General features: G+C 67.6%; 37 protein-coding genes and 3 pseudogenes (1 of these 40 cut by a window edge). 18 read left to right on the top strand and 22 right to left on the bottom strand.

The features are described 5' to 3' along the window. A partial coding sequence (locus AB0I53_RS22200; protein ID WP_358605966.1) for an electron transfer flavoprotein subunit beta/FixA family protein occupies nt 1-446 on the bottom strand: 446 nt, incomplete at its 3' end. Between the two features lie 291 nt (nt 447-737). Between AB0I53_RS22200 and AB0I53_RS22195 the strand changes: the two genes are divergently transcribed. Further along, nucleotides 738-2,363 carry a PucR family transcriptional regulator ligand-binding domain-containing protein gene (locus AB0I53_RS22195; RefSeq protein WP_358605955.1) on the top strand — a complete coding sequence of 542 codons (1,626 nt, stop codon included), beginning with the start codon at nt 738-740 and terminating at the stop codon, nt 2,361-2,363. 125 nt (nt 2,364-2,488) lie between these two features. Here AB0I53_RS22195 and speB read toward each other — a convergent pair whose 3' ends face one another. From speB to AB0I53_RS22165, 6 genes and pseudogenes are all read right to left on the bottom strand, one after another. Then, complete coding sequence (gene speB / locus AB0I53_RS22190) at nt 2,489-3,451, bottom strand: agmatinase (RefSeq protein WP_358605952.1); 963 nt, start codon at nt 3,449-3,451, stop codon at nt 2,489-2,491. An 86-nt stretch (nt 3,452-3,537) separates the two neighbouring features. Further along, entirely contained in the window at nt 3,538-4,965 is a 1,428-nt protein-coding gene (locus tag AB0I53_RS22185) for a cytosine permease (protein ID WP_358605949.1), read from the bottom strand. 18 nt (nt 4,966-4,983) lie between these two features. Continuing rightward, nucleotides 4,984-6,489: an aminobutyraldehyde dehydrogenase gene (locus AB0I53_RS22180; RefSeq protein WP_358605946.1), complete on the bottom strand. Its 1,506-nt coding sequence runs from the start codon at nt 6,487-6,489 to the stop codon at nt 4,984-4,986. Nucleotides 6,490-6,512: 23 nt separating this feature from the next. Beyond that, nucleotides 6,513-6,905, bottom strand: a complete 393-nt coding sequence (locus AB0I53_RS22175; protein ID WP_358605944.1) for a gluconate 2-dehydrogenase subunit 3 family protein — start codon at nt 6,903-6,905, stop codon at nt 6,513-6,515. A 9-nt stretch (nt 6,906-6,914) separates the two neighbouring features. After that, nucleotides 6,915-8,543, bottom strand: a complete 1,629-nt coding sequence (locus AB0I53_RS22170) for a GMC family oxidoreductase (RefSeq protein WP_358605941.1) — start codon at nt 8,541-8,543, stop codon at nt 6,915-6,917. Nucleotides 8,544-9,315: 772 nt separating this feature from the next. Then, nucleotides 9,316-9,417, bottom strand: a pseudogene (locus AB0I53_RS22165) (ABC transporter permease); the annotation flags it as partial. Between the two features lie 219 nt (nt 9,418-9,636). On the opposite strand from AB0I53_RS22165, the gene AB0I53_RS22160 reads away from it, so the two are divergent. Beyond that, entirely contained in the window at nt 9,637-10,164 is a 528-nt protein-coding gene (locus AB0I53_RS22160) for a hypothetical protein (protein ID WP_358605938.1), read from the top strand. A gap of 38 nt (nt 10,165-10,202) precedes the next feature. Here AB0I53_RS22160 and AB0I53_RS22155 read toward each other — a convergent pair whose 3' ends face one another. The 3 genes from AB0I53_RS22155 to AB0I53_RS22145 all read right to left on the bottom strand — a co-directional run bounded on the left by AB0I53_RS22155 (nt 10,203) and on the right by AB0I53_RS22145 (nt 14,298). After that, nucleotides 10,203-11,630, bottom strand: a complete 1,428-nt coding sequence (locus AB0I53_RS22155) for a HAMP domain-containing sensor histidine kinase (RefSeq protein WP_358605935.1) — start codon at nt 11,628-11,630, stop codon at nt 10,203-10,205. A 17-nt stretch (nt 11,631-11,647) separates the two neighbouring features. After that, entirely contained in the window at nt 11,648-12,322 is a 675-nt protein-coding gene (locus AB0I53_RS22150) for a response regulator transcription factor (protein ID WP_358605932.1), read from the bottom strand. 122 nt (nt 12,323-12,444) lie between these two features. Beyond that, nucleotides 12,445-14,298 carry an acyltransferase family protein gene (locus AB0I53_RS22145; RefSeq protein ID WP_358605929.1) on the bottom strand — a complete coding sequence of 618 codons (1,854 nt, stop codon included), beginning with the start codon at nt 14,296-14,298 and terminating at the stop codon, nt 12,445-12,447. Nucleotides 14,299-14,925: 627 nt separating this feature from the next. Here AB0I53_RS22145 and AB0I53_RS22140 point away from each other — a divergent pair. Then, the gene (locus tag AB0I53_RS22140) at nt 14,926-15,966 is read left to right on the top strand and encodes an LCP family protein (RefSeq protein ID WP_358605926.1); all 1,041 of its coding nucleotides are present in this window, start codon (nt 14,926-14,928) and stop codon (nt 15,964-15,966) included. 341 nt (nt 15,967-16,307) lie between these two features. Beyond that, complete coding sequence (locus tag AB0I53_RS22135; protein WP_358605923.1) at nt 16,308-17,543, top strand: FAD-binding protein; 1,236 nt, start codon at nt 16,308-16,310, stop codon at nt 17,541-17,543. On the opposite strand, the gene AB0I53_RS22130 is transcribed toward AB0I53_RS22135, so the two are convergent. Both AB0I53_RS22130 and AB0I53_RS22125 read right to left on the bottom strand, forming a co-directional pair. Further along, a complete protein-coding gene (locus tag AB0I53_RS22130; protein ID WP_358605920.1) occupies nt 17,495-17,992 on the bottom strand; it encodes a hypothetical protein in 498 nt (165 codons plus the stop codon). The two genes, AB0I53_RS22135 and AB0I53_RS22130, sit on opposite strands and share 49 nt — an antisense overlap. A gap of 142 nt (nt 17,993-18,134) precedes the next feature. Further along, nucleotides 18,135-18,266, bottom strand: coding sequence for a hypothetical protein (locus tag AB0I53_RS22125; RefSeq protein ID WP_358605917.1), 132 nt, complete (start codon nt 18,264-18,266; stop codon nt 18,135-18,137). Between the two features lie 494 nt (nt 18,267-18,760). Here AB0I53_RS22125 and AB0I53_RS22120 point away from each other — a divergent pair, with 494 nt between their 5' ends. Together AB0I53_RS22120 and AB0I53_RS22115 are read left to right on the top strand one after the other, a co-directional pair. Then, nucleotides 18,761-20,161, top strand: a complete 1,401-nt coding sequence (locus tag AB0I53_RS22120) for an amino acid permease (RefSeq protein ID WP_358605914.1) — start codon at nt 18,761-18,763, stop codon at nt 20,159-20,161. Between the two features lie 325 nt (nt 20,162-20,486). After that, nucleotides 20,487-20,615, top strand: coding sequence for a hypothetical protein (locus AB0I53_RS22115; protein WP_358605911.1), 129 nt, complete (start codon nt 20,487-20,489; stop codon nt 20,613-20,615). A 39-nt stretch (nt 20,616-20,654) separates the two neighbouring features. Here AB0I53_RS22115 and AB0I53_RS22110 read toward each other — a convergent pair whose 3' ends face one another. Then, complete coding sequence (locus tag AB0I53_RS22110) at nt 20,655-20,933, bottom strand: hypothetical protein (protein ID WP_358605909.1); 279 nt, start codon at nt 20,931-20,933, stop codon at nt 20,655-20,657. A 484-nt stretch (nt 20,934-21,417) separates the two neighbouring features. On the opposite strand from AB0I53_RS22110, the gene AB0I53_RS22105 reads away from it, so the two are divergent. Together AB0I53_RS22105 and AB0I53_RS22100 are read left to right on the top strand one after the other, a co-directional pair. Next, complete coding sequence (locus tag AB0I53_RS22105; protein ID WP_358605963.1) at nt 21,418-22,167, top strand: beta-phosphoglucomutase family hydrolase; 750 nt, start codon at nt 21,418-21,420, stop codon at nt 22,165-22,167. Between the two features lie 4 nt (nt 22,168-22,171). Continuing rightward, the gene (locus AB0I53_RS22100) at nt 22,172-24,574 is read left to right on the top strand and encodes a glycosyl hydrolase family 65 protein (RefSeq protein ID WP_358605906.1); all 2,403 of its coding nucleotides are present in this window, start codon (nt 22,172-22,174) and stop codon (nt 24,572-24,574) included. A 17-nt stretch (nt 24,575-24,591) separates the two neighbouring features. On the opposite strand, the gene zwf is transcribed toward AB0I53_RS22100, so the two are convergent. From zwf to tkt, 5 genes and pseudogenes are all read right to left on the bottom strand, one after another. Further along, nucleotides 24,592-26,037, bottom strand: coding sequence for a glucose-6-phosphate dehydrogenase (gene zwf / locus AB0I53_RS22095; protein ID WP_358605903.1), 1,446 nt, complete (start codon nt 26,035-26,037; stop codon nt 24,592-24,594). Nucleotides 26,038-26,070: 33 nt separating this feature from the next. Beyond that, nucleotides 26,071-27,066 (bottom strand): phosphogluconate dehydrogenase (NAD(+)-dependent, decarboxylating), encoded by a 996-nt coding sequence (gnd, locus tag AB0I53_RS22090; RefSeq protein WP_358605900.1) that lies wholly within the window; start codon nt 27,064-27,066, stop codon nt 26,071-26,073. A 24-nt stretch (nt 27,067-27,090) separates the two neighbouring features. Further along, nucleotides 27,091-28,709 (bottom strand): annotated as a pseudogene (gene pgi, locus AB0I53_RS22085) (glucose-6-phosphate isomerase). A gap of 28 nt (nt 28,710-28,737) precedes the next feature. Beyond that, nucleotides 28,738-29,823, bottom strand: coding sequence for a transaldolase (gene tal, locus AB0I53_RS22080; protein WP_358605897.1), 1,086 nt, complete (start codon nt 29,821-29,823; stop codon nt 28,738-28,740). Between the two features lie 12 nt (nt 29,824-29,835). Beyond that, entirely contained in the window at nt 29,836-31,884 is a 2,049-nt protein-coding gene (gene tkt, locus AB0I53_RS22075) for a transketolase (protein WP_358605894.1), read from the bottom strand. Nucleotides 31,885-32,330: 446 nt separating this feature from the next. Between tkt and AB0I53_RS22070 the strand changes: the two genes are divergently transcribed. From AB0I53_RS22070 to AB0I53_RS22055, 4 genes are read left to right on the top strand one after another with little or no spacing between them, the layout of a single operon-like run. Further along, nucleotides 32,331-32,549, top strand: a complete 219-nt coding sequence (locus tag AB0I53_RS22070; RefSeq protein WP_358605891.1) for a ferredoxin — start codon at nt 32,331-32,333, stop codon at nt 32,547-32,549. Continuing rightward, entirely contained in the window at nt 32,546-33,949 is a 1,404-nt protein-coding gene (locus AB0I53_RS22065) for an FAD-dependent oxidoreductase (RefSeq protein ID WP_358605888.1), read from the top strand. Before AB0I53_RS22070 ends, AB0I53_RS22065 begins: the two co-directional genes overlap by 4 nt. A 37-nt stretch (nt 33,950-33,986) precedes the next feature. After that, on the top strand, nt 33,987-35,249 hold the full coding sequence (locus AB0I53_RS22060; protein WP_358605886.1) for a cytochrome P450: 1,263 nt from the start codon (nt 33,987-33,989) through the stop codon (nt 35,247-35,249). 28 nt (nt 35,250-35,277) lie between these two features. Next, entirely contained in the window at nt 35,278-35,628 is a 351-nt protein-coding gene (locus tag AB0I53_RS22055; protein ID WP_358605883.1) for a hypothetical protein, read from the top strand. 142 nt (nt 35,629-35,770) lie between these two features. Here the strand turns inward: AB0I53_RS22055 and AB0I53_RS22050 are convergent. Both AB0I53_RS22050 and AB0I53_RS22045 read right to left on the bottom strand, forming a co-directional pair. Continuing rightward, nucleotides 35,771-36,055 (bottom strand): annotated as a pseudogene (locus AB0I53_RS22050) (transposase); the annotation flags it as partial. Nucleotides 36,056-36,230: 175 nt separating this feature from the next. Then, on the bottom strand, nt 36,231-36,533 hold the full coding sequence (locus AB0I53_RS22045; RefSeq protein WP_358605880.1) for a hypothetical protein: 303 nt from the start codon (nt 36,531-36,533) through the stop codon (nt 36,231-36,233). On the opposite strand from AB0I53_RS22045, the gene AB0I53_RS22040 reads away from it, so the two are divergent. Continuing rightward, nucleotides 36,519-36,734 (top strand): hypothetical protein, encoded by a 216-nt coding sequence (locus tag AB0I53_RS22040; RefSeq protein WP_358605877.1) that lies wholly within the window; start codon nt 36,519-36,521, stop codon nt 36,732-36,734. The two genes, AB0I53_RS22045 and AB0I53_RS22040, sit on opposite strands and share 15 nt — an antisense overlap. Nucleotides 36,735-36,806: 72 nt before the next feature. Further along, nucleotides 36,807-38,288, top strand: a complete 1,482-nt coding sequence (locus tag AB0I53_RS22035) for a hypothetical protein (protein WP_358605874.1) — start codon at nt 36,807-36,809, stop codon at nt 38,286-38,288. A 9-nt stretch (nt 38,289-38,297) separates the two neighbouring features. On the opposite strand, the gene AB0I53_RS22030 is transcribed toward AB0I53_RS22035, so the two are convergent. Both AB0I53_RS22030 and AB0I53_RS22025 read right to left on the bottom strand, forming a co-directional pair. Then, a complete protein-coding gene (locus tag AB0I53_RS22030) occupies nt 38,298-38,555 on the bottom strand; it encodes a hypothetical protein (protein ID WP_358605872.1) in 258 nt (85 codons plus the stop codon). A gap of 22 nt (nt 38,556-38,577) precedes the next feature. Further along, nucleotides 38,578-39,810 (bottom strand): MFS transporter, encoded by a 1,233-nt coding sequence (locus tag AB0I53_RS22025; protein WP_358605869.1) that lies wholly within the window; start codon nt 39,808-39,810, stop codon nt 38,578-38,580. Between the two features lie 60 nt (nt 39,811-39,870). Between AB0I53_RS22025 and AB0I53_RS22020 the strand changes: the two genes are divergently transcribed. The 4 genes from AB0I53_RS22020 to AB0I53_RS22005 form a co-directional block, all read left to right on the top strand. Next, complete coding sequence (locus AB0I53_RS22020; RefSeq protein ID WP_358605867.1) at nt 39,871-40,473, top strand: CGNR zinc finger domain-containing protein; 603 nt, start codon at nt 39,871-39,873, stop codon at nt 40,471-40,473. Between the two features lie 167 nt (nt 40,474-40,640). Next, on the top strand, nt 40,641-40,892 hold the full coding sequence (locus AB0I53_RS22015; RefSeq protein ID WP_358605864.1) for a hypothetical protein: 252 nt from the start codon (nt 40,641-40,643) through the stop codon (nt 40,890-40,892). 774 nt (nt 40,893-41,666) lie between these two features. Continuing rightward, nucleotides 41,667-41,984, top strand: coding sequence for a hypothetical protein (locus AB0I53_RS22010; RefSeq protein WP_358605862.1), 318 nt, complete (start codon nt 41,667-41,669; stop codon nt 41,982-41,984). A gap of 922 nt (nt 41,985-42,906) precedes the next feature. After that, a protein-coding gene (locus AB0I53_RS22005; protein WP_358605859.1) for an NAD-dependent epimerase/dehydratase family protein crosses the window boundary here: on the top strand, nt 42,907-43,742 show its 5' portion. Its footprint extends 232 nt past the window's final position; the window shows 836 of its 1,068 coding nt (coding positions 1-836); the start codon lies at nt 42,907-42,909; its stop codon lies beyond the right edge, outside the window.

Below are 43,742 nucleotides of genomic sequence, written 5' to 3'. Positions count from 1 at the left end.
TCGACCTTGCGCGCGAAGGTCAGCTGCGGCCAGCCCAGCACCTCGGCCACCATCGCCGGCACCGCACCCGTGCGGCCGTCCGTGGCCTCGTTACCCGCGATCACCAAATCCACACCCTCAACGGTGCCGATCACCTTCGCCAACGCGCGGGCGGTCGACGGCGCGTCCGTGCCGTGCAACGCCTCATCCGAGAGGTGCACCGCCTTGTCCGCACCCATCGACAACGCCTTGCGAATCGCATCCGTCGCGCGCTCCGGGCCCATGCAGACGACGGTCACTTCGCCGCCCTGAGCCTCCTTGATCAACAACGCCTCTTCCACCGCGCGCTCGTTGATCTCATCCAACACCGCATCGGCAGACTCACGATCCAGGGTGTGATCCGCCGCTGACAGCTTCCGCTCCGAATACGTATCCGGCACCTGCTTCACCAGAACGACAACATTCATCCGGTTTACCCACATTCTTCGAGGACCACCGAAGCCGGGAAAAGCCACTCACCGGCCCCTGCACCACAGCGGCGCCACTTCCGTTTCTCTGGTTGCCGACCTGATCGGAGACTTCGAAGATCGTCTCGATCTCCACTGGAGCACAGCGGGGAAGCGCATTCGTTCCGAGGGCTGCCCGCGTCAGCTTCTTGGGGAACATCGCCATGGGGGCGTCGTCGATCGAATGGTTCGGGGGCGTCATCCGGACCTCCTCCCACGCTTGGATCGGCCGCAGCGGTGCGGACAAGTCGGTTGGAGACCAGGTGTACGCGGCATCACCTCAGCCGTGAAGTCACCATCCGCTCAAAATCGCCGCATGATCTTGAGCGATCGCACAAACCGCTTCAAACGAACGATAAGAAGTTGTTAACCTGGGGCATGGGTATCACCGTCGGCGAGCTCCTCGAAATCCCGCACCTGCGCCTCCGGCTGCATTCGGGCTCTGCGGGCCTGAACAACACGGTGTCCTGGACCCACACCTCCGATCTGCCCGAGCCGTGGGAGTGGATCACCGGCGGCGAAATGCTGATGACCAACGGAATGTCCTTTCCCAGCAGCGCCGAGGACCAGGAGAAGCTGGTCGAGCGCCTGGTCGAGGTCGGTGCAAGTGCCCTCGCCATCGGCGAACGCATGCACTGCCCGCCGCTGCACCGGCAGCTGGAACAAGCCAGCGACCGGTTGCGGCTTCCGGTGCTGTGGATCCGCTACCCGCTGCCGTTCGTGGCGATCTCCCGCGCGGTAGCCGAAGCAACCCTGCTGGAACAGTCGCAACGTCTCATCAAGACGCAACGGATCTACGATGCCATCAGGCGCACGACATCGCGAGGCTCCGACCAGACCGACTTCCTCGACGCGCTCAAGCACGAGCTCGGCTGCGAAGTCCACCTCCTCCACCGGGAATCCGGCGAACCGTGGTACCCCGATGTGGGCCCACCCGACCCCGACGCAGCAAGGGCCGTGCGCCATAGAGACACCACGCGCTACCTCACGGGAGGCGCATTCGGCATTCCGCTCCCGGACGGCCGCGAAGTCCTGCTGGTCGAGGTGCCTACTCAGGAGCACGCCGCGCTGATGGTCATCAGGGATCGGAGCGCAGCGCTCGACGGGGTCCTCCTGCAACATGCAGCGACGGTCGCGGCGCTGGAACTGTCCCAAACGCAGGTGGCACTGGAACAACAACGCCGGTTCGGTGCCGAGCTGCTCAACCAACTCCTCGACGGCCGCATCGATGCGCAGCTGGGACACCACCAGCTCCTCGACCTGCGCCTCGAACCCGCTCGAACCGTCATCATCACCGCGCAGAGCAGCGACGAGGGACGGCTGCAGGAACTGCCCACCGCGCTGTGGCGCCACGGCATCCCGCATATCTGCCTGCACCGCTCCGGACGAACCCACGTCCTCGCCAACAACGACGACGACCTCGACCTCGTTCTGACGAAAACCCTGGGGGAAGCGGCGCGCATCGGTATCAGCCGCCCGGTCAACGCCGTCACTCGCCTGCCGGAAGCCGCCCGCGAGTCGAACTGGTCCCTGGGAATCGCAGACCGCACCGGTACCGCCGTCGTTCGCTACGACACCGCGGCACCATGGATCGGTCTGTCCAACATCGCCGACGCCCACTCCCTGGTCGATCGCGTTCTGCGCCCCATGCTCAAGTACGAGGAAGACCACGCAACCAATCTGCTGGAAACCCTCAACGCCTACTTGGCCAACCAGCGCTCATGGCAGCGCACCAGCAGGGCACTGCACGTCCACCGGCAAACCGTCCTCTACCGCATTCGCAAGATCGAAGAACTCACCCACCGCGACCTGAGCGAAACAAGCGACATCGCCGAACTGTGGCTGGCACTGCGCGCACTCGAACTCATCTCCTGGTGAGGGCCCGCTGATGCCGGTGATCCTTCCCAGTTGGTGCTTTCTTGGGCGTGCTGCTCGGCCGTCGAGTGCTGGTGGTGGACGTATGCGGCGCCCAGCCCGGTCAGGCGGGAGCGGCAGCCGACGGGTCAGGCGCGCACGCCGGTCTTGCTCATGAGCGTGATGAGATCGAAGGCGACCGTCGCGGCCGCCACGCACGTGATCTCGGCGTGGTCGTAGGCCGGAGCCGTCTCGACCACGTCGGCTCCGATCAGGTTGAGACCGTCGAGCCGGCGAAGTAGGTGCAGCAGTTCACGGCTGGAGAGTCCGCCCATCTCCGGCGTGCCCGTGCCTGGTGCGAACGCCGGGTCGAGCACATCGATGTCGATCGAGAGGTAGACCGGGGCGTCTCCCACCCGCCGCCGCACCGCATCGACGGCTCCGTCGATTCCGAGCGTGTCCAGGTCCCCGGCCCGGATGACCCGGAATCCGAACGATGCGTCGTCGACGAGGTCGAGCTGGTCGTAGATGGGCCCGCGGATGCCCACGTGGATCGACTTCTCCTCGGCCAGCAGGCCCTCCTCGAACGCGCGGCGGAACACCGTCCCATGGGTGATCGGGGCCTTGAAGTAGGTGTCCCAGGTGTCCAGGTGCGCGTCGAAGTGGATGAGTGCGATCGGGCCGTACTTGTCCCGCGCCGCGCGCAGCATCGGCAGCGCGACGGTGTGGTCACCACCGATGGTCACCAGGCGCCGATCCCGGTTCCCGACGACCTCGCGGGCGAACCCCTCGATCTGGTGGACCGCTTCGTCGATGGAGTACGGCGTGCACGGGACGTCGCCGGCGTCGACGACTTGGACCTGCTCCAGCGGCGCGGCGTCGAGCTCGACGTGGAACCTCGGCCGCAGGTGCCGCGAGGCCTGCCGGACCCCCATCGGCCCGAACCGGGCGCCAGGCCGGTAGGACGTGCCCCCGTCGAAGGGGACGCCCAGAACGGCGATGTCGTAGTCGGGCACGGCGTCGATGGCCGGGATCCGCGCGAAGGTCCCGAGCCCGGCGAAGCGCGGGACCACGGTGGAATCGAGGGCACCGATCGGCTGGTGGTCGCTCATCGTTGGGTGGCTCCGTTCAATGGGAGGTGGGTGGATCGGCGAAAGACGCCGGACGAACCGTCTCTGGGGTTGCTCGGTTACTCGGGTTACGGCTGCGCGTCCGCGACGGTCCCGCCGGCGCCCGCCTTGCGCCGGGCCAGCGCCGTGACGGTGAAGTAGTACAGCGGCGAGACGATGAGCAGGCCGGCGATGAAGGAGATGTCGGTGTCGCCGAGAAGCCCGGCGATCGGGCCGGTGTACGCCGTACCGATGACCATGAAGGGCAGCTGGACCGCGACCCCGATCAGGTAGCAGATCACCGCCGGCCAGTTCACCAGCCCGTAGCGGCCGCCGTCGCGCCGGAAGAAGTCCTCGACCGCGTAGTCGCCGTGCCGGACCAGGTAGAAGTCCACGAGGTTGACCGCCGTCCAAGGGACCAGGGAGCCGAGCAGCAACGTCAGGAAGTTGTTGTACGTCGCCACGAAGTCGTCGCCCGCGGTGAGCGCCACCCCGAGCGCGACCACGACGAGCCCGGTGGCGATCCAGGCCCGCTCGCGGCTGCGGGCGGTGAAGCGCGGCGCGAACGTCTGCGCGATCGTGATCGTGCACAGGGTGCCGCAGTAGAGGTTCATCGCGTTCGTGGCCGCGACGCCGATGCTGAACACGGCGACGACCAGCACGCTGACCCCCGCGGTTGCCTCGGTCAGGGCGACGACAGGGTCCAGGTCCGGCAGGAGCAACCCAATGCCTGCGCCGAGGAACATCGGCAGGATCGAACCGAGGCTGCTGCCCCAGTAGCTCATCCAGAATGCCGGCTTCGCTCCGGTCCGCGCCGGCATGTAGCGGGAGTAGTCCGAGACGTACGGCGCGTAGGCGAGCTGCCAGACGGCCGAGGCCGACACAACGCTCATGAACCCGGCCAGGCTGGCGCCGCTGGTGTGGAAGAAGGTGGCTGGGATCGGGTGGACCACGAACGCCCAGACGAACGCCAGCAGCAGGACCGCGCCCGAGACGTAGGTCATGATCCGTGCGTAGGCATGGATCACCGCGTATCCCCAGATGGTGGCCGCGAGGCTGGCGACGGCGATCAGGACGATGCCGCCGCGCTGCCCTAGGTGTGGAATGACGGACGCGAGGGACGCACCTCCGAACACCAGGATCGAGATGAAGAACCCGAGGTACATGCACACCACGATCAGCACGATCAGCACGGAGCCCCAGGAGCCGAACTGGCCCTTGGTCTGCACCATCTGAGGCACGCCGAGACGCGGGCCCTGCGCCGAGTGCAGTGCCATGAAGACCGCACCGAGCAGGTTGCCGATGACGATCGCCGGGGCCGCGGACCAGGCCGGCTGGCCGAAGACCGTGGTGGCCAGAGCACCCGTGACGATGGACAGGATCATGATGTTGGTGCCGAACCAGATCGTGAACATGTCCCGGTTCGTGCCGTGTCGCTGGTCCAGCGGGATGGGCTGGATGGTGGCCGACTCGATGCCCGCAGCGGGCTCTTGCCGCCCGGTCAACTGCTCACTCATACCGCTCCTTCCCCCCTGTTAACGGGTCCGGTTGACCATCACGTGCTTGGTGCGCGAGTAGTCGTCGAGCGCGTACGCCGACAGGTCACGCCCGTAGCCGGAGGACTTGAAGCCGCCCCACGGCATCTCGGTGGCGAACGCGAGATGGTCGTTGACCCAGACCGTGCCGAAGTCCAGCCGACCGGGCAGGTCGGCGGCCCGCCGCGCATTCTCGGTCCAGACCGACGCCGACAGCCCGTACCTCGTGCCGTTGGCCGCCGCGACCGCGGCGTCCTCGCGGGTGAACGTCTCGACCGTCACGACCGGGCCGAAGATCTCCTCGCGGGTGCACTCCGCACCGTCGGGGATGTTCACCAGGACGGTCGGGGGGACGAAGAAACCGTCACCGTCCGGCGCCTTGCCGCCGGTCGCGGCTCGCACGCCTTCGGCGTAGGCCCGGTCCAGGAAGCCGACCACCCGGTCGCGATGCGCCTGCGTGACCAGCGGGCCCATCTCGATGTGGTCCCCCTCCGCCGGGTCGCCGACGGCCAGCGCCTCCGCCCGGGACACCAGCCGCGCGACCAGGTCGGCGTACACCGACTCCTCGACGAGGACCCGGCAGGCGGCACCGCAGTCCTGTCCGGAGTTGCCGAAGCCGGCGAACGCGACGCCGTCGGCTACCGCGTCCAGGTCGGCGTCGGCGAACACCAGGGCGGGTGCCTTGCCACCGAGCTCCAGGTGCACGCGCTTGAGCGACTCGGCGGCCGCGCTGGCCACCGCCTGGCCGCTGCGGACACTGCCGGTGACTGACACGAGCGCGACATCGGGGTGGGTCGCAAGCGCCTCGCCGACGACCGGCCCGTCTCCGGTGACCACGTTGAGCACGCCGGCGGGCAGAACGTCGGCCAGCAGCTCTGCCAGTCGCAGAGCTGTCAGCGGAGTCTGCTCGGACGGCTTCAGCACACAGGTGTTGCCGGCCGCCAGGATCGGTCCGATCTTCCAGGCCGCGGTGAGCAGCGGGTAGTTCCAGGGGGTGATGGCGGCGACGACCCCGACCGGCTCCCGCACGATCATCGAGGTATGGCCGGCGACGTACTCACCGGCGCTGGCGCTCTGCTGAGCACGGACCGCCCCGGCCATGAACCGCAGGGTGTCGATCGTGAAGGCGACGTCCTCGCGGGCCAGCGGCATCGGCTTGCCGGCGTTGGCGGACTCCAGCTGCGCGAGCTCCTCGGCGTGCGTCTCGACCACGGCCGCGGCCGCGAGCAGCACATCGGCACGGTCCTTCGGCGTCTTCTGGCGCCAGTCGGCGAACGCCGTCCTGGCAGCGGCCACGGCATGGTCGACGTCGGCCGCCGTGCCATACAGGACTCGGGCGATGGGCTGGCCCGTCGCGGGGTTGATCACCGGATGGGCCTGGGTTCCGGTGCCCGTCCAGCGAGCGCCGTTGACGAAGTGCGGCAACGCTTCGGGCTCGACACCGACCGGCGCCGGGTCGTCGCCGGTGAGGGGAGCCGTCTCGATCTGGGGTCGCGTCTCGGTCATCGTGGATCCTTTGTTCGTCGGGCTCAACCGGTCGGCAAACCGCGCTCGACGACGTTCACCAACATGTCGACGTACGTGTCGGTGTCGTCGTGGGCCGCGCGCGGCGGTGGGTCGTAGGCGAGGGCGGTCTTCACCTGGGGGCTCAGGAAGTAGGCGCCGGCAGTGAGCAGGGTGAGGGCTTGGAATTGGTCGGGACTGCGCGCGGCGAGCTCGTCGAGTGCCGCCTCGGGCCCCTGGCCTGCACACGAGGCCACCGCGTCGGCGAACGCTTCGGCAAGGTCCGGCCGGTAGCCCAGGACCTGGTCGATCAACGCCTCCGGGACCCCTGCTGCGGTGGCCGACGGCATCGGCTCGGACGCCGGGATGAGTATGTCTGCGAGTGCGGCGAAGGTGCGTCGCTGTTCGGAATCGAGCATCACAGGTCCTCAGCGGGAAGTGGTCTGGTCGTGCCGGTTGTCGGCGAGGTGGCGCATCGCCCGCAGCGCGACGGCCATGATGGTGGCGGTCGGGTTGACGCCCGTCGAGGTGACGAACACGCTGCCGTCGATGATGAAGAGGTTGGGCACGTCGTGGGCGCGGCCGTACTCGTCCACGACGGAGGTGGCGGGGTCGGTGCCCATGCGGGCGGTGCCGAGGAGGTGCCAGCCGCTGTCGCGGACGACCGGGATGGGGTGAACCGTGGTGGCCCCTGCGGCCAGGTGTGCCTCGATGGCCCGGTCGACGTGGAACTTGAGCATGCGCTCGGTGTTCTCGCCGATGGTGTAGCGGATCTTCGGCGCCGGGACGCCGTCGGAGTCGGTGGCCGCCGGGTCGAGAACGACCTCGTTGTGCTCCTCAGGCAGGTCCTCGGTGGTGATGCCCCACTCGGTGTAGCGCCCGAAGGTGCTCCGCAGCCGGCGGTGGAAGGCCGGTCCGAACGCCTCGCGCCAGTCCTGGCCGGGCTCCCACAACGTGTGGGTGAGCGGGCCGCCGGTCGGCATCAGGTTCCACTTCGCCCCTCGGACGAAGCCCCGGTCGGTGTCGGTCTCGTAGAACTGCGTCGACTGCAATGTCTGCCCGGTAGGGCCCAGCCAGGTCTCAAGCTCCTCCTCGTAGGTTCCGTACACCGAGGCATATGGGTGCACCATCAACCGCTTGCCCACCAGCCCCGAGGAGTTCGCCAGGCCGTCGGGGAACTGCGCGGACGTCGAGTTGAGCAGCAGTCGCGGGGTGCCGATCCCGTTGGCGGCGACCACGGTCACGCCTGCCGCCTGATGGTGCAGGGCGCCGTCGCGATCGAGGTACTCGGCGCCGGTCACCAGACCACGGTTGTCGACCGTGAGTTGCCGCACCCTGGCCCCGGTCACCAGGACCGCTCCGGCGGCGATCGCCTCGCGCCAGTGGGTGAAGTCGGTGCTCGCCTTCGCTCCGGTCGGGCACCCGGACTCGCACGCGCCGTACCTCAGGCAGGCGGGCCGGTTCTTGAACTTCCGCGAGGCGATGGCGTTGGGCGCGGGCCACCAGTGCCAGCCGAGCTTGTCCATCCCCTTCGCCGCGGCGAGGCCGTACTTGCCGATCGGCAGCGGCGGCAGCGGGAACGTGTGCGCATCCGGGTACGCCGGGTCGCCTTCAAGCCCGGACGCACCGATGTGGTGGGTGACCTCGTCGTAGAACGGGCGCAGGTCCTCGTAGGTGAACGGCCAGTCGTCCGCCACCCCGTCGAGGGTCCGGACTCGGAAGTCGGAGGGCAGCGCCCGCACCCAGTGACCGGAGAACATGATGGTGCTGCCTCCGACGCCGTTGAACATGAGCGGCTCGATCGGACTCTCGGTGACGTCGATCGGGTAGTCGCTTGCCGCTCCGCGCATGTTCGGGCTGGGGTTCCACTGCTTCAGGCGGGCCAGTTCCCATTGGGGCTTCCCCCCGGGAAAGTCATCCGGGAGTGCCCAGTCGCCCTGCTCGAGGCAGACCACGCGGAACCCGCGCGTGGCCAATTCGAGGGCCGCCACTCCGCCGGAGGCACCGGCGCCCACGATGAGGACGTCTGCGTCGCGATGGTCCTGCTGTGCGTTCACCAGTCGATCTCCCGATCAGCTCGGTTCGGTGTGGCACAGAATGCTTGAGCAGAGCTCGGCCAAGCTACTGTCCAACCGCCACATCTGAGTCGGCACCACTTGAGCAGATGCACAACTGGAAGAGACCGCCCGTTGGGCCCATGCCTGCCCGCAGATCCCGGATCCGGGACTCGTCGAAATCGCTGCGGTCCGACGCGGCGTTCCTGGTGCTTCGGCTGATCGAAGCCGGACACGCCGGAGGCCGCCGAGCACTGGGCCGCCGCGACGCTTCCCGCGTGGCGCACCGTAATCGACGAAACCCGCACCGACTTCGCGGTCGCCGTGCTCGGGGCGTGGCACCACATGTTCAGTGTGGACCCGGGCCCGCGGCGCGCCCAGCTGATGACCGTCGCCCGCAGGTGGTCGATCAAGCGCCGTAGCGCTTCCACTGTGTGCGCCCGGCAGCGGGAGCGAGCACCGGACACGGGTGCTTCGCCTCTCTGCTCCGGGGCAATTCTGGTCTTCCTGGTACACGCAAGCCCCCTTTGCGTAGTGGGGCGGGTAACCCCCGACGTCTCACCAGACCCACACACCCCTGTTACAGCAGTTCACGATGCTGCCCAGGTTCGGGCTTATCGACGGCCGGCGGCCCGTAAAGTGGGTGGGGTGTCGGAGCCGAGCAGGATGCATGTCAGCAGCGGCGGCAGGTGCGGTTCGACGAGCCGGGCGAGCAGGTAGACCACGCCGATGGCCACCGAGGTGGCTGCGGAGTTCGAACCTCTTCCGTTTGTTGGAACTGCAGCCGGATCTGGCGACGGCCAGATCCCAGTGCCCGGCGCAGCCCGATCTCCTGTCGCCGTTCAAGCACGGAGATCACCATGGTGTTGGCGATTCCGGCCCTGCACCAAGCTTCACCGACGAATGTCCGCATCCAATGTGGACCGAGTCACCAGCTTTCATCAGAGTGCACGCGGGTTTTCGCGGCAACGACGCTTCGGCCTGGCGTTGGCGAGACAGCCGTTCATCGCGTTCGACCTCCAACCACCGCCTTCTCCGGTTTCGGACGGCATGCGACAATCGCGGCGTGCACTGTTCAAGCCCAAGATCTGCCTCGTTGTGGTGGCGACTCGCGACGGTGCTGGCGGGGATCTCACTGGTCGCCGGATGTGGTGGCGCGGCGACGAACGAGGTGAGCGACGCCGGGGATCCTCCGACCGGCATCGCGGTTGGCCCGACCCTGTACTACATGGAAGGCAACACCCTGCGCCCGGTGATCGTGCCGACGGGCGGCCTGGTTTGGGACGTGCCATTCGGCAAGCTCGGTGACGTGCGTGGCGCGGTGCAGTACCTGATGCTCGGGGCAGGACTCAGCGGTTTCGAGGAGAACAAAGGGCTTCGTACCGAGGTGCCCACGCTCGGCGCGGCACTGGTGGACGTGAACGTCGTCGCGACCGATCGTGTGATCACCGTGGTTCTCCCGTCCTACCACCTGTCACCGCTGGCCGTCGACCAGGTCGTGTGCACCGCCCTCGCGGTCGACTCGGCGCGCGGCGGAACGACGCGAGGAAAAACCGTCGACATCCTGCTGCACAAGGGAATCGGGGACCGGATCGCCGGCCGCACCTGCCCAGTGATGAGCTGAAGCCACTGCTCACGGATACCGCACCGCGCGGCTGCGAATCAAAGCTCGATTGGTCCGCTTGCGTCGTTGTGGCGAGGCAATCGAAGCACGAACCGGGCCCCTCCTTCCGGCCAGTTGCCGGCTTGGATGTCACCGCCGTGCAGCCGGGCGTTGGCCTGGGCGATCGCGAGCCCGAGCCCGCTGCTCTCCGAACGGGTCCGCACCGCGTCCGCCTTGTAGAACCGGCCGAACACGTGCGGCAGCACTTCAGGACTCAGCCCAGGCCCGTCGTCGGTGACCTCCAGCTCGATCCAGTTCTCGGTATCCCGGAGCACCACGGAAACCGGCCGTCGACCGTGGCGCAGGGCGTTACCCACCAGATTCGCGGTGATGACGTCCAGCCGGCGCCGGTCCAGCCTGGCGCCCAGCCCGTCCGGCAGCTCCAGTTGCACGGCGTCGATCCATCGCCGGGCGTCGAGCGTTGCCCTCACCGCTTCGCCGACATCGACGTCCTCCCGCACCAGCTGGGCTGATCCCGCGTCGAACCGCGAAACCTCGATCAGGTCTTCGACCAGACGGGTCAGCCGGCGAGTTTCCCGCACGAGAAGCCGGGCCGATCTGGCTGCGTTGTCCGACATGCGAGCAGCCTCCCCTTCAAGGATGTCGGTCACCGCGATCATCGCGCTCAGCGGAGTGCGCAGTTCGTGGGAGACGTCGGCGACGAATCGGCGGGAGTCGGCTTCCATGCGCCGGAGTTCCGCAACGATGCGTTCCAGCTCCGCAGCGCTGTTGTTGAAGGTGCTCGCGAGCTCGGCCAGCTCGTCATTACCGCGGACCTGGAGCCGCGCGGTGAGGTCTCCGTCGGAAAGCCGGACCGTTGCTCGGCGGAGCTCGCGCACTGGTCGCAGCACACCCCTGGCGGACAGCAGCGCGACCAGCACGGCCAGCGGCACCGCGAGCACCCCCGTCAGCCACGCCATGCGGGCCTGCGCGTTGATCTGCTGCTGGATGGCCGACAGGTCGTGAACGACGTACACCTCCAAACCTGAAGGCACGCTCGTGCCGCTCAACTGCCTGGTCAGCACCGGCATCCCGATTACCAGCGCGGGCCCTTCGGAGGTGCCGACTTGCTGCGCCTCGACCCGCGAATGGGCACGCACAGCCGCCTGCAGTTCAGCAGAGATCACCGGGTCGAGCGGCGTTTCCGGAGAACGCAGATCGTGGTAGACGACGGTGGCGACGGGGGGAAGCTGCGCGGCGAGTGCGTCCAGCGATGACTGGTCCGGGGGGTACGTCAGGTCCGGAGCGAGTGCGGTCACGCGCTGGCGTACCTCGGCGACTGCCGAGTTCTGGTCCGCAGCCAGCAGGGACGAACGTGCCGTCGCATAACCGGCCACGGTGGCCGCGGCCACGGCCGCCATCGACACCAGCAGGAAACCGAATATCAGCCGAACCCGCAGCCCGCTCAGGAATCGGGGAGACCTCACCGGACCTCTTTCACTGATCAAACCGGTCCGAAGCGGTAGCCGAAGCCCCACACGGTCTGCACGTAGGCGGGGCTCGCCGGGTTGTCCTCGATCTTGGAACGCAACCGCTGCACGCAGGCGTCGACGATCCGGGAATCCCCGAGGTACTCGTGTTCCCACACCGCCTGCAGCAGCTGCTGCCGGCTGAACACCTGGCCGGGTGTCGCGGACAAGGTGAGCAGCAGCCGCAGCTCCGTCGGCGCCAGCGCCACCCGGCTGCCGACCTTGGTCACGACCAGTGAACCTCGATCGATCACCAGGTCCCCATGGGTCTGGGCCGATAGCTGCGGTGATGCACCGCGACGCAACACAGCCCTGATCCGGGCGTCGAGAACTCGGGGCTGGACGGGCTTGACCACGTAGTCGTCGGCGCCCGCCTCCAGACCGCTGACGACGTCCAGATCGTCACTTCGCGCGGTCAGCATGATGATCGGGACCTCACCTGAGCCGCGGATGCGGCGGCACACCTCGAAGCCGTCCATCCCCGGCAGCATCAGATCGAGCACCACGATGTCCGGCGGCTGCGACCGGAAAGCGGTGAGCCCCTCCTCCCCCGTCGATGCGGTCCGCACCACGTGCGCCTGTTGGCTCAGGCCCAGCTGCAGACCCTCCCGCACCGCGGGATCGTCCTCGATCAACAACACATGTGACACCCGCACAGTATCGGCTTCACCTTTTGGTTCGAACATGCCGACCACCCCTCATCGCACAGCTAGGACGTCCCGATGGCCGCCCCACAACGCCGTGCACAATTCGTGACAAATCGGTGACGGGGTCATTTGACCTGGGGTGGGAGCGCCTTGACTACCAGGTCAACGTAGAGGCCGGTGCCGCTCGGGTTTCGTGGGTGCGTGTCATCGTCCCAGAAGGCATCCGGGTGGTTCTGCGCCGCGGTGCGCCAGTCGACCACGGTGACGTTCGGCCACCTGGCCTCGGCGTCCGCCAATTTCGCGTTGACCCGGTCCTGCCAGTCCTCGGGGACGCTGATGTTGATCAACACCACCTCGCGCTGCGGTCCGGCTTCCCAGATCACGCGTTCCAGGGTGCTCGTGTTGAAGTCTCCGTTGGTGCCCAATCCGACGACGACCACCGAGCCCAGCCTGCCGCTGTCGCGTTCGGATCCGATCAGCTCCGGAAGGTCCCACATCTGGCGGCCGATCTTCACGTCCAAGTTCGCGCCCGGCAGCCTTTCCCGCAGTGCGGTGCCGGCTGCCGCCATGACGGAGTCGCCGAAAGCGGTCACCCCGGTACCCGGCACACGCCGTTCTTCGATGGCGGGTACCTGAGTTCCTTGGATGGCAGGCACCTCCGTCGACGGAACGACCGGGGGTGGGGGTGACGGATTCAGCGGAGTGGTCTCGGCCGCATCCTCGCCCGCCGCGATCTGGGACTGGAGGTCGTTCTTCGGCGGCGCGAGCACCACGCCCGTGACTGCGAGCAGGAGCAGCACCACCACGCTACCGGTGAGGACGGCTGGCCCTGTCCTGGTATCGCCCGTGCGCGATGGAGCGGCCAGTCGACGGATCGTCACGCGGATACCGTTGCGGCGGAACTGTTGCTCGACCAAGCGGTAGGAAACCGCCGCAGCCGCGAGGGAAACAGCCGTGACCAGACCCACGAACAGAGCATCGGAAACAGCGAGACCGCTGGCCGAGAACAGCACGACCACGGGCATGTGCCAGAGATAGATCCCGTAGGAGCGCAAACCGAGCCACCGGAGAGGTCGCCAGCTGAGCAGGCGACCGAACCAACCAGCCGCCGGGATCGCCGCCGCCACCACCACACCGGTGACGACGGCGACCAGTCCGAATCCGCCGGAATACAGGAACTCGCTCGACCCGCTCAGCAGTACAGCCATGAAGGCGAGCGCCACTGCTCCGGCCAAGCCGAGCACGCTGAGGACGCCGGCGCCAACACGCTTCAGCCCCGCCAACCACTCCGATGGCATCGCGATCGCCAACGTAGCCCCCAGCAGAAGACCGAACGCATGCGTGTCGGTGCCGTAGTAAACGCGCGACGCGTCAGCTCCCGGATCGTGCAGCACGATCATCGCGATTGCGGAAGCGCAGGCCATGGCGAACGCAATGCAGGCGCGTGCACTCCGGCGGCGCACCAGGCGCAGCACCACGAGCAGAACCAGCGGCCAGACCAGGTAGAACTGTTCCTCCACTGCGAGCGACCACAGGTGCAGGAGCAGCGACTGATCCCCGAACTGGGAGAAGTACGACGCCCCGCTGACGACGCCCCACCAGTTGCTGGTGAACGTCACCGCAGCCAGCAACTCGCCGCCGATACCAGACAGCAGACTGGGTTTCACGATCGTTGCTGCCGCCGTGGCGACTGCCAGGACCACCAGCACCGCCGGAACGAGCCGACGGACCCGCCGTACCCAGAAAGTCGTCAGATCCAGACCGCCCTTCTGCTGCCACTTGGCGCACAGCTGATCCGTGATCAGATATCCGCTGATGACGAAGAACACGTCCACGCCGAGGAATCCGCCCGGCAACCACTCCTCGTTCCCGTGGTAGACCAGCACCATCAGGACCGCGATCGCCCGCAGGCCGTCGAGTCCACTTGCGTATCGCCGTTTCGCGTCGCCGGTTCGGTTCTCCGCCGGTATCCGCTGCATCCGCGCTGTCTGGTCTGCAGCAAGTTCGCGACCAAGCGGCGGCATGCGAAGTGGAATTGTGTCAGCCGTCCCCAGCGGTACCGGTCTCATCGGGGCCGTGTCGGCGGTGCCCCTTGGCGTTGCTGCCGTAGGAGCGGCTTCTCCGATACCGTGCTGCGGCGTCATGCGACGCCTCATGTTCATCTAATTACCCCTTGCTACAGCGGTGGTCGCAGCTAAACCGGTGGCACGGGCACAACCAAGCCCGCACGTCGAATTGGCAGCCATGTACGAGAAGGCCATTCGAAAGGCACTGGAACCCGCACCGACGGATGTCCGGCGCGGTTTCCCTGTTGTCAGAGGAACCGCTCAGGCATCAGTCCCGCGAGCTCTCGACTGTGGACAGATGCGAACCCTGCATGGATGTCCTGCACGTCTGTCCTTCATGGTGCGCAAGGGATGTGCGCATCGTTCAATGGCGATGTCATGGTCGTGTCACAGATTGCTGCTGGGGCTGTGATTTCTGGTAACCATCGCCGTCGAAGCAAGCGATGCGCCACGCCGTGGAACCACCCGGCCCCGGACCTGTTACAGATCCAAGACATTTCCCGCGCATGCGCATGACATCGTCCCGCCAAACTTGATGCCATGCCAGCCGCATCGCCACCACCCCGGACCACCCGGCGACGGGCTCGCCGCATCACCATCGCGCTCGTCTGCGCCGGGGCGATCGGTGCCGCCTCCTACGGCCTGCTGTCCTCCCACATGCCGTACAAGTCCGTGGACGTCTTCGAAGCGCTGGGGGACGGCCGCCCGAGCGCGGCGCCCGACAGCACGGGCCGAACACCGCTGAACATCCTGCTGATCGGTTCGGACACCCGGTCCGGCGACAACGCCGCCTACGATGCGGCCGGCGACCAACAGATCACCGGGGCGAGGTCGGACACGATGCTGGTGGTCCACCTCTCCGCCGACCGCCGAAGCGCCACCGTCGTCTCAATCCCCCGCGACACCCTGGCACCCCGGCCGTCGTGTCCGTTGCGCGATGGGCGATGGACGCCGGCGGCCAGGCAGGCTCCGGTCAACATGGCGCTCGGGGTCGGCGGTGTGACCTGCGTGGTGACGACCGTCGAGAAGCTCACCGACCTGCGGATCGACCACGTCGTCCAGGTCGACTTCGTCGGATTCGCCAAGCTCGTCGACGCGATCGGTGGCATCGAGGTCACGCTGCCGGAACCGATCGACGATCCGTACAGCGGCCTTCACCTCCCCGCCGGCAGCCATCTGCTCAACGGCGAGCAGGCATTGGCCTTCAACCGCACCAGGCACGGTGTCGGCGACGGTAGCGACCTCGCCAGGATCGGCCTGCAACACCAGTTCCTCACCGCGCTCTGGCACAAGCTGGATGCCGAACAACTGCTGTTCGATCCCGTGCAGCTTCAACGAATCCTGCGTACCGCAGGCTCCGCCGTCACGATCGACAGCGGACTGTCCTCATTGGACGATATTCTGGACCTCGGAACACGTCTGCACGACCTGTCCGCGCAGGAGGTCACTTTTCTGACCATGCCGCACGCCACCAGCTCGACCGACCCCAACCGCCTGGTCCCCGCACAGCCCAAAGCGGACCAACTGTGGCTCCTGCTCCGCACCGACCAACCCATCACGGTGCTGGACGGACCCGGCTAGGGACGACGTCCGGCCCTCGATGGCCCTGCTCAGGCGAGAGCGGGCCAGAGCAGGAATTTGCTGTGGCCGGTATCACCACATGCCGGGCCAACCGCTCCACTGCTCCAACGTCCAAATAGGAAGAACCGAAGAACGAAGTCAGGGGACATAGCGTGGTCAACACCGTCGGACGGCGCACGATGCTAGGGGTTCTTGCAACAGCTGCCGCTGCCGCCTTCCAACCGAGAATCGGCCCGGCGCACGCCGATCCCGCTCCCGCCCGGCCCAACTGGCGGGCCCTTTCAACGCTCCTCGGAGATCGGCTGGTGCAACCTCCGGATGCGCGCTACGAGGCGGACCGGATGCCATTCAATCTCCTCTACGACGATCGCAGGCCGGCCGCCCTCGCGCACGTACGCACGCCGGAGGAGGTGCGAGCATGCCTGGAGTTCGCGCAGACCACACGGATGCCGGTCGCAGCCCGCAGCGGCGGACACAGCTACGCGGCGTACTCGACCCCGCAGGACGGCCTGGTCGTCGCCCTCGACGGCCTGAACGGGGTCGAGGTCCATACGGACGGCACCGCATCGATCGGCCCGGGAGCGCGGCTCGGAGATGTCTATGCCGCACTGGCGCGGGCGGGGCGGTGCCTGCCCGCGGGTTCATGCCCGTCGGTGGGCATCGGCGGGCTCACCCTGGGCGGTGGTATCGGACCGCTGACCCGCCAGTACGGATTGACCTGCGACCAGTTGGTGTCGGCGCAGGTCGTGACCGGCGACGGACGCATGGTCACGGCCTCCGCCGACTCCGAACCCGAACTGTTCTGGGCGTTGCGCGGCGGAGGAGGCGGCAACTTCGGCATCGTGACCTCGCTGCAGCTGATCACCGCACCCGCCCCGGAGCTAACGGTGTTCTCGTTGCGATTCCCCGCCGGGTCAGCCGCCGCCGTCTTCGGTGCGTGGCAGGACTGGCTTCCCAGCTCGCCCCGCGAGTTGTGGGCCAACTGCATAATCTCGGCGGGGACGCCGCCGACGGCGCGATCGGCCGGATGCTTCGTCGGCCGGCCAGAACAGCTCGACCCGCTCCTCGACGACCTGGAACGCCGCGCCGGAGTCCGATCCGCCGCGCGCGCGGTCCTGCCCAAGGACTTCCTGGGCGCCATGCAGTTCTTCGCAGGCAGCAGTGCCAAGCAGGCTTTCGCCGCTTCCTCGCTCATCCTGCGGCACCGTGCCGACCCCGCGAGCGTGGAACGCCCCCTCGCCTCCCCAGCAGGTCTCGACGTGATCTTCGACGGGCTCGGCGGGGCGGTGTCCGAAATCGCTTCGGACAAAACCGCGTTCCCACACCGGGACGCGCTGGCTACCGCCCAGATCTACGCAGGCACGAAACCCGGACAGAGCGAACCGGCAACCTCGCGAGTGGGGCAGGTCCGCGACCAGCTCAGCGACGTCCTGGGCACCGGCGCATACGTGAACTACATCGACCCGGTGCGACCGACCGACGACTACTACGGAACCCGTCTGCCCCGGCTCCGCTCCATCGCGGCGACCTACGACCCCGACCAGGTGCTCGCATTCCCGAAATCGGTGGCCGCATAGCGCTGTTCGAGGCGGCCATCCTCCTTTGTCGCCGACACCAAACCGACAACCAAGAAGGATGCCTGATTTTCAGGCGAGTTGGACTCAGCGCAGCCAACCATCCAGCTCTGCGCGATCGAGGTCGGATGAACGCAGTTGGTCCCCCGGCTCGTGCCATCGGAAGAATGGACGCTGTCCTCCCGCAACAACCGCATCCACTCGACCGGACGAATGCTCGGTGTCCTGGGGTGGTCGGGCCGCCACTGCGGTGGCCGCCCGACCACCGTGATGCAACAGGAGCGCACCGCGTTCTTCGCAGGCGTGTCAGCGGTGGCGCAGGGGACGAGCACAGCTGCCGCTGCGACGAGTGCAAGCGCCGGCAGGGTGAGCGCAGCGATGATCCGCCAGCATGCCGAGTGCACTGCCACCCTGGGTGCCATCGCAGCGAGACCGGCGCTGATCACCGACACGACCCATGAGGTGGCCAGGGTGGTCCAGAGGATGAGCCCGAGCCGGGGCGCTGCGGATTGCCAACGTCGACAAGCTCGCATCAGACGGGGTCCCATGCAGCCAACGCTGCGATGTAGGCGACCAGCCCGATGAGCAGCGGTGTCATCGGTCCTCCGGTGCCTCGGCGAGCAGTTCCCGCAGCATCGCGGCCTCCTCATCGGTGATCTCATCGACGAACTTGAGGAACGTCGCGCGCGGACTGTTGCTGGCAGCGAGCGCTTCCCGCATCAGCATGATCTCGACTCTTCTCGCTCGGATCCACAGTTCACATCTCCCTCTCCGTCCCCACAAGTCACGTCTATCTCTCGGATCAGCCATCGAAACTCGGCACTAGTAGTTCTCGCCGAAGCGGGCATCACAGTGCAGCGCATGATCACCGACTGCCGGCGGCCGGGACCGCCTGTCATCGGGCATCTCGGCGTTCACGCTCGGCGAGCCGCGATCGAACCGGCGCCTCACCGCCCCGGAGCGCCCCGCCGGCGATCGAACACCTCGTAGATCAGCTGTGCCCTTTGGGGTAGTCGGCCCGCGTGTGGCGCGTTGTGCGGAGGAGGGGCGCGGACACAAGCAACTCCGCCCAAACAGTGTCGGCGGAACAATGACACCCCGAGACCGGTGGCTCATGGTGGTCTGCAACACGCACGTGGCCGAAAGAACATGCGACGTTTGCGACACATGCCTGGAACCGACCTGGCGGCAGTACTGCCGCACGAACGGAGCTTTCCCAGATGAGTCAGGCACCCACCGAGGAATACCGCCGAACACTGAGCAGCCGGCACATCAACATGATCGCCCTCGGCGGCGCGATCGGGGTCGGATTGTTCCTGGGCTCGGGCAAAGCCCTGCACCAGGTCGGCCCCGGCCTCATCGCCATCTACGCGATCGCCGGCCTGATGATCTTCTTCGTGATGCGGGCACTCGGCGAACTGCTGATGTACCGGCCGGTCAGCGGCTCCTTCGCGGAGTACGCCGGGGAGTTCGTCGGACCCTGGGCGAAGTTCGCCACCGGCTGGGGATACTGGCTGGTGTGGATCGTGACCGGCATGGCGGAGATCACCGCCGTCGGCAAGTACTTCCAGTTCTGGTTCCCCCACGTTCCACAATGGATCCCGGCGCTCATCGCGTTGTTCGTCCTCACCGGGGTGAACCTGATCGCGGTGAAGCTCTTCGGCGAGTTCGAATTCTGGTTCGCCCTCATCAAGGTGCTGGCCATCATCGGACTGATCGTGCTGGCCGCGCTGATCCTGGTGTTCGGGTTCAGCAACCTCGGCGACACGGCGGCGGTGAGCAACATCTGGTCGCACGGCGGGCTCTTCCCCAACGGCCCGACCGCCGCGCTGCTGTCGTTCCAGATCGTCATGTTCGCCTTCGTCGGCGTCGAGATGGTCGGCCAGACCGCGAGCGAGAGCACGAACCCGCAGAAGGTGCTGCCGCGCGCGATCAACTCGGTCATGTGGCGAATCCTGATCTTCTACGTCGGAGCTCTCACCGCGCTGACCGTGCTGGTGCCGTGGGACCGGTTCCCGGCCAGCGGCAGTCCATTCGTCCACGCCTTCAGCCTGATCGGCATCCCGGCCGCGGCCGGCGTGGTGAACTTCGTGGTGACCACCGCGGCACTGTCGTCCTGCAACAGCGGCATCTACTCCACCGGGCGAATGCTGCGCACCCTGTCCCAGGACGGGCAGGCACCGCGAAGCACCGGCCGCCTCAACGCCCGCGCCGTACCATCCCGCGCCATCGCGGTCACATTCGTCGCGATGCTGCTCGGCGTCCTGATCAACTACCTGGCCCCCGAGGAAGCCTTCACCTACATCACCAGCGCGAGCACCGTCGGCGCCATCTTCACCTGGGGCATGATCATCATCGCCCACCTCGCGTTCCGCCGGAAAGTAGCCGCCGGCACGATCCCGGCAGGAAAGTTCCGGATGCCCTTCGCCCCCTACTCCAACTACCTCGTACTCGCCTTCCTCGCACTCGTCGTGGCACTACTGGCGTTCGACCCCGACACCCGGATCGCCCTGTACCTCACACCAGTCCTAGCCACCGCAGGCACCATCGGCTACCTCGCGGTACGCAACCGCCGACCGGACACCCAGACGAACGCTCCCGCCGAGCAAACCCAGCCCTAACAGCAAATCGCGACTGGCGCGTGCGCTGGCCCCCCGTCCCAGCGCACGCACCAGCGACAGCCCCCCTACATGTCTACGACTGCACCCAGCACCACCTGGCCGGATATCCACAGTGGATGGACGAAGACATCAACGCGAGCAGATGACAGGGCCGATGCGCCAGCGGCGGATCCGCTTCCGCGAATGGCGCAAGCGCCGCTGCAACAACGCGGACAACCGCGCGACGACGTCGCCCGTGGGACCGAGGTGTTGGCGGCCGAGCATCGAGCAGCGACTCAGTCCCAGGTCAGGAACCGGTAGTGCAGCCCGGTCGACGATTCCTGCCATGCCCCACCCCGCGCGCGTCCCCGACTACCTCTACGGCCGGAACCGCGGCGGCAGCGCTGCCCTTGCCGATAACCTCATCCGCGAGCGCCTGGGTGGCATCCTCAACGAGTACCACCACGCAGCCTGACCTCGATGAATGACATTCCGGCAAGCGCACCGGCGGATTTCAGCGCAGATGGCCTGCGTTGATCCAGCTCTCGAATAGCTGCACCCGTTCGGCAGGCCAGGCTTCGTCGCAGGGCATACTGCCGTTCGAGAGCTTTTCATAGATTTTATCGACGTTGGAGCGCACGTCCTGGTAGGAAGAAAGGTCGAACAGCCCCGACATCGCCTCGATGTCCTTTGACCGAAACAGGGGACGGATGTCGTGTTCGAAACTCGGTTCCTGATGGTTCACTTGATTCGCCTTCTTCCGAAGCTCCTGCTGCCGGGCCTTCCCGCTCACCGAGGCTGGACCCTGCCGACCAGTTTCCGGTCAGACCACGTTCTCTGCGACCGCAACGCCCGCCCGGTGCTTCAGACAGACCTCGCCGCCGCCCGGACCAGTCTCCAGAGGATGATCCGCACCGAGAAGCAGTCCTCCTAGGCACCAGAGCAAATGCGGATGCGCTTTGAGAACAAGGGCAACTAGTCGGCTACCTGTACACCCGGTCGCGCTTGATGAGGACCAAAGCCCCAGGTTGGTGCCCCGCCACCAACGGCATGCCGGCCATGGCGTCAGCGGCCTGTTCCTGAGCTTTGGCTGCGACCGTGGAAGCGTCGTTCCCGCAATACCGACCCGCGTTGGGTACGGCCACTCGGTGGGCGAGCAGGGACGTAGTGCTCTGGGCTGTCGGCCGCTGTCCCTGGAGCGTTGGCGGCATCGGTGCCATCTATACGGGCAAAGGCTGGCGAGCATGGGAGAGTCAGATCGCGGGAGCAGCACGCAGGTGTGGGTGGCTCCTGACGGGATAATCGCGTGCTTGTTCGACCTCGACGGTGTGCTGACCAGTACCGCCGCACAGCACATGGCGGCTTGGAAGCAGACCTTCGACGCGTTCCTGCGGGAGCGGGAGGGCGAGCGCTTCTCGCCGTTCACCGAGGACGACTACCTCGAGTACGTGGACGGTCGGCCGAGGGCGGACGGCGTGCGCCAATTCCTCTCATCCCGCGGCATCGCCCTGCCCGAGGGCAGTCGCGACGACCCGCCGGCCGCGGACACCGTCCACGGGGTGGGCAACCGGAAGAACGAGGTCCTGCTCGCCATCATCCAGGAACACGGGGTGCACCCGTATCCGGGATCGGTGCGCTATCTGGAGGCGGTGCGGGACGCCGGACTCGCCGTCGGCGTGGTCACCTCCTCGGAGAACGGCGCCTCGGTGCTCGACGCCGCGGGTCTGAGCCAGTTCGTGCAGGCGCGGATCGACGGCCTGGTGATCAGCAGGGAAAACCTGCGCGGTAAGCCGGAGCCGGACTCCTTCCTGGCCGGTGCCCGGGCGCTCGGCGTCGAACCGGCCGCGGCGGCGGTGTTCGAGGACGCTCTCGCCGGCGTGCAGGCCGGCCGGACCGGTGGGTTCGGCTGGGTGGTCGGCGTGGACCGCACCCACCAGGCGGACGAGTTGCGGGCGCACGGCGCGGACATCGTGGTGTCGGACCTGGCCGACATCCTCGCCGCGAAACCGACGACCCGTTGGGGGTGACGCAGTGGCGACCCGTCCGCAACCCGGTTACGAGGTGGCCCCGTGGGAGCTGCGGTGGCGGTGGCTGAACGTGGACGCCCTGCGCCGGACCGAGTCCACCTTCGCGCTGTCCAACGGCCACATCGGATTCCGAGGTTCGCTCGAGGAGGGCGAACCTCGCGGCCTGCCCGGCACCTATCTCAACGGCTTCTACGAACAGCGGCCACTGCCGTACGCCGAGGCCGGGTACGGCTACCCGGAAGACGGGCAGACGGTGGTCAACGTGACGGACGGCAAGATCATCCGGTTGCTGGTCGAGGACGAACCGGTGGACATGCGCTACGGCTCGGCCCCGCACCACGAGCGGGTGCTCGACTTCCGCTCCGGCACGCTGCGTCGGACCACCGAGTGGATCTCGCCGACCGGCCGGCACGTGCGGATCACCTCGGAGCGGCTGGTGTCGTTCACGCAGCGCGCCATCGCCGCGATCCACTACGAGGTCGAACCGCTGGACGGGCAGGCACAACTCGTGGTGCAGTCCGAGCTGCTGGCCAACGAGCCGATCGAGCACGAATCCGACGACCCGCGGGTGGCCGCCGTCCTGGAGGGCGCCCTGGTCACGGACTTCGCCATGGGCGAGGGCAGCCGCGCCGTGCTGGGCCACCACACCCGCAGGTCCGGCCTGCGCATGGCCGCGGCGATGGACCACGAGGTGGACGCGCCCGCAGCGGTGTCGACGGAGAACTGGACCGAAGGCGACCTGGCCCGGCTGACCCTGGCTGCCGAGGTGCCCCAAGGGCGGAAGCTGGCGCTGACCAAGTACGTCGCGTACGGATGGTCCAGCCAGCGGTCCCCGCAGGCCCTGCGGGCGCAGGTGGAGGCGGCACTGGCCGGTGCCCGGCAGAGCGGCTGGCAGGGCCTGCTCGACGAGCAGCGCGCCTACCTGGACGACTTCTGGGATGCCGCGGACGTTGAGATCGACGGTGACGCCGAGCTGCAGCAGGCGGTCCGGTTCGCACTGTTCCACGTGCTCCAGGCCGGTGCCCGCGGGGAGAGCCGAGCGATCCCCGCCAAAGGCCTCACCGGCCCGGGCTACGACGGGCATGCCTTCTGGGACTCCGAAACCTTCGTCCTCCCCGTGCTGACCTACACCGTCCCGGACGCGGCCAGGGAGGCGCTGCGGTGGCGGCACTCCACATTGGACAAGGCGCGCACCCGGGCGGCGCAGCTCGGCCAGGCCGGGGCGGCGTTCGCGTGGCGGACCATCAACGGCGACGAATGCTCCGGCTACTGGCCGGCCGGCACCGCGGCGTTCCACATCAACGCCGACGTCGCCGACGCCACCGCCCGCTACCTCGCTGCCACCGACGACAAGAACTTCGAGGCCGAGTGCGGGCTGGAGCTCCTCGTGGACACCGCGCGACTGTGGACGTCGCTGGGCCACCACGACGCGCACGGCCGATTCCGCATCGACGGCGTCACGGGCCCCGACGAGTACACCGCGATCGTCGACAACAACACATACACCAACCTCATGGCCCAGCGAAACCTGCGCGAGGCCGCGAACCGCTGCGAGCAAAACCCCGATCTGGCAGGACAATTCGGCGTCGACGAGGAGGAGACCGCCTACTGGCGGGACGCGGCAGACCGGATGGTGGTGCCCTTCGACGAAACGGTCGGCGTGCACCCGCAGTCCGAGGCATTCACCTGGCACGCCCCCTGGGACTTCGCCAGCACACCTTCGGAGCACTACCCGCTGCTGCTCCACTACCCCTACTTCGAGCTCTACCGCAAGCAAGTGATCAAGCAGGCGGATCTGGTGCTGGCCATGTGGCTGCGCGGCGATGCGTTCACCCCCGAGCAGAAGGCCAGGAACGTGGCGTACTACGAGGCGCTGACCGTGCGGGACTCCTCGCTGTCGGCGGGCGTGCAGGCGGTGCTCAACGCCGAGGTCGGTCACCTCGAACTCGCCTACGACTACTTCGCCGAGGCAGCTCTGGCCGATCTCTACGACATCCACCACAACGTGCACCAAGGCCTGCACATCGCCTCGCTGGCCGGCGCCTGGATCGCCGCGGTCGCCGGGTTCGGCGGCATGCGCGACCACGACGGCGAACTCACCTTCGCGCCCCGGCTGCCCACCGAACTCAGCCGCCTCGATATTCGCGTGTGCTTCCACGACAGCAGGATCTGCGTCACCATCAACCGCGACGAGGCGACTTACGAGCTGCGCCGCGGCGAGGCCGTGCAGACCTCGCATCACGGCGAACCGATCACGCTCACCCAGGGCAAACCGATCACCCTCCCGATCCCGCCACCGCCGCAGAATCCCGCACCTCGCCAACCCGCCGGACGCGCCCCGACCCACCGCCGCCCGTCTCCGGTGCCTGGTCAGGTGTTGCGGCCGATCGGCCCGGCCCCCGAGTAGCGACCTTCAAGCCGAAGCTATCTCCGCACGGTGTCGCCGGCGTCTTCCAGATACCACTGGTACGGCGCGATCAGTTCGCTGACAGCCGGTTCGGGCCCCCATGAGCCGGGGGCGTACCGCTGTAGCTGCGGTGGATTCTCGAGCAACGGGGTCGACGCTTCCCAGATGCGCTCGATGCCATTCGACCTGGTGAACAGCGACTGGTCGCCCAGCATGGCGTCCAGAATCAATCGCTCGTAGCCTTCGAGCCCGTGTTCCTGGCAGAAGGAGTCGGCGTAGCGGAAGGTCATTGCTTCTGGTGCGAGTCTCATGGTGGGTCCGGGCTCTTTCGCCAGGAAGCAGGCGGCGATCCACCCGGGGTCCCCGAAGTCGATCACGATCTGGTTGCCTCGGCTCCTCTCCTGCGGGGAGGGATCGATAGGGAACATCCGCAGAGGCGGCTCGCGCAGGCCGAGGGTGACCACCTGACGGTGCTGTGCGAGTTTCTTGCCGGAGCGCAAGTAGAACGGCACACCGGCCCAGCGCCAGTTGTCCACCTCCAACCGCAGCGCGGTGAACGTCTCGGTCTGCGAATCGGGAGCGACGCCCGATTCGTCGCGGTAGCCGTCGTACTGACCGCGCACGGCGTGCCCGGGTTCGATGGGGCGCAGCGCTTCGAAGACCTTGTCCTTCTCGTCGCGCAACGGCTGGGCAGCCAGCGAGACGGGCGGTTCCATCGCCGCGATGCCCAGCACCTGGATCAGGTGCGTGACGATCATGTCCCGGAAAGCTCCGGTGCCTTCGTAGAAGTGGGCGCGGCCTTCGAGGCCGAGCGTCTCGGGCACGTCGATCTGCACATGGCTGATGTGGTCCCGGTTCCAGATGGGTTCGAACATGCCGTTGGCGAAGCGGAGGGCGAGGATGTTGTCCACCGACTCCTTGCCGAGGAAGTGATCAATGCGGAAGATCTGGGATTCATCGAAAACGGCGTGGATCGTTTCGTTGAGCGCTCGTGCCGAAGCGAGATCCGTGCCGAAAGGCTTCTCCACGATCACTTTCGAGTTCTCCGCCAGGCCCGAGTCGCCGAGCATTCCGATGACGGATCCGAACGCAGCGGGCGGAACGGCCAGGTGGAAGAGTCTGCGTGGCTGCCCGCCGAGGGAGTCCTCGGCTTCCCGCACGGCCGCGGGCAGCCGGCCGGCGTCCGGTGGGTCGGATGCGGCGAAGGACAGCGAGTCCGCGAAGGACTCCCACACCGGCCCGGACGGCTCGCAGCGTCCGAAGGTGGCGACCGCATCGTGCGCGAGTTCGCGGAACGCATCGTCGTTCAGCGCGGAGTGAGCCCGACCCGAGCCCACGATGCGGTAGCCGTCTGGGAGGAGGCCCGCCCAGGCGAGGTGGAACAGTCCGGGGAGCAGTTTGCGCTTGGCGAGGTCGCCGGTGGCGCCGAAGAGCACGATCACGTGGTTGTCCGGGCGTGTCATGACCGGCTCCTTTTCTCGGCGTGTCCGCCGAACTCACTGCGCATGGGACAACAGCTTGTCGGCGTACTCGCTGAGGCCTCGAGACTGAAACCGCTCGGTCAGCGCCGTGGTGATCACGGCGGCAGGTACGCCTTCATCGACGGCCGCCAGCACGGTCCACCGCCCTTCACCGGAGTCCGAGACGCGCCCGGTGAATTCCTCCAGCCTCGGTGACCGGGCAAGTGCGTCCGCGGTCAGGTCGACGAGCCAGGAGCCCACGACCGAGCCGCGGCGCCATACTTCGGCGACCTGGCCGACATCGATCTCGTACTGGTAGAACTCCGGTTCCCGCAGCGGGGCGGTCTCGGCGTCGGCGGTGTGCTTGCGGCGCCCGGCGTCCGCGTGCTCGATGATGCTGAGGCCCTCGGCGATCGCGCCCATCATCCCGTACTCGACTCCATTGTGGACCATCTTCACGAAGTGCCCGGCTCCACTCGGACCGCAGTGCAGATAGCCGTCCGGCGCTGTCCCGTCGGCCCGCCTGCTCGGTGTCGGCTCGGCGGCGCCGGCGCCGGGCGCGATGGTCCGGAAGATGGGGTCGAGTCGAGCGACGGGCTCGGTCTCGCCCCCGATCATGAGGCAGTAGCCGCGTTCCAGGCCCCAGACACCGCCCGACGTACCGCAGTCCAGGTAATGAATGTGGCGAGGAGCAAGCTGAGCCGCACGGGTGATGTCGTCGCGGTAGTAGGAGTTGCCGCCGTCGATGACCATGTCGTCCGGGTCGAGGAGCTCGGTCAGCTGGTCGAGGGTGGGCTGTACGACGGCGGCCGGCAGCATGAGCCAAACGGCCCGTGGCCGCTCCAGCTTCGCCACCAAGTCGCCGAGCGATCCGGCGCCGACGGCGCCCTCATCTTCCAGCTCCCTCACTGCCTTTTCGTTGACGTCATAAACCACGCAGTGGTGGCCGTCGCGCATGAGCCGGCGCACGAGGTTCGCGCCCATCCGGCCGAGTCCGATCATGCCGAGCTGCCTGGGGGTGTCGGTTGCCATGGCTGCTCCCCTGTGTCCGGGTCCCTAGCGTTTCAGGGCGCGGTAGCGACGGATGAGGGCGTTGGTCGACGAGTCGTGGGCGAGTTCCGGTTCGACGTCGGAGGTGAGTTCCGGGATGATCCGCGCCGCGAGTACCTTGCCGAGCTCCACCCCCCATTGGTCGAAGGAGTCGATGTCCCAGATCACCCCCTGGGTGAACACGCTGTGCTCGTAGAGCGAGACGAGTGCGCCGAGCAGATGCGGTGTCAGGATCTCGCCGAGTAGCACATTGGTGGGGCGGTTGCCTTCCATCACCCGGTGCGGAACGATCTCGGGCGGGGTGCCTTCCGCCCGGACTTCCTGCTCGGTCTTGCCAAGGCGAGCGCCTCGGCCATGTTGGACGACAGGGTGTCGTGGTGGTCGCCGAGCGGGTTGAGGCTCTTGCCGAAGCCGATCAGATCGACCGGTATCAGCCGGGTCCCCTGGTGAATGAGCTGGTAGAAGCTGTGCTGGCCATTGGTGCCCGGCTCACCCCAGTAGACGGGTCCGGTGTCGTAGTCGACCGCTTTTCCTTCCAGGGTCACGTGTTTGCCGTTCGACTCCATGGTGAGTTGCTGCAGGTAGGCCGGGAACCGCTGCAGGTACTGCTCGTAGGGCATGATGCCGGCGGTCTGGACGCCGAAGAATTCGGCGTACCAGACGGTGAGCAGTCCCATGAGCCCAGGCAGATTCGCCTCGAGCGGGGCCGTGCGGAAGTGTTCGTCCATGGCGTGGAAACCCGCCAGCATGTCGTGGAACTGCTCGGGTCCGAGGGCGATCATGGTGGAAAGACCGATGGCGGAGTCCATCGAATAACGACCGCCCACCCAGTCCCAGAACTCGAACATGTTCGCCGTGTCGATGCCGAATTCCGCTACGCGCGGGGCGTTGGTCGAGACCGCGACGAAGTGCCGCGCGACGGCCTGCTCGCTGCCGAGGGCGTTGACCACCCAGTCGCGCGCCGAACGGGCGTTGGTGAGGGTCTCCAGCGTGCCGAAGGTCTTGGAGGAGATGATGAAGAGGGTTTCCTCCGGGGAGAGATCGCGGGTCGCCTCAACGAAATCAGTCGCATCCACATTGGATACGAAGCGGAATGTCAGGTCGCGCTGGGTGTAGTTGCGCAGCGCCTCGTACGCCATTACCGGCCCGAGGTCGGAGCCACCGATGCCGACGTTGACGATGTTCCTGATCGGTTTTCCGGTGTGCCCCTTCCAGCCGCTCGACCGGATGCGCTGGGCGAACGCGGCCATGCGGTCCAGGACGGAATGGACCTGGGCGACGACGTCGACGCCGTCGACAACGAGCGAACTCCCCTTCGGCATGCGCAGCGCCACGTGCAGCACCGGGCGGTCTTCCGAGACGTTGATGTGCTCGCCGCGGAACATCGAGTCCCTGCGCTCTTCCACTCCGCACGCTCGTGCCAGCTCGCACAGCAGACGCATCGTCTCGTCCGTGACGCGGTTCTTGGAGTAGTCGAGGTACAGGCCGGCTGCCTCCGCGCAGAGGCTCTCACCACGGCCCGGATCCTGAGCGAACAGCTCACGCAGATGGACGGTTCCGATCTCGGCGTGATGTTGTTCCAGTGCCTTCCACGAAGGCTGTTGCCGGAGGGGCGTGATGGACATCTCTCGGCCCTCGGATCGGTCGGTTCGGTCAGGGCGAAGGGCGAACAAGGGCCTCCCGCTGTGCGGAGATGCAGGCCAGAAGGTCGTTCCAGGAGGCGACGAAAGAAGCCGCGCCGTCGCTCTGGAGCTTCGCAGCGAGCGCTGTGACATCCACGCCTGCGTCGGCGAACCGCGCTAGCGTCGCGTCGCAGCCGTTGCCGTCGACGGGCAAAGGCTCGTCGACCTCGCCGTGATCGTAGAAGGCCTTGAGCGTCTCGTCGGGCATCGTGTTGACCGTGAACGGCGCGGCGAGTCCGTGGACGTACAGCGTGTCCGACGCGTCGGGATCCTTGGTGCGGGTACTCGCCCACAGCAGTCGCTGCATGCGTGCACCAGCGTTCTCCAGGCGTTGCACCCGGTCCGAGTTCATCAGGGTGCGGTACGCCCGGTACGTGTCCTGTCCGACCGCGAGGCCGAGCCGGTCCCTCAGCTCCTCCCCTACTTCACGGCTGACAGCGGCATCCCAGCGGGACATGAAAACGGACGCCACCGAACCCACGGCCGGATCGAGCTCCCGCTCCACGCGTTGCTCGACGCCCGCCAGGTACGCGTCGGCGGCAGCACGGTAGTGGTCGGCCGAGAACAACAACGTGACGTTCACCGGTACGCCCGAGGCAATGCACTCGGTAATGGCCGGGAGACCTTGGGCGGTACCGGGAATCTTGATGAACAGGTTGCTCCGGCCCGCTCGGGCGTGCAATGCCTTCGCCGCTTCGATGGTCCGTGCGGTGTCGTACGCCAGGAGCGGCGAAACCTCCAGGGACACCCAGCCGTCCACACCGTCCGTTCGCTCATGAATGGACCGGAAGAAATCGGCCGCTCGCTGCAGGTCCTCGATGGCCAGCTCGAAGAAGAGCTCCTCATCCGGCTGTCCCGACGCTGATTTGGCGCGGATGGCCGCATCGTACGAGCCGGACGAGATGGCTTTGTCGAAGATCGAGGGGTTCGAGGTCAGACCGGTGACCGCGTAGGTGTCGATGTAGTGCTGGAGCTGACCGGAGTCGAGCATGTCGCGGGTGATGTTGTCGAGCCACAGGCTCTGCCCGAACTCGTGCAGGGTTTGAGTCGCTTTCACGTCATTGCCTCCTCAGCCAGGAGCCACCAGTTCGCGTGCCACCTGCGCGACGCGCTCAGGGGTGAATCCGAACTTCGTGAGCAGCTGTTTGAGGGGTGCGGAGGCACCGAAGGTGTGCATGCCGATGATGGCCCCGTCGGCACCGACATACCGGTCCCAGCCGAGCGTCGAGGCCTTTTCCACCGCGACCCTGGCCGTCACCGCGGGCGGCAGCACCTGATCGCGGTACTCCCGTGGCTGGCGGTCGAACAGCTCCCAGCACGGCATGCTCACCACCCGGCACGCGATGCCCTGGGCGGTGAGCTCGTCATGCGCGGCCAAGGCCAGCGACACCTCGGAGCCGGTGGCGAGCAGGATCACCTCGGGCTCGCCCGACGGCACGTCCGCCAGCACGTAGGCACCCCGCGCGACACCGCCGGCCGCCCCGAGCCGACTGCGATCGAAGGTGGGAAGGGCCTGCCGGGAGAGGATCAGCGCTGCGGGCTCCCGGCGCAGGGCGGTGACCACTCGCCAGGTTTCGACGACCTCGTTCGCGTCGGCGGGGCGGAAGACGAGCAGCCCGGGTGTTGCGCGCAGCCCGGCGAGCTGCTCGACGGGCTGGTGGGTGGGTCCGTCCTCGCCGACCCCGATGGAGTCGTGGGTGAAGATGTGGACGGTGGGGATCTCCATCAACGCGGAGAGGCGGATGGCCGCCTTGGCGTAGTCGGAGAAGATCAGGAATCCGGACCAGTACGGACGGAGCTTCGACAGCGCCATGCCGTTGGTGACGGCGGCAGCCGCATGCTCCCGGACGCCGAGGTGCAGGTTGCGCCCGGACCGGTCGTCGGGCTGGAAATCGCCCGCTCCGCCGAACGTGAGCCGGGTCTTGGTCGACGGTGCCAAGTCGGCGGACCCGCCGAGGACCCACGGCACCGCCTCGGCCACGGCGTTAAGTACCTGGCCCGACGAATCGCGAGTCGCCAAGCCCAACGGATCGGCCGGGAAAGTCGGCAGCGCGGTGTCCCAACCGTCCGGGAGCTCCCGACGCTGGATCCGCTCCAGCTCCTCGGCGAGATCGGGATGTGCGTTGCGGTAGGCGTCGAACGTCTTCTCCCAGCCGGTGCGCAACTCGGCGCCCCGCGCACCGATGCCCTGGGCGAACCAGTCGGGCACACCGTCGGGAATGTGGAAGTCGGCGTCCGGCGGAATTCCGAGGACGCGCTTGGTGGCTCTGACCCCCTCCGGTCCGAACGGCGCTCCGTGCGCTTTCGGTGAATCCTCGACCGGCGAGCCGTAGCCGATGTGACTGTGTACCAGCACCAGGGTCGGCCGCTCGGTCTCGGCCTGGAAGGTGTGGAAGGCGCGGCTGATCTGATCGAGGTCGTTGGCATCCGCAACGGTGGTCACGTTCCAGCCGTAGGCCAGGAAGCGAGCGGCCACCTCCTCGGTGAAGGTGATGTCGGTGTGGCCCTCGATGGTGACCCGGTTGGAATCGTAGATCCAGCACAGGTTGGGCAGCTGCAAGTGCCCGGCCAGCGAAGCGGCCTCGGAGGAGATGCCCTCCATCATGCAGCCGTCCCCGGCGAGCGCGTACACGTCGAAGTCGAAGAGCGTGAAGTCCTCGCGGTTGTACCTCGCCGCCAGCCACTGGCCGGCGATCGCCATCCCGACGGAGGTGGCGACCCCCTGGCCGAGCGGGCCGGTGGTCGTCTCGACACCACTGGTCCACCGGTACTCGGGGTGACCGGGACAGCGCGAATCGAGCTGCCGGAAGGACTTCAGATCGTCGAGGGCTACCGCCGGGCGGCCCAACACCTCGTAGTCGGGATCGACCGCGCGCACGCCGGTCAGGTGCAGGAGCGACCAGAGCAGGGCCGAGGCGTGGCCCTCGGAGAGCACGAACCGGTCGCGGTTTGGCCAGATGGGATCGGCGGGATCGAAGCGCAAGAACCGCTGCCACAACGCGTATGCAACAGGCGCCATGCCCATAGGAGTCCCGGGGTGCCCGGAATTCGCCTTCTGGATCGCATCCATGCACAGACCGCGAATCGTGTTCACAGACAGCGTGTCCAGATCGGTCATCGCTACGCCCCCTCCGTGCTCCCGATGGAGGCTTACGCCTGTGCCGCGTCGACGATCCTGGCCAAGAAGGGGCCGAGTGGAGCCACGGCCACGCGATGAGGCGGGTCACCTGTTCGGAAAGAACCGCCTTGGCAGGCCAGATTCTTGGATGTTCGGCCGAACGTGGGCCATCTCTCGAACGAGCGTAGGACTGCCCGCACCCACGCTCAACTTTTCAGCTGTACGACCGAATCACCGGGCGGGTTGTGGCTTAAGACCCTTTGATCAATTGCGAAAACCATCGATCGTGGCATGGAACCGAGTTTCCGCCGGAGCGAATCAGCGCGGGCGCCGCGTTTGCGAGGCTGCTCGGCGCGCGACTGCGGGTGGGCTCCCCCGCTGAGGCATCTGGTTGACCGCTCGATGGCCGCCGTGGGGCGGGACGCGCGGACGGAAGGAGTCGGCCCATGCGGATCGTCGTGGACCTGAATCGGTGCCAGGCATACGCACAGTGCGTGTTTCTGGCGCACGAGACCTTCAGATTGACCGGTGAGGAGGCGCTCACCTACGAGCCGAACCCCGATGACGCGCGGCGCCTGCAGGTTCAGCGAGCCGTTGCAGCCTGCCCGGTGCAAGCGATCGTGATGGACCGCTTGGACGGTGCGGAGCGAGGTGCGACGTCATGACCATGGCGGCACCGCTCGCGGAGCTGGTGCGCGACTTCAAGGCCAACGCCAGGATTGTCATCGTCGGTGCCTCACTGGCAGGACTGCGGGCCGCCGAAACCTTGCGCGCGGAGGGCTTCACCGGGTCTTTGACCATCATCGGGGACGAGCCGTACGAGCCCTACGACCGTCCCCCGCTGTCCAAGCAGGTGCTCAAAGGGTGGGTGCCGGCCGACCACACCAAGCTGCCCCGTCTGCGGGATGTGGATGCGGAGTGGCGGCTCGGGGTGGCCGCCACCGGGTTGGACCGGGCCGCCAAGCGCGTGCACCTGGCCAACGGCGAGCAGGTCGCGTACGACCGGTTGCTGATCGCCACGGGCACCCGCGCGCGGCAGTGGCCCAACCCGACCGAGGCCGACCTGGAAGGGGTGCACACGGTGCGCTCGCGTGATGACGCCGCCGGGCTGCAGCAGGCGTTGGCCGCGCGGCCGTCGCGGGTGCTGGTCATCGGCGCCGGGTTCATCGGCTCGGAGGTGGCCTCCGTCTGCCGGGAACTCGATCTTCCGGTGACCGTCGCCGAGCGAGGCCCGGCGCCGCTGGTCGGCCCGCTCGGCGGAGTGATCGGCGAGATCGCCGCGCAGATGCATCACGACCACGGCGTGGACCTGCGCTGCGGCGTGGGCGTGTCGTCGCTGGAAGGCGACGCGAGCGGACACGTACGGCGTGCTCAGCTCTCCGACGACACGACCATCGAGGCCGACGTGGTGCTGGCCGCGCTGGGGTCGATCCGCAACGTGGAATGGCTCGCGGGCTCCGGACTGGCGGCTGGCTTCTGGGGCGTCGGCTGCGACGCCGGCGGTCGCGCCTTCGACATCAACGGCGTAGTGACCGACAGCGTCTACGTGGCCGGGGACGTGGCACGCGCGCCCCACGTGCTCTACGAGTACCAGTTTCTCGCGATGGAGCACTGGGACAATGCCGTCCTCGGCGCTGAGGTCGCGGCCCACAACATGGTGAACCTCGAGCCCGACTACTACCCGCACCTGTTGCTGCCAAGCTTCTGGTCCGGCCAGTTCGGCGTCAACATCAAATCCGTCGGCGTCCCGCCCTTCGGAGACGAGATCGCCTTCACGCAGGGGTCGGTCAAGGAGCGCCGCTTCGCCGCCGCCTACGGCCATCGGGGCCGCATCGTCGCCGCCGTCACCTTCAACCACGGCAAGTGGCTGGAGCACTACGCGCGGCTGATCGAGCAATCGGCCCCGTTCCCACCCCCGCCGCCGGGCTGGGATCAACCCGACGACCTGAAGCCGGTACCGGCTGAATTCCCGGAACACGGTGTCCCGACGGCGACACCCGACGTCGTCCTGACCGGCCACGACCCGAGTGAGCGCAGAGCCGAGTTCCGGCCGCGACGTAGCTGACGCGCCTCTCGGGACCAAGCGGAAAGAGAACAGCACCATGAGCGAGAAAACCCCCTGGCAGCAGGCCCTCCGCTACGAACACCGCGCCAATCCGTACCCGTTCTACGCCGAGCTCAGGAAGACCCCGGTGGCGCGGCAGCCCAACGGCACCTACGTCGTCAGCACCTACCGGGAGATCGTCGCATTGCTCCACGACAACCGGGTCAGCTCGGATCCCACGAAGCGCCCAGGGACGGCTCCGGGAGCGCCCCCTGCGGAGCTGGGAGCCGAGACGATCACGGAGACCATTCTGGAGCCGAACATCATCACCTCCGACCCACCCGAGCACGATCGAAACCGCAGCATGATGCTGCGACACTTCTACGGCCCGCCCCATTCGCCCCACCAGATCTCCGACCTGGATCCCGAGATCCGCAGCATCGTCGCCGGCCTCCTGGACAACATGAAGGGCAAGACCCGGATCGACGTCGTCGACGAGTTCGCCTATCCCCTGCCGGTGACCGTGATCTGCAAGATCCTGGGCGTGCCGCTGGAAGACGAACCGCGCTTCCACGCCTGGATCCAGACGGCCCTCGACAGTTTCGACCTTGGCCCGGAGTCCACCTCCGAGGAAACCCAGCGCAAGGAAGAGGACGGCCACCGAGCCGTGCAGGAGTTCGGGGAGTACATCACCAGGCTGCTCGACCAGTACGCCAAGCAGCCCGGCCCGGGCATGCTCTCGGCGATGGTGCACCACGACGGCCCGGAGGAGCACATGTCCCAGGGCACGCTCGTCAGCAATACCGTGCTGCTGCTCTTCGCAGGGCATGAAACCACGGTCAACCTGATCGCCCACAGCGTGCTCACCCTGCTCCGTCACCCCGACGCGTTCGAGAAGCTGCGCCGCCGGCCCGAGCTGATCGTGCCCGGGGTCGAGGAGCTGCTGCGCTTCGAATCATCGGTCCAGTTCTGGCACACCCGCTCCGCCCTCGAAGACATCGAGATCGCGGGCACCACCATCCCGAAGGGTGCGCCGATCTTCCTGGTGTACGGCTCGGCGAACCGCGACCCGGAACGGTTCACCAACCCCGATGAGCTCGACCTCGAACGCCCCGACAACCAGCACCTCGGTTACAGCCAGGGCATCCACTTCTGCTTCGGCGCTCCGCTCGCGCGGCTGGAGGTCCAGGCCGCGGTCGGCGAGTTCGTCCGCCGCGTGCAGAACCCGCGCCTCGTCGAGGACCCACCGCCGTACCGCCACAACCAGATTTTCCGCGGCCCACGCCACATCCCGGTCGACATCGACGGGATCCGCGACTGACCCGACTTCCGCAAAAGGATCCGCTCGCGTGGGAGACCGACTGAGACGCCGCGCGGCCAACGGCCTGCGGCCAGTCAGCGCGCGGGCCGGTTGCGTAGCAGGGGCGTCGAAGATCCGTGACTTCCCGCATGCCGTCGAACTGCTCGATGCCAAGGCCCGATTGTTCGGCGACATCGGCACCGCTTTCAACGCCCGGGTGCGGCAACTGCTGATCGAGGCGTTCACCGAGACCTGGGTGACCGAGGTGTCCCCCGCCGACGCCGCACACATCAGCATCGCGCTGGTCATCGGCCTGGAATCCCATCCGGAAGCCAACCGGCTGCTCCGCCCCGCAGCCGAAGTGCTCCTCAGCGGGCAGCCGGGCATGACAGACCGCTGACCCGTCCCACCACGTTCATCCGCTTTCCCTTCCCGCAGAAGTACTCCCATGCCCCTTTCCAGTCGCGAATGCCATCCCTCGGACTCCACTCCCGACGAGACCACTGTGGACACCGCTGGGCACTTCGCCGCTAAATATCGGCGAAGTGCGCGGAAATCTCGCCCGTGGTGAGCCCCTTCGCGTACAGCGACAACACGATCTCGTCCACGTCACCCAGGCGCCGCTGGCGCTTTTTCACGAGCTGCGGCTCGAACGTGCCTTCACGGTCTCGCGGGACCGCGATCTCGACCTCACCGACCGCGTCCGAGACCACCGTCTTGGTTCGCGTCCCGTTACGGATATTCGACGAGTCCCGATCCGGGTCGGCCTGATTCTTGGCGTGCCCCAGGTGCTCGGTCATCTCCTCGTTCAACGCCGTTTCCAGCAGTCGGGTTGTGGAACTTCACCACCATCACGCACATGGTGCTGGCAGTGGCGGCTTCGGTCACTCTGACCAGCACCGTGCGACTGCTCTCCCTCTACAAACCGAGCACCGGGATCGCAGTCTGATCCCGGATCTCACGTGATCGGGCCCCGTCCCCGGCCGGGGCCCGACGTGTGCGTTAGCTGACGTCGAGCCCGCACCCCGAGCACACCAGCACCCGGTCGTCGAGCAACTCGGTGCCGAAGGTATCCTGGACCGGGTCCCACCCGCCCAGCGGGCACCGCTCCTGCTCGTAGCGCCACGTCCGGCCCGGCACCAGCACGATCCGCCGGTCGTCCACGCCGATGTTCGGGTCGCGTCGTCGTGCAGGCTCCAGGTCAGCCCCGCGTCCATCTCCAAGGCCATCGGCTGGCTCGAACAGCGCGGCCTGGTCGGACGCGAACGCGACGACCGACGGGAACGGTACGTGATCGATGAACACGTCTGGTACCAGGCGTGGCCAGCCAGCGTCCAGTCGATGGCGATGTGGGCGGAACTGACCCGGCGAGGAGCGGATCTACTCGGAAGCACGACTCCGGCCGGGGCCCGGCTGAGCGCCACGAGCCAGTTCTTCCAGCATCTCGGCCGCGACATGGTCCAGGCGGCCGAGCATTGGCGCCAAACCGTCTCCGCCTCGACCTGAGCCGCTCCGCCGAGCTGGAGCTGCCTGGCGTTGGGAGGGAACCTCCCCGCCTCGCCTGGCGTCACACCTGGCGTGATCAACAAGCTGGCCGAACGCATCGGCTCCTGGCGCTCCGTCCACGCGAACTCCGATGGCGCCGAGGCGGACTCACTCGTGTTGGAGTGCGCCCGCCTGCTGACCGGTGATCCCGGTGGCAAACAAGCTCCACTGTGGACCTTCGGGTTGGCGGCGATGTCGGAGTACGTCGCCTGGCGGCCCGGCGACGGTGTCGCGGACGTCGCGGTGGACGCGCTGCTGGCCGCCGATCGGGCATTGCGGGACCGGCCGTGCGGTCATCGCGGGCACCCGTACGAGAAGGTGGTGGCCGAACTGGAGGACGACGACATCTGGCGCCACGGCCCCGATCTCGGCGATCTGGAGCGGCTGCGGGCAGACGAGGAGTGGTGGTGCCCGGCCAACGTCGCCGGTTTCGCCCGGATCACCGCGGACGTGATCGCCCCGTTCTCCGCGGACGAGCTGCCCGAGGACCTGCCCCGCGACGACGAGTCGGACATCAAGGACCTGGACGGCATCCTCAACGACTACCCGTACGCCGACCCGCGCTGGACCTTGGAATACCTGGCCGGCTCGTTGCCCAGCCATCCGACTCGCGGCGTGCTGGCCGGTTACGTCGTGACGATGTACGCCAGCTGCTGGTACGCGGTCTCCGGCCGGATCCGGACCTCGTCCGTGCTCGACGAGATGATCGAGGGCCTGGAGGGGGTGCTGCCCCAACTCGGGGACGGCACCTGCGCCCACGCACCGGACGAGCACCCCGAAACGGGCTTCGACGCTGCAGGCACAGCCGCGGACGGCATCCGGCTGCGCAGTCCGGGCGGCAGGGCGTGCCTCGCGGCATGGCACGACGAGGACCGGCTCCCGGTGCGGAACTGGCTGTGCCCCGCCTTCCTCCGCCGCCTCGCCGAGACGGCGTTGAGCGAGTTGCGGCAGGGGCGGGAGATGCTGTTCGGCAGCCGGGACACCGCGCACCTCGACGAGGAATTCCTGCGCCCCGACGGAAGAATCGACATCGGCTCGTTGACCGCGTTGATCGAGGACAACCAGTTCGACGAGCATCGCGACGTGCAGGAGGCAGGGCTGTGGGCAGCCCGCCGGTACGCGGCACTGGCGGCGGACGCCGATCCGGTTGAGCGAGCCGTTCCACTGCTGATCGCCACGTGGTGCGTCGAGATCGTGGAAATGCCCTACGGCGTGGCGAAGGACATCCGGGACATACTGTCCACAGTGGACGCTGACCCGACGGAAGATCAGTGCGCCCACGGCGACGCGCACCCCGCGGAGAGCCGGGACCTGCAGCAGCACCTCAACCACCTCTACGCGCCGGCAGAGTTCGCGGAGCCCGCCGACGTCAGTGCACCTGACGCCTGGCTGTGCCCCCGCCACCTGGCGATGGCGGCGCGGCACGCGATCGAGGAGATCAACGAGAGGTTCGAGGACGAGGACGATTACGCGGCCGAAGACGAGGACGACCCCGGGACGACGTCCGCCGACTGAGTCGCATGCTCAGCGGGCCAACCAGATCTCCAAGAGCGTGCTAGAGCGGCTGGGCAGCCGGGAAACCTGCCCAGCGGCAGCCCCGACTCCACGTCGGCCACGTCGGACTCGGGTTCCGGTTCGGGCTGTGGCTTGGGGATTGCGCACCTCGGCCACCGCGTCGTGTGCGGCGCTACCAGGACCGCCGCGCCGCGCCAAGGCGTCGGTGACGTCGTCGAGCACCGCGCGCACCGGGAGATCGGGAAAGTCGAGCATAAACGGGCCCATCCTGCCACCCCGGGAGCCCGGCTCAGCGGGCCGCGGTCGCGATCTCGTCGTCGACGTGCCGGGGCCGCGCGGCGACGAATCCGGCGACCAGCTCGACGACCAGGCAGCCGATCAGCAGGAGCAGCGGTGCGGTCCAGCCGCTCGTCAGGTCGTTGAGGGCACCGATAGCCAGCGGGCCGAGTGCGGCGAGCGCGTACCCGGCGCTCTGCGCGAAACCGGAGAGCTGAGCGGCGGTGGACGCCTCGCGGGTGCGCAGCGAAATGAGCGTCATCGCGAGCGGGAAAGCGCCGTGCAGGCAGGCCAGCAGCACGACCCAGAGCCAGGGTGCCGCCGCCGGGGCGAGCAGCAGGCCGGTATATCCGGCGAGTCCACCGAGAACGATCCCGGCGACGTAGGGCCGCTGGCTGCGGCTCTTCGCGGCGAACCGGGGAAGCACCAGGCTGATGGGGATCGCCGCCAGGGCCGACGCGGACAGCATCAGGGCCGCGGTGTCCGTCGCGATCCCGGCGCCGATGAGGATCGCCGGGAGCCATCCCATCACGGCGTAGGCGCTGAGCGCCTGGAGTCCGAAGAACGCGGCGAGGCCCAGCGCGGTGGGGCTGCGGAGCAGGGCCGTCGGCGGGTGCACCCGGTGCGGGACCGTTTCCTCGTCGGCCGGTGCATGGCGCCGCCGGAGCAAGATAAGCCACGGCACCAACGCGACCGCCGCGACGACGGCCCAGCTCCCGAGGCCGCCCCGCCAGCCGTACCCGGTCGCCTCACCGATCCCGACGGTGGCCCCGGCGGGCAGCGCGACGCTGGCGGCCGCGCCCATGGAGTAGACCCCGGTCATCAGGCCGACACGGTGCGGGAAGTACAGCTTGATCAGCACCGGCATCATGATGTTGGCGACCGCGATGCCGGCCAGCGCGAGCGTGCTGCCGAGCACGAAGCTCGCCGAACTGCCCGCGACCGCCCGCCAGGCGAGGCCGACGACGATAACCGCGACCCCGCCGAGGACCAGCTGAGCCTCCCCGATTCGGCGGGACAGCGCCGGCGCCAGCGCGCCGAACGCCGCGAAGCAGATCACGGGCAGGGCGGTGACGACCCCGGCCAGCGTCGCGCTCATCGCCAGCGCCGCGCGCACCTGGTCGAGCACCACGCCCAGGCTGGTGACCGCGGAGCGCAGGCTCAGCGCGGTCACGACGATGCCGCCGCCCACCAGCCAACGCGCGAGGCGATCCACTTGTTGGGAATGCATCGTCTTTGTGACCACTCATCGATCATGGGTGGTCACATGTGCCCAGTCAATGCCCTTCGGCGGTAACCTTCGGGGGTGGACCTCCCCTACGAGCGCCCCGAGGACCGGCCGGCCGCGCCCGCCCCGCTGGACCGGGTGCAGGAGTTCGTCAACACTCGGATCAACTTCCGCGAGACCGGCGACTTCCGCGACGAACTGTCCTCGCCCGACGCACTGCGAGAGTGGATGAACGCGCAGGGGTTTCTGCAACCGCGCGCCCGGGTCGACGCGGACGACCTGGAGCGCGCCATCGTGGTCCGCGAGGGCCTTCGCGCCCTGCTCGCGCGGCACAACGACGCGAGCGAGGCGGACGACGGCGACGCGCTCCGCGCGCTGGACGAGGCCGCGACGACGCTGCCACTGCGGGTGCGCACCGCCGAGGGCGAGGAGCTAGCTCTCCGGCCGGTCGCCCAGCAGGGGATCGAGCACGCGCTGGCCACGCTCCTGGCGGACACCTTCACGGCGCGGGCGGGCGAGCTCGCCCGGCTGAAGACCTGCCGCGATCCGGCCTGCCGCTGGGTCTTCTACGACTCGTCGAAGAACCGCTCCGGCACCTGGTGCGCCATGGGCACCTGCGGCGCGGCATCGAAGAAGCGGCATTTCACGGAGCGGCGCCGCGAAAAGCGCCGCCTGGGATGATCGCAAGTCCGGGCTCGCGCAGGCATCGTCCATTTCCGCCAGGAAAGCGAGAATCGAGCCCGAGTAGGGCCGAGATCGCGTCAGCCGCCCTCGGAAGCGCGGCCGACCCTGGCCGATCCCCGGCGCGCCGCGGTGTTGATGATCGCAGCCGCGGGTATGTCGTGGTCATGGCCAAGGACAACAAGACCAGCAAGATCGTCACCGATCCGGACCGAGCCCTTGCCCGGGCACGAGCGGCCGCCGAACAGATCAAGCCGAAGGATGAAGCGCTGTACTGGGCGACGATGGCTCAAGCCCTGCTCTTGAGCGAGATCCGCGACATGATTCGCGAAACCCGCGCTCACCAAGGCGGGAGTGTGGAACTACCCGAACAGGCGCCGCCAAGAGAAACGGCCAGGGCCACCGTCGTCGAGAAGTAGCACGGCGTGGCGCCGCTGGGATGCCCGGCTTCTGCCGGTCTTATCCGAAGGCCGCCGCACCGTGATCGCGTAGGCGTCTCGGCATCGCTGGTCGGGCGGCTCCTGCAAGGTCGGCAATCGCCGACCATCAGCGGGAACCACGAAGCCGGGCCAGTCGCGCGGTCCGGCTCCTCAGAGGTACGCCGAGGAGGTGCACTTCGACGACGCTCACAGCACACCGCGGCCGGCTGCCAACGTAGCCACGATGTTCCGCGTCTCCGAATCGCCGGGCAGAAGATCCAGGACCGCTGCGTCACCGAAGTCGGCCGTCGCACGGGCCACGACCGCCCGCCACAGCGTGTCCGGACTCGGCGCAAAGGTCTTTGCCAACCCGGAAAGTACGTCTCGTACACCGATGCCACGGCAGAGAACCGCGGTGGTCGGCGCGACGTTCCCGTCCGAATCACCCATCCCACAGGCCTCGCGAGGGTCTTCGGATGTAGCACGACGACTGCGCCGGCCGCGGCCGTTCCGGTGCCAAGCAGGCGAGGAAACACGTCATGGCGCTGCACCTCTCCTCCAAGGATGTCGATGCCCTTCGGGCATCATCCTTGAGCAGCAGCGCCTTGCGGTGTCCGGCACATCACGGACACCGCGCTCGCCACCAGCATGCGCCCAACCCTGCATGCGGAAAGTTTCTCCTACCGCTCCGATATGGTCGCTTCCCCCAGGGGTAGCCCACGGTGGAATCGCTCGCACGATCCGGCAGCGCCAGGGCCTCGGAGGCGGCAGATCATGTCAAGCACGCACGACTCTGAGCATGTTCCAGAGCAGCCTCACGAGCACGAGAACGTTCAGATCGTGCTGGTCGCCCAGATCAACGCGCCCTGGGTGGGCCGAAGCCTGGTCGACGTTGGCGCACTGGTCCGCACCTCAAACGCGGCAGCGGGCATCCGTGGGTGCCTGCACGTGATCGCAGACATCATTACGGCAGCGGCGAAGGTACTCGCTGACGGCCGCCTGGAGGATGTCTCGCCCGAGGAGCGTCCGCGGTTGGTGGTCACCGCAGAACGTGCAGACATGTCGAAACCTGACGCTCGCCAGCAGCATTGACAACCCGTGCCCATCCCGTCAACCGCGAGCGTGTACTGCACCAACGCCAACCCGAAGGCGCAGGGAGCGCGACAATCACACGAGGATCACCAGCATCAGAGCAACGACGCGCAACTGCAGCAAGAGATGCTTTCAGAATGGTTTTGCGTGGTGGTACGGAATGGGCCGCCCGCCTGGTGACGGGCGGCCCATTGAGAAAGCCCGCCTGACATCGTCTATTCAGGACCAGCGTCAGCCCCTGATTCCGCGGGTCTTTAGGCCCGACCTGCGGGTGTCCCCACCAACGACACCCCCGGTGCCGTCGACGCGAGCACTGGTTCCAGAAGTGCAAGCCGGAGGTCGATCAAGTAGATCTCCGAAGAGATGGCGCAGTAGTGCTTCCGAAGCACTTCGTCGAGAACTTCGGCCAGCTCGTGCGCTGGGGCCTCTTCAAAGCACGGTCCACCAGCGCCAGTCGGGCGGGCTCAGTCACGCTTGCTCCAGCGTTGGTAGCCGCGCGAATGGGCGCCTCATCTTGTCCCAGCACCTGCGGGCGCAGCCGTCATCATCGGTCCCGCAGCGAGGCCGACTCGGCGCGCGCCCTTCCTGTTGGTCATCCGGTCGGTTCGGTTCGGGTAGCACCTGATTGCCCGGGAGACGCGGATCGGCAAACCGCTAGCCCGGTGCGCCCCGCCGCGGTGGCGTCGACCTGGACATCACCTGTCCCGTTCTTTCAGTCCTGGTACGCCCGGAAGCCAACATGCACAGCCATCCGCGGCTTCAGCAGGCGGCGACCGGGCAACTCGACGTGGCTGTGAGCGGAAGAGCTCAGCGGTTATCCGAGAATTTCGTTGGGTAGCCGGAGTTGTCGTCACTTCCGCTTCCCACGAGGGGAAGCCGTGAATGCGGCGGGAGCAGCACCGGGCCAAGGAGGAGACCAACGATGAAGGCGCCCGAGCGCCCCCAGCGCGTTGTCGTCGTAGGGGCGACCGGAAACATCGGAACCAGCGTGGTCGACGCACTCGACACGGATCCCGCGGTCGGCACCATCATCGCGCTGTCACGGCGAGAGCCACCCGTCACCAGCTCGAAGGTGCGCTGGGAACGCACGGATGTCACCGAAGACGATCTGGTGGCGCGCTTCGCCTCGGCCGACGTGGTGATCCACCTCGCCTGGTTGTTCCAGCCGACCCACGACCCGATCACGACCTGGCGCAACAACGTGCTCGGCGGCATCCGGGTCTTCGACGCCGTCGCGACGGCCGGTGTCCCGAGCCTGGTGCACGCGTCTTCGATCGCCGCCTACAGCCCGGGACCGGACGCGCGGCCGATCGACGAGTCGTGGCCGACCCACGGGTGGCCTGCCGCGGCGTACAGCGGGGAGAAGGCGTATCTGGAGCGGTACCTCGATGCCTTCGAGCTGCAGCACCAGGACATCCGGGTCGTCCGGATGCGGACCGCGTTCTGCTTCAAACCGGAATCGGCATCCCAGCAACGACGGCTCTTCCTAGGGCCGATGCTGATCAACCGGCTCGTCAGGCCAGACCTGCTGCCGGCCCTGCCGACTCCGGGCGGCATGCGCTTCCAAGCGGTGCACAGCAACGATGTCGGCGAGGCGTACCGGCTTGCCGCGCTTTCCACCAGCGCCGGAGCGTTCAACATCGCCGCGGATCCGCTGATCGACACCGGTGTGCTGGGCGAGCTCTTCGGCAAGCCGACGGTGGGTGTTCCGTCCCGCATCGCCAAGAGCGTCCTCTCCGCCGCTTGGCACCTGCACCT

Source organism: Saccharopolyspora sp. NPDC050389 (assembly GCF_040655595.1).
Lineage (GTDB): Bacteria > Actinomycetota > Actinomycetes > Mycobacteriales > Pseudonocardiaceae > Saccharopolyspora.
The sequence above is the reverse complement of the archived record's forward strand: the minus strand, read 5'-3'. Positions and strand labels throughout refer to the sequence as shown.

Bases quoted from the DNA above. Each gene is read 5' to 3' on its own strand.
- speB (WP_358605952.1), bottom strand. From the start codon at position 3,451: ATGAGCGACCACCAGCCGATCGGTGCCCTCGATTCCACCGTGGTCCCG.
- AB0I53_RS22185 (WP_358605949.1), bottom strand. From the start codon at position 4,965: ATGAGTGAGCAGTTGACCGGGCGGCAAGAGCCCGCTGCGGGCATCGAG.
- AB0I53_RS22180 (WP_358605946.1), bottom strand. From the start codon at position 6,489: ATGACCGAGACGCGACCCCAGATCGAGACGGCTCCCCTCACCGGCGAC.
- AB0I53_RS22175 (WP_358605944.1), bottom strand. From the start codon at position 6,905: ATGCTCGATTCCGAACAGCGACGCACCTTCGCCGCACTCGCAGACATA.
- AB0I53_RS22145 (WP_358605929.1), bottom strand. From the start codon at position 14,298: ATGCAGCGGATACCGGCGGAGAACCGAACCGGCGACGCGAAACGGCGA.
- AB0I53_RS22140 (WP_358605926.1), top strand. From the start codon at position 14,926: ATGCCAGCCGCATCGCCACCACCCCGGACCACCCGGCGACGGGCTCGC.
- AB0I53_RS22135 (WP_358605923.1), top strand. From the start codon at position 16,308: ATGCCATTCAATCTCCTCTACGACGATCGCAGGCCGGCCGCCCTCGCG.
- AB0I53_RS22125 (WP_358605917.1), bottom strand. From the start codon at position 18,266: ATGCTGATGCGGGAAGCGCTCGCTGCCAGCAACAGTCCGCGCGCGACG.
- AB0I53_RS22120 (WP_358605914.1), top strand. From the start codon at position 18,761: ATGAGTCAGGCACCCACCGAGGAATACCGCCGAACACTGAGCAGCCGG.
- AB0I53_RS22115 (WP_358605911.1), top strand. From the start codon at position 20,487: ATGCCCCACCCCGCGCGCGTCCCCGACTACCTCTACGGCCGGAACCGC.
- zwf (WP_358605903.1), bottom strand. From the start codon at position 26,037: ATGACACGCCCGGACAACCACGTGATCGTGCTCTTCGGCGCCACCGGC.
- gnd (WP_358605900.1), bottom strand. From the start codon at position 27,066: ATGGCAACCGACACCCCCAGGCAGCTCGGCATGATCGGACTCGGCCGG.
- tkt (WP_358605894.1), bottom strand. From the start codon at position 31,884: ATGACCGATCTGGACACGCTGTCTGTGAACACGATTCGCGGTCTGTGC.
- AB0I53_RS22070 (WP_358605891.1), top strand. From the start codon at position 32,331: ATGCGGATCGTCGTGGACCTGAATCGGTGCCAGGCATACGCACAGTGC.
- AB0I53_RS22065 (WP_358605888.1), top strand. From the start codon at position 32,546: ATGACCATGGCGGCACCGCTCGCGGAGCTGGTGCGCGACTTCAAGGCC.
- AB0I53_RS22060 (WP_358605886.1), top strand. From the start codon at position 33,987: ATGAGCGAGAAAACCCCCTGGCAGCAGGCCCTCCGCTACGAACACCGC.
- AB0I53_RS22030 (WP_358605872.1), bottom strand. From the start codon at position 38,555: ATGGGCCCGTTTATGCTCGACTTTCCCGATCTCCCGGTGCGCGCGGTG.
- AB0I53_RS22015 (WP_358605864.1), top strand. From the start codon at position 40,641: ATGGCCAAGGACAACAAGACCAGCAAGATCGTCACCGATCCGGACCGA.
- AB0I53_RS22010 (WP_358605862.1), top strand. From the start codon at position 41,667: ATGTCAAGCACGCACGACTCTGAGCATGTTCCAGAGCAGCCTCACGAG.